Origin of the sequence: Streptomyces sp. NPDC058619 (assembly GCF_042717785.1) — a bacterium.
In the GTDB taxonomy this organism is placed as follows: domain Bacteria; phylum Actinomycetota; class Actinomycetes; order Streptomycetales; family Streptomycetaceae; genus Streptomyces.
Genome location: NZ_JBHXQN010000038.1, coordinates 1 through 55448, shown reverse-complemented (window position 1 = coordinate 55448; position 55448 = coordinate 1). Strand labels below are relative to the sequence as shown.

57 protein-coding genes and 1 pseudogene are annotated in these 55448 nt (G+C 72.5%); 25 read left to right on the top strand and 33 right to left on the bottom strand.

Going from position 1 to position 55448, the window contains the following annotated elements; all coding sequences use genetic code 11:
- Positions 1–209: 209 nt before the first annotated feature.
- A complete protein-coding gene (locus ACFWTC_RS28320; RefSeq protein WP_384029035.1) occupies positions 210–446 on the top strand; it encodes a helix-turn-helix transcriptional regulator in 237 nt (78 codons plus the stop codon).
- A gap of 497 nt (positions 447–943) precedes the next feature.
- Positions 944–2179, top strand: a complete 1236-nt coding sequence (locus ACFWTC_RS28315; RefSeq protein WP_384029033.1) for a tyrosine-type recombinase/integrase — start codon at positions 944–946, stop codon at positions 2177–2179.
- Positions 2180–2257: 78 nt separating this feature from the next.
- On the opposite strand, the gene ACFWTC_RS28310 is transcribed toward ACFWTC_RS28315, so the two are convergent.
- Positions 2258–3019, bottom strand: coding sequence for a phosphoglyceromutase (locus tag ACFWTC_RS28310; RefSeq protein ID WP_383918357.1), 762 nt, complete (start codon positions 3017–3019; stop codon positions 2258–2260).
- Between the two features lie 151 nt (positions 3020–3170).
- Between ACFWTC_RS28310 and ACFWTC_RS28305 the strand changes: the two genes are divergently transcribed.
- Complete coding sequence (locus ACFWTC_RS28305; protein ID WP_383918354.1) at positions 3171–4562, top strand: MDR family MFS transporter; 1392 nt, start codon at positions 3171–3173, stop codon at positions 4560–4562.
- A gap of 24 nt (positions 4563–4586) precedes the next feature.
- Here the strand turns inward: ACFWTC_RS28305 and ACFWTC_RS28300 are convergent, their stop codons facing one another.
- Together ACFWTC_RS28300 and mshA are read right to left on the bottom strand one after the other, a co-directional pair.
- On the bottom strand, positions 4587–5072 hold the full coding sequence (locus ACFWTC_RS28300) for a YbjN domain-containing protein (RefSeq protein ID WP_383918351.1): 486 nt from the start codon (positions 5070–5072) through the stop codon (positions 4587–4589).
- Positions 5065–6447, bottom strand: coding sequence for a D-inositol-3-phosphate glycosyltransferase (gene mshA / locus ACFWTC_RS28295; RefSeq protein WP_383918349.1), 1383 nt, complete (start codon positions 6445–6447; stop codon positions 5065–5067). Before mshA ends, ACFWTC_RS28300 begins: the two co-directional genes overlap by 8 nt.
- A 401-nt stretch (positions 6448–6848) precedes the next feature.
- Between mshA and ACFWTC_RS28290 the strand changes: the two genes are divergently transcribed.
- From ACFWTC_RS28290 to ACFWTC_RS28280, 3 genes are all read left to right on the top strand, one after another.
- The gene (locus ACFWTC_RS28290) at positions 6849–7574 is read left to right on the top strand and encodes a class I SAM-dependent methyltransferase (RefSeq protein WP_383918419.1); all 726 of its coding nucleotides are present in this window, start codon (positions 6849–6851) and stop codon (positions 7572–7574) included.
- Positions 7575–7985: 411 nt separating this feature from the next.
- On the top strand, positions 7986–9035 hold the full coding sequence (locus ACFWTC_RS28285) for an NlpC/P60 family protein (RefSeq protein WP_384029031.1): 1050 nt from the start codon (positions 7986–7988) through the stop codon (positions 9033–9035).
- Between the two features lie 563 nt (positions 9036–9598).
- On the top strand, positions 9599–10906 hold the full coding sequence (locus ACFWTC_RS28280; protein ID WP_383918343.1) for a PP2C family protein-serine/threonine phosphatase: 1308 nt from the start codon (positions 9599–9601) through the stop codon (positions 10904–10906).
- 63 nt (positions 10907–10969) lie between these two features.
- On the opposite strand, the gene ACFWTC_RS28275 is transcribed toward ACFWTC_RS28280, so the two are convergent.
- The 6 genes from ACFWTC_RS28275 to ACFWTC_RS28250 all read right to left on the bottom strand — a co-directional run bounded on the left by ACFWTC_RS28275 (position 10970) and on the right by ACFWTC_RS28250 (position 15611).
- A complete protein-coding gene (locus ACFWTC_RS28275; RefSeq protein ID WP_383918416.1) occupies positions 10970–11311 on the bottom strand; it encodes a DUF2516 family protein in 342 nt (113 codons plus the stop codon).
- Between the two features lie 133 nt (positions 11312–11444).
- On the bottom strand, positions 11445–12047 hold the full coding sequence (locus tag ACFWTC_RS28270) for a hypothetical protein (RefSeq protein ID WP_383918340.1): 603 nt from the start codon (positions 12045–12047) through the stop codon (positions 11445–11447).
- Between the two features lie 35 nt (positions 12048–12082).
- Entirely contained in the window at positions 12083–12490 is a 408-nt protein-coding gene (locus ACFWTC_RS28265) for a helix-turn-helix domain-containing protein (RefSeq protein ID WP_383918337.1), read from the bottom strand.
- Between the two features lie 285 nt (positions 12491–12775).
- On the bottom strand, positions 12776–13570 hold the full coding sequence (locus ACFWTC_RS28260; RefSeq protein WP_383918313.1) for a putative protein N(5)-glutamine methyltransferase: 795 nt from the start codon (positions 13568–13570) through the stop codon (positions 12776–12778).
- A gap of 86 nt (positions 13571–13656) precedes the next feature.
- Positions 13657–14901: a GNAT family N-acetyltransferase gene (locus ACFWTC_RS28255; RefSeq protein ID WP_384029029.1), complete on the bottom strand. Its 1245-nt coding sequence runs from the start codon at positions 14899–14901 to the stop codon at positions 13657–13659.
- 134 nt (positions 14902–15035) lie between these two features.
- On the bottom strand, positions 15036–15611 hold the full coding sequence (locus ACFWTC_RS28250) for an AmfC protein (RefSeq protein ID WP_383918307.1): 576 nt from the start codon (positions 15609–15611) through the stop codon (positions 15036–15038).
- A 136-nt stretch (positions 15612–15747) separates the two neighbouring features.
- Here ACFWTC_RS28250 and dtd point away from each other — a divergent pair, with 136 nt between their 5' ends.
- On the top strand, positions 15748–16173 hold the full coding sequence (gene dtd / locus ACFWTC_RS28245) for a D-aminoacyl-tRNA deacylase (RefSeq protein ID WP_328299532.1): 426 nt from the start codon (positions 15748–15750) through the stop codon (positions 16171–16173).
- 40 nt (positions 16174–16213) lie between these two features.
- Here the strand turns inward: dtd and ACFWTC_RS28240 are convergent, their stop codons facing one another.
- The 11 genes from ACFWTC_RS28240 to ACFWTC_RS28190 form a co-directional block, all read right to left on the bottom strand.
- Positions 16214–17182: a YgfZ/GcvT domain-containing protein gene (locus tag ACFWTC_RS28240; protein ID WP_383918304.1), complete on the bottom strand. Its 969-nt coding sequence runs from the start codon at positions 17180–17182 to the stop codon at positions 16214–16216.
- Between the two features lie 21 nt (positions 17183–17203).
- Complete coding sequence (locus ACFWTC_RS28235; RefSeq protein ID WP_383918302.1) at positions 17204–17668, bottom strand: Fur family transcriptional regulator; 465 nt, start codon at positions 17666–17668, stop codon at positions 17204–17206.
- A gap of 74 nt (positions 17669–17742) precedes the next feature.
- Positions 17743–18315 (bottom strand): FABP family protein, encoded by a 573-nt coding sequence (locus ACFWTC_RS28230; protein ID WP_383918299.1) that lies wholly within the window; start codon positions 18313–18315, stop codon positions 17743–17745.
- Positions 18316–18573: 258 nt separating this feature from the next.
- A complete protein-coding gene (locus ACFWTC_RS28225) occupies positions 18574–18810 on the bottom strand; it encodes a hypothetical protein (protein ID WP_383918297.1) in 237 nt (78 codons plus the stop codon).
- A gap of 19 nt (positions 18811–18829) precedes the next feature.
- Positions 18830–19093 carry a DUF3099 domain-containing protein gene (locus tag ACFWTC_RS28220; RefSeq protein WP_351271116.1) on the bottom strand — a complete coding sequence of 88 codons (264 nt, stop codon included), beginning with the start codon at positions 19091–19093 and terminating at the stop codon, positions 18830–18832.
- Between the two features lie 182 nt (positions 19094–19275).
- Positions 19276–19566 (bottom strand): DUF1416 domain-containing protein, encoded by a 291-nt coding sequence (locus ACFWTC_RS28215; protein WP_351271113.1) that lies wholly within the window; start codon positions 19564–19566, stop codon positions 19276–19278.
- Positions 19567–19650: 84 nt separating this feature from the next.
- Positions 19651–20496 carry a sulfurtransferase gene (locus ACFWTC_RS28210; protein ID WP_383918294.1) on the bottom strand — a complete coding sequence of 282 codons (846 nt, stop codon included), beginning with the start codon at positions 20494–20496 and terminating at the stop codon, positions 19651–19653.
- Positions 20497–20667: 171 nt separating this feature from the next.
- Positions 20668–20751 carry a putative leader peptide gene (locus ACFWTC_RS28205; RefSeq protein ID WP_350206375.1) on the bottom strand — a complete coding sequence of 28 codons (84 nt, stop codon included), beginning with the start codon at positions 20749–20751 and terminating at the stop codon, positions 20668–20670.
- Between the two features lie 161 nt (positions 20752–20912).
- The gene (locus tag ACFWTC_RS28200; RefSeq protein WP_383918291.1) at positions 20913–21629 is read right to left on the bottom strand and encodes a DUF2993 domain-containing protein; all 717 of its coding nucleotides are present in this window, start codon (positions 21627–21629) and stop codon (positions 20913–20915) included.
- A 65-nt stretch (positions 21630–21694) separates the two neighbouring features.
- On the bottom strand, positions 21695–23701 hold the full coding sequence (locus tag ACFWTC_RS28195; RefSeq protein WP_384074768.1) for a hypothetical protein: 2007 nt from the start codon (positions 23699–23701) through the stop codon (positions 21695–21697).
- A gap of 10 nt (positions 23702–23711) precedes the next feature.
- Positions 23712–23966, bottom strand: a complete 255-nt coding sequence (locus tag ACFWTC_RS28190; RefSeq protein WP_267724420.1) for a MoaD/ThiS family protein — start codon at positions 23964–23966, stop codon at positions 23712–23714.
- A 484-nt stretch (positions 23967–24450) separates the two neighbouring features.
- On the opposite strand from ACFWTC_RS28190, the gene ACFWTC_RS28185 reads away from it, so the two are divergent.
- The 5 genes from ACFWTC_RS28185 to ACFWTC_RS28165 all read left to right on the top strand — a co-directional run bounded on the left by ACFWTC_RS28185 (position 24451) and on the right by ACFWTC_RS28165 (position 30081).
- Complete coding sequence (locus ACFWTC_RS28185) at positions 24451–25311, top strand: response regulator transcription factor (protein WP_384029025.1); 861 nt, start codon at positions 24451–24453, stop codon at positions 25309–25311.
- Positions 25312–25335: 24 nt separating this feature from the next.
- Positions 25336–26358 carry a LacI family DNA-binding transcriptional regulator gene (locus ACFWTC_RS28180; RefSeq protein ID WP_383918282.1) on the top strand — a complete coding sequence of 341 codons (1023 nt, stop codon included), beginning with the start codon at positions 25336–25338 and terminating at the stop codon, positions 26356–26358.
- Positions 26359–26710: 352 nt separating this feature from the next.
- A complete protein-coding gene (locus ACFWTC_RS28175; RefSeq protein WP_384029023.1) occupies positions 26711–27853 on the top strand; it encodes a S1C family serine protease in 1143 nt (380 codons plus the stop codon).
- Positions 27854–27916: 63 nt separating this feature from the next.
- Complete coding sequence (locus ACFWTC_RS28170) at positions 27917–28651, top strand: response regulator transcription factor (RefSeq protein ID WP_383918276.1); 735 nt, start codon at positions 27917–27919, stop codon at positions 28649–28651.
- Complete coding sequence (locus ACFWTC_RS28165) at positions 28648–30081, top strand: sensor histidine kinase (RefSeq protein ID WP_383918273.1); 1434 nt, start codon at positions 28648–28650, stop codon at positions 30079–30081. Before ACFWTC_RS28170 ends, ACFWTC_RS28165 begins: the two co-directional genes overlap by 4 nt.
- Here ACFWTC_RS28165 and ACFWTC_RS28160 read toward each other — a convergent pair.
- Both ACFWTC_RS28160 and ACFWTC_RS28155 read right to left on the bottom strand, forming a co-directional pair.
- Entirely contained in the window at positions 30061–30936 is an 876-nt protein-coding gene (locus ACFWTC_RS28160) for a phosphatidylinositol-specific phospholipase C (RefSeq protein ID WP_383918270.1), read from the bottom strand. The two genes, ACFWTC_RS28165 and ACFWTC_RS28160, sit on opposite strands and share 21 nt — an antisense overlap.
- Positions 30937–30985: 49 nt before the next feature.
- The gene (locus tag ACFWTC_RS28155) at positions 30986–31609 is read right to left on the bottom strand and encodes a TetR/AcrR family transcriptional regulator (protein WP_383918267.1); all 624 of its coding nucleotides are present in this window, start codon (positions 31607–31609) and stop codon (positions 30986–30988) included.
- 112 nt (positions 31610–31721) lie between these two features.
- On the opposite strand from ACFWTC_RS28155, the gene ACFWTC_RS28150 reads away from it, so the two are divergent.
- Positions 31722–32507, top strand: coding sequence for an alpha/beta fold hydrolase (locus ACFWTC_RS28150; protein ID WP_383918264.1), 786 nt, complete (start codon positions 31722–31724; stop codon positions 32505–32507).
- Positions 32508–32626: 119 nt separating this feature from the next.
- Here ACFWTC_RS28150 and ACFWTC_RS28145 read toward each other — a convergent pair whose 3' ends face one another.
- Positions 32627–34444, bottom strand: coding sequence for a bifunctional metallophosphatase/5'-nucleotidase (locus ACFWTC_RS28145; RefSeq protein WP_383918261.1), 1818 nt, complete (start codon positions 34442–34444; stop codon positions 32627–32629).
- Positions 34445–34613: 169 nt separating this feature from the next.
- Between ACFWTC_RS28145 and mshD the strand changes: the two genes are divergently transcribed.
- The 7 genes from mshD (at position 34614) to pstB (ending at position 43545) form a co-directional block, all read left to right on the top strand.
- Entirely contained in the window at positions 34614–35543 is a 930-nt protein-coding gene (mshD, locus tag ACFWTC_RS28140; protein ID WP_383918259.1) for a mycothiol synthase, read from the top strand.
- Between the two features lie 407 nt (positions 35544–35950).
- Positions 35951–38203 carry an RNA degradosome polyphosphate kinase gene (locus tag ACFWTC_RS28135; RefSeq protein WP_383918256.1) on the top strand — a complete coding sequence of 751 codons (2253 nt, stop codon included), beginning with the start codon at positions 35951–35953 and terminating at the stop codon, positions 38201–38203.
- A gap of 4 nt (positions 38204–38207) precedes the next feature.
- Entirely contained in the window at positions 38208–39149 is a 942-nt protein-coding gene (locus tag ACFWTC_RS28130) for a CHAD domain-containing protein (RefSeq protein WP_383918253.1), read from the top strand.
- 247 nt (positions 39150–39396) lie between these two features.
- On the top strand, positions 39397–40536 hold the full coding sequence (gene pstS, locus ACFWTC_RS28125) for a phosphate ABC transporter substrate-binding protein PstS (protein ID WP_384029021.1): 1140 nt from the start codon (positions 39397–39399) through the stop codon (positions 40534–40536).
- Positions 40537–40666: 130 nt separating this feature from the next.
- Complete coding sequence (gene pstC, locus ACFWTC_RS28120) at positions 40667–41656, top strand: phosphate ABC transporter permease subunit PstC (RefSeq protein ID WP_383918247.1); 990 nt, start codon at positions 40667–40669, stop codon at positions 41654–41656.
- Positions 41656–42738 (top strand): phosphate ABC transporter permease PstA, encoded by a 1083-nt coding sequence (pstA, locus tag ACFWTC_RS28115; RefSeq protein ID WP_383918244.1) that lies wholly within the window; start codon positions 41656–41658, stop codon positions 42736–42738. The genes pstC and pstA overlap by 1 nt, the downstream gene beginning before the upstream one ends.
- A gap of 30 nt (positions 42739–42768) precedes the next feature.
- Positions 42769–43545: a phosphate ABC transporter ATP-binding protein PstB gene (gene pstB / locus ACFWTC_RS28110; RefSeq protein ID WP_383918241.1), complete on the top strand. Its 777-nt coding sequence runs from the start codon at positions 42769–42771 to the stop codon at positions 43543–43545.
- A gap of 143 nt (positions 43546–43688) precedes the next feature.
- On the opposite strand, the gene ACFWTC_RS28105 is transcribed toward pstB, so the two are convergent.
- Together ACFWTC_RS28105 and ACFWTC_RS28100 are read right to left on the bottom strand one after the other, a co-directional pair.
- Positions 43689–44690 carry an anion permease gene (locus ACFWTC_RS28105; RefSeq protein ID WP_383918238.1) on the bottom strand — a complete coding sequence of 334 codons (1002 nt, stop codon included), beginning with the start codon at positions 44688–44690 and terminating at the stop codon, positions 43689–43691.
- Positions 44691–44695: 5 nt separating this feature from the next.
- Complete coding sequence (locus ACFWTC_RS28100; protein WP_267724386.1) at positions 44696–45316, bottom strand: DUF47 domain-containing protein; 621 nt, start codon at positions 45314–45316, stop codon at positions 44696–44698.
- A 195-nt stretch (positions 45317–45511) separates the two neighbouring features.
- Between ACFWTC_RS28100 and ACFWTC_RS28095 the strand changes: the two genes are divergently transcribed.
- Positions 45512–45919: a metal-sensitive transcriptional regulator gene (locus ACFWTC_RS28095; protein WP_383918236.1), complete on the top strand. Its 408-nt coding sequence runs from the start codon at positions 45512–45514 to the stop codon at positions 45917–45919.
- 136 nt (positions 45920–46055) lie between these two features.
- On the opposite strand, the gene ACFWTC_RS28090 is transcribed toward ACFWTC_RS28095, so the two are convergent.
- A complete protein-coding gene (locus ACFWTC_RS28090) occupies positions 46056–46241 on the bottom strand; it encodes a hypothetical protein (RefSeq protein WP_383918233.1) in 186 nt (61 codons plus the stop codon).
- A 230-nt stretch (positions 46242–46471) separates the two neighbouring features.
- Positions 46472–47308 carry a hypothetical protein gene (locus ACFWTC_RS28085; protein WP_383918230.1) on the bottom strand — a complete coding sequence of 279 codons (837 nt, stop codon included), beginning with the start codon at positions 47306–47308 and terminating at the stop codon, positions 46472–46474.
- Between the two features lie 131 nt (positions 47309–47439).
- On the opposite strand from ACFWTC_RS28085, the gene ACFWTC_RS28080 reads away from it, so the two are divergent.
- Together ACFWTC_RS28080 and ACFWTC_RS28075 are read left to right on the top strand one after the other, a co-directional pair.
- Positions 47440–47694, top strand: a complete 255-nt coding sequence (locus ACFWTC_RS28080) for a hypothetical protein (RefSeq protein ID WP_384029019.1) — start codon at positions 47440–47442, stop codon at positions 47692–47694.
- A gap of 102 nt (positions 47695–47796) precedes the next feature.
- Complete coding sequence (locus tag ACFWTC_RS28075; RefSeq protein WP_383918224.1) at positions 47797–48027, top strand: hypothetical protein; 231 nt, start codon at positions 47797–47799, stop codon at positions 48025–48027.
- Positions 48028–48227: 200 nt separating this feature from the next.
- On the opposite strand, the gene ACFWTC_RS28070 is transcribed toward ACFWTC_RS28075, so the two are convergent.
- From ACFWTC_RS28070 to ACFWTC_RS28050, 5 genes and pseudogenes are all read right to left on the bottom strand, one after another.
- Entirely contained in the window at positions 48228–48968 is a 741-nt protein-coding gene (locus ACFWTC_RS28070; protein ID WP_383918221.1) for a phosphatase PAP2 family protein, read from the bottom strand.
- Positions 48969–49160: 192 nt separating this feature from the next.
- The gene (locus ACFWTC_RS28065; RefSeq protein ID WP_383918219.1) at positions 49161–50180 is read right to left on the bottom strand and encodes an NlpC/P60 family protein; all 1020 of its coding nucleotides are present in this window, start codon (positions 50178–50180) and stop codon (positions 49161–49163) included.
- A 419-nt stretch (positions 50181–50599) separates the two neighbouring features.
- Positions 50600–50773 carry a hypothetical protein gene (locus ACFWTC_RS28060; protein WP_383918216.1) on the bottom strand — a complete coding sequence of 58 codons (174 nt, stop codon included), beginning with the start codon at positions 50771–50773 and terminating at the stop codon, positions 50600–50602.
- A gap of 139 nt (positions 50774–50912) precedes the next feature.
- The gene (locus ACFWTC_RS28055) at positions 50913–51719 is read right to left on the bottom strand and encodes a thioesterase family protein (RefSeq protein ID WP_384029017.1); all 807 of its coding nucleotides are present in this window, start codon (positions 51717–51719) and stop codon (positions 50913–50915) included.
- A 51-nt stretch (positions 51720–51770) separates the two neighbouring features.
- Positions 51771–52378: pseudogene (locus ACFWTC_RS28050) on the bottom strand (LysE family translocator).
- A 64-nt stretch (positions 52379–52442) separates the two neighbouring features.
- Here ACFWTC_RS28050 and ACFWTC_RS28045 point away from each other — a divergent pair.
- The gene (locus ACFWTC_RS28045) at positions 52443–52994 is read left to right on the top strand and encodes a GNAT family N-acetyltransferase (RefSeq protein WP_383918210.1); all 552 of its coding nucleotides are present in this window, start codon (positions 52443–52445) and stop codon (positions 52992–52994) included.
- A gap of 2 nt (positions 52995–52996) precedes the next feature.
- Positions 52997–53881, top strand: a complete 885-nt coding sequence (locus ACFWTC_RS28040) for a pentapeptide repeat-containing protein (RefSeq protein ID WP_384029015.1) — start codon at positions 52997–52999, stop codon at positions 53879–53881.
- Between the two features lie 224 nt (positions 53882–54105).
- On the opposite strand, the gene ACFWTC_RS28035 is transcribed toward ACFWTC_RS28040, so the two are convergent.
- Positions 54106–55260 carry an alpha/beta fold hydrolase gene (locus ACFWTC_RS28035; RefSeq protein ID WP_383932857.1) on the bottom strand — a complete coding sequence of 385 codons (1155 nt, stop codon included), beginning with the start codon at positions 55258–55260 and terminating at the stop codon, positions 54106–54108.
- Positions 55261–55448 lie beyond the last annotated feature (188 nt).

Sequence of the window (55448 nt, the reverse complement as noted above, 5' to 3'; positions counted from 1 at the left end):
CGGGCACGTCAGCCCCTGCGGACGCTAGCCCCCGCCGGCGTCCGCAGCGTCCACACCAGCGTCCACACAGCAAACCGCGCCCAACCTGCACGGATAGAGAGCCTGCGGACGCTGGGGCGCTATGGACGCTGCGATACAGCAACTCTCTAGGACCGCGACCGCACCGACCCTCAGCACCCCTGCCACGGACACGAGGAGTCACCCCGCCCATGCCTGCCAACAGCCCGGACACCGACCCCCGCGCGATCCTCCGCGCCGGACTCCCCGACCGGTACCTGACCCCCGAAGGCCTCGCCTCCATGCTCGTCGTCCCCATCGAGACCATCTACGGCTGGCGCAAGAAGCGCACCGGCCCGCCCGGATTCCGCGTCGGCCGACACATCCGCTACGACCCCGCCGCCGTCCAGGCCTGGATCCACGAACAGGCCACCCGCGACGCTGCCTGACGACCTCGACATCCTCCACGCAGAGCTACTGCCTACTGCCTACTGCCCGGTGGGCAGTAGGCAGTAGAACCCCTTCGGCAGCCACCCCACCGCCCCTGAACAGGCCTGTAGGCAGTAGGCAGTAGGCACTAGCCGGTGGGCAGTAGGCAGTAGCTCCCCGTCACAGCGTCCGAGAGGGCGCCACCGGTAGAGCCACCCCTCTACCCCGGTAGAGGGGGCGGTAGCGGCCCCTGACCAGCCGGGTAGCGCCGGTAAAGGGGTCCCGCCCCCACCCCTCGAAAACCCAGGGAAGCACCAGGGAGGCAGGGAGAACTCCCTGACCGCCTCCCTGGACCGCCTCCCTCCACCTGAACTGCGCAGACAGCCCTTCAGGGAGGCAGGGAGGCACCCCGCCAACCAGCCCCAGAACCCCCGCAGAGAGCCCGCCGGTCACCCCCGTCCGGCCTCCCTGAGCACCAGCCACGACCCGATCCACCTACTCGAAGGAACCCCTCGACATGGCCGGCAGCATCCAAGACCGTTGGTTCAGGACCGAGACCGACGGCAACGGCAAGACCACCCGAGTGAAGACCGAGCGCCACGGCACCGGCATGCGCTACAGGGCGCGCTACTTCGCCCCCGACGGAAAGCGGAAGTCCAAGTCCTTCGAGGACGGGCAGAAGCGCCTCGCCGAGCAGTGGCTCAGCACCATCAGCGCCGACGTCGCGCGCGGCCAGTACATCGACCCGAACGCGACCCGGACATCCTTCAAGGAGTTCGCGGAGAAGTGGCTGGCGAGCCAGAGCGGTGACCCGAACACCCGCGCGTCGATGACGTCTCAGCTCAAGCTGCACGCCTTCCCCCGCATCGGGGACCGGCCGCTGGGCTCCTTCCAGCCGAGCCATATCCGCGAGTTCGTGACCCAGCTCGAAGCCTCCGGGATGTCCGGCTCGTACGCCCGCGTCATCTTCTCCAACGTGCGTGCCGTCCTCAGCGCGGCCGTCGAGGACGGCTGCCTGCCCCGGAACCCCTGCAACTCGCGCACAGTCGCGCTCCCGGAGATGGGCGCACGACGCGTGGTCCCCTGGCAGCCGGAACGGGTCTTCGCCGTGCGGGGCGCCCTCGTCGAGCGGTTCCAGCCCATGGTGGATGTGGGCGCTGGCTGCGGGCTGCGGCAGGGCGAGATCCTGGGGCTGTCCGTCGAGGAACTCGACTTCGCCAACGGCACGCTCCACGTCGTCCAACAGCTCAAGCAGAGCCTGAGCGTCCCCGTGTTCGCCCCGCCGAAGGGCGGCAAGCTGCGCGACGTGCCGCTGCCGGACCCCGTGGCGGACGCGCTCAAGGCGCACATGAAGCTGTTCCCGCCCGTGGAGATCACGCTGCCGTGGATGCGCGCCGGCGGCCCGCCCGTCACGAAGCGCCTGATCTTCACCGGCCCGCAGGGCGGGCACCTGTGGCGCACGTCGGTGAACGAGGACCACTGGAAGCCCGCGCTCGCCAAGGTCGGCGTCATCCCGGCGGCTAAGAGCCGTGAACACGCCGCTGCGCGGGAGCACGGCATGCACGCGCTGAGGCACTTCTACGCGTCCGTGCTGCTGGACGTGGGAGAGAGCATCAAGGCCGTGAGCGAGTACCTGGGGCACTCGGATCCGGGGCTCACCCTGAAGGTCTACGCCCACCTGATGCCGAGCAGCCGGGACCGCGCTCGCGAGGCTCTCGGCAGGGCTCTACGGCCGGACGGTCCCCCACGCTGAGGGCCCACAGCGGGCCCAGGGCAAACGAATGCCCCTGATCTGCGCCGTGTGCGCAGGTCAGGGGCATGATCGCTTTACCTACTTCTTCTTGCCCTGGTTCTTGACCGCCTCGATCGCCGCCGCCGCGGCAGCCGGGTCGAGGTAGGTGCCTCCCGGCTTGAGGGGCTTGAACTCGGCGTCCAGCTCGTAGGCGAGCGGGATGCCGGTCGGGATGTTCAGGCCGGCGATGTCCTCGTCGGAGACGCCGTCCAGGTGCTTGACCAGCGCGCGCAGGGAGTTGCCGTGCGCGGCGACCAAGACCGTGCGGCCGGCGAGCAGGTCCGGGACGATGCCGTCGTACCAGTACGGGAGCATGCGGACGACGACGTCCTTCAGGCACTCCGTCTTGGGGCGCAGCTCCGGCGGGATCGTCGCGTAGCGCGGGTCCTCGGACTGCGAGTACTCCGTGCCGTCCTCGAGGGCCGGCGGCGGGGTGTCGTACGAGCGGCGCCACAGCATGAACTGCTCCTCGCCGAACTCGGCGAGGGTCTGGGCCTTGTCCTTGCCCTGGAGGGCGCCGTAGTGACGCTCGTTCAGGCGCCAGGAGCGGTGGACCGGGATCCAGTGGCGGTCGGCTGCCTCAAGCGCCATCTGCGCGGTGCGGATCGCGCGCTTCTGGAGCGAGGTGTGCACGACGTCGGGGAGCAGGCCGGCGTCCTTGAGCAGCTCACCGCCGCGGACCGCCTCCTTCTCGCCCTTCTCGTTGAGATTGACGTCCACCCAGCCGGTGAACAGGTTCTTCGCGTTCCACTCGCTCTCGCCGTGACGGAGGAGGATCAGCTTGTACGGTGCGTCGGCCATGCGTACGAGCCTAATGGACGCGCCGGGCGCCCCGCGCGCGGTGCTCAGCCCCGTCGATTGACGCGGCGCGTCAATTCACTGGCGCCGACCGGCCCCCGCTCGTAATGTGCCCGGAGTAGGAGAGACGCTTACATTACCGGGGGGATTCTCTATGTCCGTTGCCAGTCTGAGACGGGCGGCCCGGGAGAGCGTGTCAGGGCTGCCGCGCGAGTTCTGGTGGCTGTGGACGAGCACCCTGGTGAACAGGCTCGGGGCCTTCGTCGCCACATTCATGACCTTGTACCTGACGATGGACCGGGGCTACTCGGCCTCCTTCGCGGGACTCGTGGTCGCCCTCCACGGCCTCGGCGGCGTGATCTCCTCGCTGGTCGCGGGCGTGATGACCGACCGGCTGGGGCGCCGGCCCACGCTGATGGCGGCGCAGGCGTCGACGGCCCTGTCGGTGGCGCTGCTCGGCTTCATGGAGCACCCGGCGGCGATCGCAGCCGTGGCGCTGCTGGTCGGCATGACCTCGAACGCCTCGCGGCCCGCCGTGCAGGCGATGATGGCCGACATCGTGCGGCCCGAGGACCGGGTACGGGCCTTCGCGCTCAACTACTGGGCCATCAACCTCGGCTTCGCCGTCTCCGCCACGGCGGCCGGCTTCGTCGCCGAGTACAGCTACCTCGCCGGCTTCCTGGGCGAGGCGGTGCTGACGCTGGTGTGCGCGGTGCTCGTGTACGTCAAGCTCCCCGAGTCCCGGCCCGACAAGAGCGCCGCCGCGGCGGCCGCGGACGCGGCGATCGGGCTGGGCACGGTGCTGCGCGACGGACGCTTCATGGGGGTCGTCGGGCTGTCGTTCCTGATCTCGCTGATCTTCATGCAGGGGTCGTTCGGGCTGCCGCTGGCCATGGGCGCGGCCGGCTTCTCCACCGGGGACTACGGCCTGGTCATCGCCGTGAACGGCGTGCTGATCGTGCTGTTGCAGATCCCGGTCACCCGCTTCATCGAGCACCGCGACCCGCAGAGGCTGCTGGTGCTCTCGGCGCTGCTCGCGGGGTACGGGTTCGGGCTCACCGCCTTCGGCGGTTCCCTGGGGGTCATCGCGCTGACCGTCTGCGTCTGGACGCTCGCCGAGATCATCAACTCGCCGACGCAGATGGGCCTGGTCGTACGGCTCTCCCCGCTGCACGGGCGCGGCCGCTACCAGGGCATGTACACGATGTCGTGGGCGGTGGCCTCGCTGGTCGCACCGCTGCTGGCGGGCTGGGTCATCGACCGGTTCGGCGCGGAGTGGCTGTGGGGTACGACGGCGGTCCTGGGGACGGTGGCGGGGCTCGGGTACTGGGTGCTGATGCGGAACCTTCCGGCCGTGCCCGCCGCCGGCGGGCCCGCCACCGAGGAGTCCGCTGCCGAGGAGTCCGCTGCCGAGGACTCCGCCCCTGAGGAGCCCCCCGCGGAGTCCGCTCCCGGATCCCGATCCGGATCCCGATCCGGATCCGACGACCCCGCCGGGCTGCCGCTGCCCGGGCCGGCCGTGTCGCCCGCGCCCTCCTCCGCGTAGGACCGCGGTACCGGGGGCCCGGCGTTACGACGGGCGGGTCAGGTGCTTGAACGCGTCGAGGTTGTGGGTGGGCTCGCCGCGCGAGACGCGCCAGTCGTACTCGCGGCGGATGGCGCTGGCGAAACCCAGCTCCAGCAGGGTGTTGAAGGCACCGTCCGCCCCCTCCAGCACCGTGCCCAGCAGGCGGTCCAGCTCCTCCGGGGTGACCACGGAGAGGGGGAGCCGGCCCGTCAGGTAGATGTCGCCGAGGCGGTCGACCGCGTACCCGAGCCCGTAGAGCTTGAGGTTGCGCTCCAGCAGCCAGCGGTGGACCGCCGGCTCGTTCTCGTCGGGGTGACGGATCACGAAGGCGTTGACCGACAGCGAGTGCCGGCCGATCCGGAGCGAGCAGGTGGTGCTCAGCTTGCGGGTGCCGGGGAGCTGGACGACGTACGAGCCCGGTGACGGGCTCTCCCACGACAGTCCGGCCTCGGTCAGCGTGCTCTCGACGATCGCGGCGGTGTCAGCCATGGTGGGAGCGTACGCGACGGCGATGATCATGCATGGCCGCGGTGTAGACGTCCGCCGTGCCGCTCGCGGCCGTGTCCCAGCCGAAGAACTGCGCGTGCCGCGCGGCCTCCGCACCCATCCGGTCGGCGAGCCCGGGCTCGTCCACGAAGCGGCGCAGCTGCCGGGCGTAGTCCACCGGGTCGTGCCCGGGGACGAGGATGCCCGTGACCCCGTCGTTGACGGCGACGGGCAGCCCGCCGACCGCGGCGGCCAGGACCGGGGTGCCGGCCGCCTGCGCCTCGATGGCGACGAGCCCGAAGGACTCGCTGTACGAGGGCATGACCAGCACGGACGCGGCGCGGAACCAGTCGGCGAGCTGGTCCTGCCCGACCGGCGGGTGGAAGTGGACCAGGTCGGCTATGCCCAGCCGGGCGGCGAGCTTCTGCAGGCCCTCCGGCTTGGCGAGGCCGCTGCCGCTGGGCCCGCCGACGACGGGGACGTGCAGGCGGCGGCGGAGCGAGGGGTCCCGGTCGACGAGCTCGGCGACGGCCCGCAGCAGGATGTCGGGGGCCTTCAGCGGCTGGATGCGGCCGGCGAACAGGGGTATTACGGCGTCCTGCGGCAGCCCGAGGCGGGCGCGGGCGGCGGCCCGGCCGTCGCCGACGGTGAAGCGGTCGAGGTTCACGCCGGGGTGGACGACGGCCACCTTGCCGGGGTCCGCCTCGTAGTGGCGTACGAGCTCGTCGGCCTCCTCGGCGGTGTTCGCGATGAGGCGGTCGGCGGCGGCGACGATCTGGGTCTCGCCGATGACGCGGGCGGCGGGCTCGGGCGTGTCGCCCTCGGCCAGCGCCGCGTTCTTGACCTTGGCCATGGTGTGCATGGCGTGGACGAGCGGGACGCCCCACCGCTCGGCGGCGAGCCAGCCGACGTGGCCGGAGAGCCAGTAGTGGGAGTGGACGAGATCGTAGTAGCCGGGGCGGTGCCCGGCCCAGGCCTGCATGACGCCGTGGGTGAAGGCGCACAGCTGGGCCGGGAGCTCCTCCTTGGCGAGGCCTTCGTACGGGCCCGCGTCGACGTGGCGCACCAGCACGCCGGGCGCGAGGTCGACGACGGGCGGGAGGCCGCCGGTGGTGGCCCGGGTGAAGATCTCGACCTCTATGTTGATCGCGGCGAGGCGCTTGGCCAGCTCGACGATGTACACGTTCATCCCGCCGGCGTCGCCGGTGCCGGGCTGGTGCAGCGGCGAGGTGTGCACGCTGAGCATGGCCACGCGGCGCGGCTTGCGGTGGTGGCCCACGGCCGGCAGGCGCAGCCGCGGGGGCTCGTGGCGGGTGGCGCGCGCGGCGGCGAGGCGGCCGCTGATGCTGCCGCCGAGACGGGACACGTACTGGCTCAAGGGAGCAGTTCCTCTCGCTCTGACGATGCTCGGACGGACGGCGCGGCGGGAGCGCCCCGGGGCGCGCTCTCGGCGTTGGCACCGCGCTGTGTCGACGCTGGACGGCATGACCGCAGGGCTCGGACGGCATGACGGCAGGAGCGCGGTCGGCGCCCTGCACCGAGTGCAACCCGAACGGCCGTCCCCCGCATTCCGGGGAGCGGGGACTTTCCGCTTCGGTTTGCCGGATTTTTATCCTGCGCGTGCGCTCCGCTTACGCTCGGCCCATGACCTCCCGCACCACCCCGCCCCCTTCCGCGGGCCGATCCGACCGCTCCGACCGCCCGGTCCGCTCCGAGCGCCCGGGCCGCCCGGTGGGCGCGGTGACGCGCGGGACGACCAACCCGAACCGGTTGCGCCGGATGGACCGCTGGATCGCCGCGACGCACGGAGCAGCGCTGCGGCGCGCCGGGGCGCCGGTCGCCGTCGACCTCGGGTACGGGGCCGCGCCCTGGACGGCGGTGGAGCTGATGGCGCGGCTGCGGGAGGCGGCGCCGCGCGTGCGCGTGGTCGGCATCGAGATCGAACCGGCGCGGGTCGCGGCGGCGAAGCCGTACGAGCGGGAGGGCCTCGGCTTCCGGCACGGCGGCTTCGAGGTGCCGCTGGACGGCGGGGAGCGCCCCATGCTGATCCGCGCGGCGAACGTGCTGCGCCAGTACGACGAGGACCAGGTCGCGCAGGTATGGGCGCGGCTGTGCGGGCGGCTGGCGCCGGACGGGCTGCTGGTGGAGGGGACCTGCGACGAGATCGGGCGGCGGCACGTGTGGGTCGCGCTGGGTCCGGAGGGGGCGCGCACGGTGACGTTCGCGACCCGGCTGGGCTCCCTGGAGCGCCCCTCGGACCTGGCGGAGCGGCTGCCGAAGGCGCTGATCCACCGGAACGTGCCGGGCGAGCCGGTGCACGCGTTCCTCCGCGACTTCGACCGGGCGTGGGCGGCGGCGGCCCCGTACGCCTCGTACGGGGCGCGGCAGCGCTGGATCCGGACGGCGCGGGCCCTGGCGGCGGACTGGCCGCTGGCGGACGGGCCGGGGCGCTGGCGGCAGGGGGAACTGACGGTGCGCTGGGAGGCGTTGCGGCCCCTGGCGTGAGGTTGCGCCCCCCTGGGGTGAGGTGGGACGGACGGGGAACCGGGAGCGCGGGCGGCCCGTTGAGCCGTCAGGGGCGGGGAATTCGGCGGGCGGTGGGCTCGAGGGCCGCTCGGCGGTGCTGCGGCCGTGCTCTTGCCGTGCTGCGGCCGTGCTCCTGCCCTGCTCCTGCCGTGCTCGCGGCGTTCCTATGGCTTTCCTGTGGCTTTCCCGTGTCGTTGCGTCGGACGGGCGGGTCCGGCGGTTATCCACAAGGGTGTTGGAATTCACCGACTCGTGGCACCATCCCGAAGGCAGTGAAAAGTTACTGATGAATAGTCAGATCTGATACGGGATCCGACTCGGGTGCCTGGGGGGACCATGGTGGCCGTAAGGCGACGGCGCGGCGCAAACACACTCGTCATGCTCTGTGCGATGGCGATAGTGACGGCCCCCGGTCTCGCGGCAGGGGTGGCGCACGCGGCGCCGGCGGCTCCCGCGGCGCCGGCCGCACCCGCCGCCCCGGCGGCGCCGACTCCCCAGCCCGGTACCAAGTCCCTGGAGCAGGTGCGCAAGGAGATAGAGGAGCTGTACCGCCAGGCCGGCAGCGCCACGGACGCCTTCAACCTGGCCGAGTCCGAGACCAACGCCCAGTCCGAGAAGATCGTCGAGATCGCCAACCTCGTCGTCGCCGGGCAGAACCGCATCACCGCCCTGAAGGGCCGTGCGGGCGCCGCCGCCCGCGCCCAGTACCGCTCGGGCGGCCTGCCGGCGGGCGCGGAGCTGGCGCTCAGCGAGAACCCGAGCCAGTACCTCGACGGCGCGGGCCGGCTGCGGCAGGGCGAGAAGGCCGCTTCCGACCTCCTGTCCGAACTCGACCGTACGCAGGCCGACTTGCGGCAGTACGCGACGGACGCGGCGGCGCACTGGGTGACGCTGGAGGCCAACCGCGTCAAGCAGGAGACCGCGAAGAAGCGGGTCGAGGAGAAGATCAGGGCAGCGGAGGAGCTGGAGAACAAGCTGGAGGCCGAGGAGAAGGCCCGGCTGATCCAGCTGGAGCAGGAAGCCCAGTACAAGGCGCAGACGGCGTGGCTGTCCACGGGCGCGATGAAGGACGTCAAGGGCACGGCGACGGATGCGGGGAAGCGGGCGGTCCAGTTCGCCACCGCCCAGATCGGCAAGCCGTACATCTGGGGCGCGGTCGGCCCGGACTCGTTCGACTGCTCCGGCCTGACCTCCAAGGCGTGGCTGGCGGCGGGCAAGGGCATCCCGCGCACCTCTCAGGAGCAGCTGCGGCTGCTGCCGAAGGTCGCGCTCAAGGACATGCGGCCGGGCGACCTGATCATCTACTTCGACGACGCGAGCCACATCGGGATGTACGTCGGCGACGGCGCGATGGTCCACGCCCCGCGGCCGGGCCGGCACGTGACGATGGCGGGGGCGGGCTCGATGCCGATCAAGGCGGTCGTCCGCCCCGACGCGTAGGCGCTGCCCCGCGACGCCGGGATGCCGGGTGGCCGGGCCGGCCGGGCGGTCGTCTCGGCCACCCGGGGGTTCCGGCGCCCGGGGGTTCCGGGTACCCCGGCGCTCCGGCCACCCGGCGGTCCCGGGTACCGGCGGTTCCGGCCACCCGGCGGTTCCGGAGCGCGGTGGCGCCGGTCACTCCGGCCGCCCGGCAGCTCCGGCCGCCCGGCGATTCCGGCGGCTCCCGCCCCCGTGGCAAAGGACACAGCCCCCGTTCGAGGCGGCCGCGTCCTCGCCGCGGCGCCGTCGGATCAGCCCGGATCGCACGCCGCGGCCACGGGAACGGGCATACGGGGAGGTGGGATCGGCCGCCGAGGCAACCAACCCGCCGTCCGCGGCGTCTCGCTTCACGGGACGGACCCCGGGCCGCCGTGACATTGGTCATCCAGTGAGGCCGATTTTCCCCCGCGATAACGGCATATGACGGAGGTCCCGGCCGGGACCGGCATTCCGCTCCCCGGTCCCGGACCGCTAGGGTCTGCCGGACGAGCGCACCCTCGGGGGGAGGGAAGGAACCGGAGACGATGCCCGTACCCGTACCGCGGCAGAGGGACACCCCGGCCGCGGAGAGCGGTCAGGCCGTTCTGCACACCGCCGCACGGCCTGCAGCCGCACCCACCACGCTGGTCACCGCACCGGTGGTCCCGCTGACGGCCCCGCCGGTCACCCCGCTGACCCTCCTGGTCATCCAGGACGACCCCGCGGGCGGCCTCACCGTCCCCGAGGTCCTCGACGCCGACGGCCACCGCATCCGGCTCCGCACCGCCCGCAACCTCACCGAGGCCGCGCGCCTGCTCACCCCCGACGTGCACTGCATCCTGCTGGACCTGTCGCTGCCCGCACCGGGCTCCGCCGACGACGACCTGGCCGCGCTCCGCCAGGTCCTCGGACTCGCGCCCCACCACGCCGTCATCGTCCTCACCTCCGAGACCGACGCCGAGCGGGCGGCCGAAGCCGTACGCGTCGGCGCCCAGGACTTCCTCTTCCGGGACGAGCTGGACGGCCGGCTGCTGAGCCGCGCCATCCGGTACGCCGTGGAGAGAAAACGGGCAGACATCGCCCAGTACAAGCTCGCAGAATCGAAACTGCGCGCCCAGGAGAACGCCCGCCTGGAGCGCGGCCTGCTCCCCAACCCCCTGCTGGAGGGCTCCGACCTCCGCTTCGCCGCCCGCTACCGCCCCGGCCGCAGCCGGGCGCTCCTCGGCGGCGACTTCTACGACACCGTCCGCACCCCCGACGGCACCGTCCACGCCATGATCGGCGACGTCTGCGGCCACGGCCCCGACGAAGCCGCCCTCGGCGTCGAGCTGCGGATCGCCTGGCGGGCACTGACCCTGGCCGGCCTGTGCGGCGACGACCTGCTCGCCACCCTCCAGAAGGTCCTGGAGGTCGAACGCCCCTGCGACGAGATCTTCGCGACGCTGTGCACCGTGGACATCGCCCCGGACGGCCGCCGCGCGGGCCTGTGCCTCGCCGGCCACCCGGCGCCGCTGATATCCCGGCCGGGCCGCCCCGCCCGGCTGCTCCCGTACGAGAACAGCGGGCCGGCGCTCGGCCTGCTGCCCCGGGCCCGCTGGCCGCGCCGCCAGGTCGAGCTCGGCGGCGCCTGGAGCCTGATGCTGTACACCGACGGCCTCATCGAGGGCCGGATCGGCGAGGGCCGGGAACGCCTCGGCCAGGACGGCATGGTCGAGATGATCAACCGGCACCTGGACGACGGCCTGACCGGCGAAGCCCTGCTGGAGGCCTCCGTCACCGAGGCCCGGCGCCTCAACGGCGGCGAACTCACGGACGACGTGGCCGTGGTCCTGCTGTCCCGCGCCGGCGGCTGAGCCGACCGGCCCGGCCGGCCCGCGTCGCCGCCACGCGTCAGCGGCCCGTGTCAGCGCCTTGCGTCAGCGGCCGCCGTTGTAGGGCCCGTACGGCCCGTCGCTGCTGCTGCCGCCCCGGCGCCGGCCTCCGCCCGAGACCTGCTTGAGGGCCGGGCGCACGTCGACGAAGAAGACGATGGTCGCGACCAGTCCCGCGATCTGCAGGAACAGCATGCCCAGGAAGAAGTCCACGAGCACGGTGACGCCGAGGAGGACCATCCAGAAGGTCTTGCTCTGCTTCTCCGCGGCGCGATAGGCGTCCTCACGGGCCACCAGCGCCATGACGAAGGCCACGACGGCGAGCACCAGCATGGCCAGTCCCAGCAACGGGACCACACCTTGATCGAACCCGTCCATCAACCACATCGCGATGACCGCTTTCTCCCGCTCCGCACGCCGGACGACGTCTGCCTCCACGCTACCGGCAGTGGTTCCTCCATGGAGAGCACAACGGGCCGGACACCCGTCAAAGTGCCCGGCCCGCCACGTGTCGTGCGGTTCAGCTCGCGTCGCCCTGGGCGGCGGTCTTCTTCGCGGTGCTCTTGCGCGCCGCGGGCTTCTTCGCGGCGGGCTTCTCCCCGCCGGCGGCCACCCCGGCGGCGACCGGCTCGGTGACGACCGTCTCGGTGACGGCGGTCCCGGACGCGGCCTCCGGCGCGGGCTCGACGGCCACGGCGATGTCGACGATCTCGTCGGAGACCTCGCCGCGCCAGGTCCGGACGGCCTGCTCGCCGTGCTCGGCGACCTTGTCGTACGTCTCCTTGGCGCGCACCGCGTACTCGGCGGCCACACCGACACCGCGCAGCGCCAGGTCCTGGGCGGTCTCGCCGAACTTCTTCGGGTCGATCGCGCCGAACACCTCGGCGACCTTCGCGGAGACCGCCTCCTGCGCCTCCTTGGCCGCGCCCCGGGCCTTCTCCTGCACGGCCTTCGGGTCGGTGTTCTTGACCGCCTCGATGCGCGCGGGGGCCTCGGCGCGCAGCTGCTCGATGAGCCCCGGCACCTTCTTGGCCTGCTGCACGGCCAGGTCGGCCGTGCCGGCGGCGAAGTAGAGCGGGGTGGGGTCGGTGAGGGTCTTCTTCAGGTCATCGGCGATGGCCATGTGCGGGTCCTCCCGGATCCATGTCGGTTCGTCTTCTACGGCATCTCGTCGGCGGACGCGTCGGGCGCCCCGGCCGCAGCGGCCGTACCGGCCGTGTCGAGCGCGTTCTCCTTGCGGAAGGACTCGTAGATCTGGAGCAGCACCTGCTTCTGCCGCTCGTTGATGGACGGGTCGGCGAGGATGACGGCCCGCGTCTCCACCTCGTCCGGGTCCCGCTCGTCCAGGATCCCGGCCTGCACGTACAGCGTCTCCGCGGAGATCCGCAGCGCCTTGGCGAGCTGCTGGAGGATGTCCGCGGAGGGCTTGCGCAGCCCGCGCTCGATCTGGCTCAGGTACGGATTCGACACGCCCGCGGCCTCGGACAGCTGCCGCAGCGAGAGCTGGGCCTGCCGACGCTGCTCGCGGAGGTATTCGCCGAGGTTTCCGACGTTGAGCGATGCCATGCCCCGATCCTGCCCGAGCTTGCTAACTATTGCAAGCAGCCGCTTGCAACATCTAGCACCCGGGGCGGGACGGGGCACGGGGCCCGCCGTGGTGAACGATATGTCCGAGAACAGCAGCGGTGGCGCCGCCGCGCGCGGCCGGGCGCGTCCGTACGCACCTGCCGCGCCCACATCTCCAAGTTCGCCGCCCACCTGGGCGCCACCGACCCGCGCGCAGCTCGGCTACCGCATCGCCGGCTCACCGGAGTTCGCCCCGTCCTGAACGGTCCAGGCGGCTGACGGTCCTCAGGCGTCGGGAGACGGCCGCCCCGGGGCTTGGGCGATGGCCACCGTCGCGTACAGCTCCTCCGACGTCGCCGTGCGGACCTCCAGGCCCGCCGAGGACAGGGCCGCGGCCGTCCGCGGGGACTGGCGGGCGCTCGTCTCGATCAGGAGGTGTCCGCCGGGGGCCAGCCAGGGCAGGGCTCCCGCCGCGACCCGGCGGTGGACGTCCAGGCCGTCCGCGCCGCCGTCCAGGGAGACCAGCGGTTCGTGGTCCCGGGCCTCCGCCGGCATCAGCGCCACCTCCTCCGTCGGGACGTACGGGGCGTTCACCACCAGGACGTCCACCCGGCCCCGCAGCGACGCGGGCAGCGGCCCGTACAGGTCGCCCTCCCACACCGTCCCGCCGTACGGGGCCACGTTGCGCCGCGCGTACGCCAGCGCCGCCGGGTCGATGTCCGCCGCGTGCAGCTCCACCCCGCCCGGCACCCACGCCGCGACCGCCGCGCCCAGGGCGCCCACCCCGCAGCACAGGTCCAGCACCACGGCGCCGGGCCGGGCCAGCGCCACCGCCTCCCGCACCAGGAACTCGGTGCGCCGGCGCGGTACGAACGCCCCCGCCCCGACCTCCACGCGCAGTCCGCAGAACTCCGCCCAGCCCACCACGTGCTCGAGCGGTTCGCCCGCGACCCGGCGGGCCACCATGCCCGCCAGGTGGCCGTCGTCCCGCGCGGCCGAGACCAGCAGGTCGGCCTCCTCCTCGGCGAAGACGCAGCCCGCGGCGCGCAGCCGTTCCACAAGTGACGTCGAAAGCGTCAAGTACCTCAGTCCTCGGTCTTCGGTGTCCGGTCTTCGGTGTCCGGTGTCCGGTGTCCGGTCCCGGTCCCCGTCTCCAGCCTGCCCGGTCAGAAGACGTCCGGGCACCACGGCCGCCGCGCGGTGCGGAACACCGCGTCCGCCAGCGCGACCGCCCCGGGGCGCTCCTCCGCGATCCGACCGAGCTGGGCCAGGCGCACCGCGGACTCGTCGCCGAGGTACAGGGAGCCCAGCGCCGACACCTCCAGCCGCAGGTCCGCCGGATCCCCGGTGCGCTCGCACGCGCCCTTGGCCGCGTCCAGCCGGTAGCGGCCGTCCGCAAGGCCCGCCGCGTCCGTCACCTCCAGGACCAGCACCCCCGGTACGGCGTACGTCCGCGCGCCCAGCGCCCGTACGACGTCCAGCACCCGCACCCACAGGAAGTCGGCCGTGGTCACCAGCGCGGCCGCCCGCGGGTCGGGCAGCAGCTGCGCGACGAGGTCGTCGGGCGCCCGGAAGCCGGTGCGGACCTTGGCGACCCAGTCGATGGAGCACAGGAAGTGCCACAGCGCCCGCTCCGCGTCCGCGGTGACCGCGAGCAGCTGCTTGACCTGCACGGTGTTCTTCGGGAGCTTCGCATCCGTCCAGTGCCCGTCGGCGGCGTAGACGGCGAGGCCGGCCACCTCGCCCGCGGCCGTCCGGTACACGGCGTGGAACTGCTCCTTGTACGGGCGGTACGACATCTCCTCCGCGCCCGTCGCCAGGCTCCACCAGCGCGCGTCGCGGTCCACCGCGCCGTGGGTGGCCGCCCGCAGCCGCTCGTGCAGCCCGGGGCCGGTCCGGCGGGCCTCGGCGGCGTCCACCAGGTCGATGCGGCCGCCGTCGGCGGGCGCCGACCAGCGGGGGTCCAGCCCGGCCCGCGGTACGTCGATCTCCCATTCCGAGACGGACGCGGCGGGCCCGTACCCGTACCGCCCGTAGATCGGGTACTCGGCGGCGATCAGTGTCGACAGCACGTCGCCGCGGTCCCGGGCGGCGGTCAGCTCGGCGGCCATCATGCGGGTCAGCAGACCGCGGCGGCGGTGCGTGGGCAGCACGGTGACGTTGGTGACCGCGCTGGAGCCGACGGCCGCGCCGCCGGGCACGGTCAGCTCCTGCGGGAACGAGCGGAAGGTGGCCACGCAGCGGCCCGTGTCGGGGTCGAACGCCCCCTGGGTGCGCGCCAAGTCGCCGTGCCGGGCCCGCTGGGCGACGTCGGAGTCGCTCACCCCGGCGCTTTCCAGGAAGCCGGTGTTCACGGTCCGCAGCCAGTCGGGGAGGTCGGATGCGGCGATCGTCCGGACGTCAGCGCTCATGCCGGACCACGCTAATCGGCGCACCGGCCCGCGTCCCCCGAATTTCCGGGGCCGGAATGCCCGGCGGGCCCTGATGTCCGGGAGGGCCGGGATGCCCGGGCGGACCCCGATGTCCGGGCGGCCGGGCGGGACGCTCACGCCAGCAGGTCGTCCACCTGCGCCTCGCCCTCCCGGTATCTCCGGGTGATCTCGGCGCTGCAGTCGTCCGCGGTGCGCTGGAGCTGGTGCCGGCGCCGCGAGACCTGCTGCTCGTACCGGACCAGGCGGCCCAGCCCGTCGTGGAGTTCGCCGTCGGTACGGGCGCCCAGGTCCGAGAGCTCCACGTCGGAAAGCATCTCCGCCGCCAGCAGCCGGTACTCCTCGCCGTGCGGGGTGCCGAGCGTGACGTGCCGGGCGGAGGCGCTGCGGCTGGAGGGGGCGTCGGCGAGGATCTCCGAGAGCCGGTCCACCACCGGCGCCTCGGGGTCGGTACGCCGGGCGAGCTCGGCCCGCAGGATGTCGATGCGGCCCTGCAACAGCCGCCGCACGTAGCTCAGATCGGCCTCGTCGCGCTGCGCGTCGCGGCGCAGCGCGCGCAGTTCCGGCAGCCCGAGCGCGGTGTTCGGCGTCGGCGGGACCGCGTTCTCGGCGGTGCGCTGCGCGGGCGGTCGTACCGCGGCAGCGGAAATGGAAGCGGGTGAAGCAGGTACGGAGGTACCAGAAGGATTCATACGAACGGGTCCGTCCCCTCGACCGGTGCGGCGCACAGGCACCGCCTGCGTGCATCGTGCCACTCTCCGTGGCCCCGGTGCAGTCCCACTCCACCCGATCGGCCCCGGACGGGTGCACGCCTGGTACACAGGTGGTATGCGAGCAGTGGTGCAGAGGGTGGACGGCGCGAGCGTCGTCGTGGCCGGCGAGACCGTCGGGGAGATCGTCGGCGAGGGACTGTGCGTGCTGGTGGGGGTGACCCACGACGACACGCCGGAGAAGGCCGCGCTGCTGGCGCGCAAGCTCTGGTCCGTACGGATCCTGGAGGCGGAGAAGTCCTGCAGCGACGTGGACGCGCCGCTGCTGGTGATCTCCCAGTTCACGCTCTACGGGGACGCCCGCAAGGGCCGCCGCCCCACCTGGAACGCGGCCGCGCCCGGCCCGGTCGCCGAACCGCTGGTGGACGAGGTCGTGGCGCAGCTGCGGGCGCTGGGCGCGACGGTGGAGACGGGCCGCTTCGGCGCGGACATGCGGGTCTCGCTCACCAACCACGGCCCGTTCACCATCGTCATCGACATCTAGCGCGGCGGCGGCGTCACCCGGGCGCGACGACGCGACGGCGCTACGGCGCTACGACGACCTCCTGCGCGGCGGCCGTGCCGCCCACCAGCAGCGGCGCGTCCACCGGCACGTTCCGCTTGACCAGCGCGAGGGCGATGGGGCCGAGCTCGTGGTGGCGCACCGAGGTGGTCACGAAGCCGAGCTGGCGGCCCTCCTCGCCGTCGGCGGCGAGCCGGACCGGCGCGCCGTGCGCCGGGAGCAGCACCTCGGAGCCGTCCAGGTGCAGGAAGACCAGGCGGCGCGGGGGCTTCCCCAGGTTGTGGACGCGGGCGACCGTCTCCTGGCCGCGGTAGCAGCCCTTCTGGAGGTGCACGGCCGTGCCGATCCACCCCAGCTCGTGCGGGATGGTGCGGTGGTCGGTCTCCAGACCGAGCCGCGGCCGGTGCGCCTCGACGCGCAGGGCCTCGTAGGCGAGGAGTCCGGCGGCCGGGCCGTGGGAGAGGGCGAAGGACTCCAGCTCGGCGCGGGGCAGGAAGACGTCGCGGCCGTGGGCGGTCTCGCGTACGGCGTGCTCCTTGGCGACCTCGGCGATGGAGCCGGCGGGCAGGTGTACGACCGCGAACTCCTCGGTGCGGTCGGCGACTTCCACCCGGTAGAAGAACTTCATGGACTCCAGGTAGGCGATCAGCTCCGTCTGGGTGCCGGGCTCCACGTGTGCCCACGTGGTCTCGCCGTCGTCGACGAGGTAGAGCGCGTGCTCGATGTGGCCGTTGGCGGAGAGGATCAGGGCCTCGGTGGCCTGGCCGGCCGGCAGCTCGGTGAGGTGCTGGGTGAGCAGCAGGTGCAGCCAGCTGAGGCGCTCGGCCCCGGTCACGGTGACGACACCGCGGTGGGAGAGGTCGACGAAGCCGCGGCCGTCGGCGAGGGTCCGCTGTTCGCCGAACAGCTCGCCGTAGTGGGCGGCGACGCCCTCGTCGCGGCCTTCGGCCTGCACGGCGCCGGGGAGGTGGAGCAAGGGGCTGCTGGTCATGGGACCAAGCGTACGACTCAGCTACGCCTGCGCGGCACGGTGTGCCGCCGCGCACTTCTTGCAGAGGCCGAAGATCGCGAAGTGCTTCATGTCGGTCTCGAACCCGAAGGTCGCGCGGAGCTTGGCGGTGAACTCGGCGGCGACGTCCACGTCGGCCTCGATCACGTCGGCGCAGTCCCGGCAGACCAGGTGCATGTGGTGGTGCCGGTCGGCCAGGTGGTAGGTGGGGGCGCCGTGGCCGAGGTGCGCGTGCGAGACGAGCGCGAGCTCCTCCAGGAGCTCCAGCGTCCGGTACACGGTGGAGATGTTGATCCCGGAGGCGGTCTTGCGCACCTGGACGAGGATCTCGTCCGGGGTGGCGTGCTCCAGGTGGTCGACGGCCTCCAGCACGAGCTGGCGCTGGGGAGTGAGCCGGTACCCGCGCTGGCGCAGGTCGGTCTTCCAGTCGGTGCCCTCGGTGCCTTTGGCGTGCTCGGTCCTCACCACCCGGCCAGTGTAAGCGCGGGGAGGGGACCGCGGGCGGTCCCGCGGTCCCTCGTCGTACAGCCCGCGGATACGGGTCAGCGGAAGAAGGCGATGCCGTCGTCCGGCATGTCCGGGAGGTTGCGCGCCATCTCGGCGACCTCCTCGGGCGTGACGACCTTCTTCAGCTGGGCCGACATGTACGGGCGCAGCTCGACGTCGGGGGTGGCCTTCTCGCCGACCCACATCAGGTCGCTCTTCACGTACCCGTAGAGCCGCTTGCCGCCGCTGTACGGGCCGGAGGCCGCGGTGCGGGCGACCGCGTCGGTGGCCAGGTCGATCTGGGGCTTCTGGTCGGCGAGCTCGCCGTACCAGACCTCGACGACGCCCTGGTCGCGGACCATGACGATCTCGACCTTGCGGTCCTTGTCGATGCGCCAGTAGCCCGACTCGGACTCCAGCGGCCGTACCTTCTCGCCCTCGGCGTCGAGGACCCAGGTGTGGGAGCTGTACTCCAGGAAGTCCCGGCCGTCGTGGCTGAAGACGACCTCCTGGCCGAAGTTGCACTTCTCCTCACCGGGGAAGTCGAAGACTCCCGCGCCCTCCCAGGTGCCGAGGAGGAAGGCGAGCGGGACGAGGCCCGGGTTCAGGTCGGACGGGATCTGGATCATGAATGGCTGCTCAGGCGATCTGTCGGAGGGGTTCCGGGGCGGTCAGCTGCGCGGACGCTCAGCGCTGACCCTGGTACAGCTTCTTGACGGCGAGACCGGTGAAGGCCATCACGCCGACGCAGACCAGGACCAGCAGGGAGGTGAAGACTGCCTCAAGCACGGGGTGCTCCTCGGAGGATTCGGTGCGGTGTACGGGCCGGTCCCCAAGCCTACTGGCCCGGGGACCGGCGCACTCTGGCGAGGTGGCCCGTACGGGCCTCAGCTGAGCAGCTGACCCTGGAGGATCACCGTCTGGTGGAGCGGCACGGAGGGCAGATCGCCCTTCCGGGTCTGGAGGATCACCGCCTGGACGTCACCGGACTGGACGCACCCGACCCTGATCTTCTCGTCGCCCACCGGGACGGCCTCCTCGTGGACCGAGACCCCGGTGGCGTCCGGGACCGACTGGTCGATCCGGGCCCGGCCCCAGACACCGTCGGTCTCGATCCGGTTCACGCCGTTGTCTCACCGGGTTTCACGGCTCGCGGCGCCGCTTTCCGTCCAGTTCGTCCCACCACTCGTCCGACTTCGGGTCACCCGAGGGGTCGTCCCACCAGCGGTCGTCCGGTCCGCGCCGGTTGGCGATCATCGCGGCGACCGGCGGGATGACCATGGCGACCACGCAGAGGGCCACCGCGGCCTCCACCGACCACAGGCGCACGAAGGACCAGGCGGAGACGAAGAGGAACAGGCATCCGCCCATGAGCAGGAAGTAGACGCGTCGGCGCCGGGCGTACATACCTCCAGCGTAGGGCGCTGCGCCCCGCTGACAAGTGCGCGGACGCGGACGGCACGAAGGGCCGCACCCCGATCCAGTGGCGTCCAACCCCCGGGGGTGCGGCCCTTCGGCCGGCTCTGCGGTTATACGGTCACGCGGTTACGCAGTGGTGCGCGGTGAGGCAGTGGTGCGCGGAGCGGTGGTCAGACCGCGATCGCCACGTCCGTCACGCCGCCGGCGTCGGCGACCACGACGTTGCGGTCGGCCGTGCCGCCCGGAACGAGCGCGCGCAGCGTCCAGGAGCCGGTCGCCGCGTAGAAGCGGAACTGGCCGGTCGCCGAGGTCGGAACTTCGGCGGTGAACTCGCCGGTCGAGTCCAGCAGGCGGACGTAGCCGGACACCGGCTCGCCGCCCTGGGTGATCTGGCCCTGGATGGCGGTCTCACCGGGCTTCAGCGTCGCGAGGTCGGGCCCGCCGATCTGTGCTCCACACATGTTCTCTGTCCTGTCCTAGAGAGGTCGTACGTGACTACGGGCCCTGCGTGCCCGGCAGGGTCGCCTTGCAGGTCGACTGCTGGGTTACTTGTTGGGGCCGAGCTCGATCGGCACGCCGACCAGGGAGCCGTACTCGGTCCACGAGCCGTCGTAGTTCCTGACGTTCTCCTGGCCCAGGAGCTCGTGCAGCACGAACCACGTGAGCGCGGAGCGCTCACCGATGCGGCAGTAGGCGATGGTGTCCTTCGCCAGGTCGACCTGCTCGGCCTCGTAGAGGGCGGTCAGCTCGTCGTCCGACTTGAAGGTGCCGTCGTCGTTGGCGTTCTTCGACCACGGGATGTTGCGGGCGGTCGGCACGTGGCCGGGGCGCTGCGACTGCTCCTGCGGGAGGTGCGCCGGGGCGAGCAGCTTGCCGGAGAACTCGTCGGGCGAGCGGACGTCGACCAGGTTCAGGGAGCCGATCGCGGCCGTGACGTCGTCACGGAAGGCGCGGATGGACGTGTCCTGCGGCTTGGCCTTGTAGTCGGTGGCCGGGCGGTTCGGGACCTCCTTGCCGTCGACCAGGTCGCGGGAGTCGAGCTCCCACTTCTTGCGGCCGCCGTCGAGGAGCTTCACGTCCTGGTGGCCGTAGAGCTTGAAGTACCAGTAGGCGTAGGACGCGAACCAGTTGTTGTTGCCGCCGTAGAGGACGACGGTGTCGTCGTTGGAGATGCCCTTGGCGGAGAGGAGCTTCTCGAAGCCCTCCTGGTCCACGAAGTCACGGCGGACCGGGTCCTGGAGGTCGCTCTTCCAGTCGATCCGGACGGCGTTGGTGATGTGGTTCTTGTCGTAGGCGGACGTGTCCTCGTCCACCTCGACGATGACGACGTTCGCGTCGTTCAGGTGGGCCTCGACCCAGTCGGCGTCTACGAGGACGTCGCTGCGGCTCATGGTGTTCTCCTCCGGGCAGTGTGCGGCGGGCTGTGCTGCGGGTGCTGCGGGGTGCGTGCGTTCCGGATGCGCTCGCCCGGTCCTGCGCGGGGAGGCGTCAGGGGATCGGGAGCAGGTGCGGTCACGCGGGAAAGCCGTCGTCCGGCTGGTGGAGCGGATGCGCTCCACAGGTCACATGGATCGACAGAGCATGGCGGCGACGCGACACAGGTCTACTGCCCGCCGCTTCGTGAGGTCCGCCTGCTGATGCTTCATAGGCATGGATCGTAGGGACGAATCGGCCGCCCTGTCACCGGTGTGTCATATACCGAGACAGGATCGTCCGGATATTGGGATACGAGGGCCCCGGGCGGCCGCCGCACCGCTCCCGGAGCCCTTCTCGCGGCCCGTCCATCTGCGGATCGGACCGCACCGTCTCACGATCCGGCCAACACCACGTTCGAGCCGCTCAGCGCGAGGTGAACACCGGTCTCGTCGGAGGTCAGGGACGACAGCCGGAGACCCGCGGGCAGTCCGCCGTCGAGCCGGCGGTCGAAGTCGGTCTTCTTGCGGACCAGGCCCTCGATCCCGGGGATGCCCTCGCCGGGCACCTCTTCGGCGTGCACCCGGACGACCTTGCCGCCCTTGCCGTCCTTCGCGTCCTCCAGGGTGACGGTCGACACCACGCTGCGCGTCAGGGACTTGCCGAGCACCTCGATCCCCGCGGTGACCTTCACCTTGCCCGGCGCGCCGCCGTAGGCGAGGGTCGCGCCCGTCTGCGAGGCCGCGGTCAGGTCGGCGTACGTGATGAGGGCGCTGCCCTCGGCACGCCGGGCGGTGCCGCGCGTGTAGTCCCCGTTCAGGGTCACGCCGCGGAAGCTCGCGTCGAGCTCCGCGAGGCGGGTCTTGCGGCCGTCCGCCATCGCCTCGACGCCGCGCAGCTTCAGGTCGACCCGGTCCAGGTCCCGGCTGGCCGCCTGGGTCAGGAACGGGAAGCCGTGTATCTCCACCTCCGCGGTGCCCGCCAGGCCCTGGCGGGACTGGATCCGGTCCGCGAGCTGGTTCTCGGCGTACCCGGCCGCCCAGCGGTCCGCGCCGACGAAGAGCGCCCCCATAACCACACCGATGATCACGACCACACGTAGAAAGCGCACGTGCCCCTCCCCTGCTACTTGTCGGTTCGTGCGCCTAGTTGACCATGCCCGTTGTCGAGCAGGGATCAGCCCACCACCCGCCCGATCAGGTACACGGCGGGCGCGGCGGCCGCCAGCGGCAGCGCGACCCCGGCCGTCATGTGGACGAACTTCGACGGGTAGTCGTACGCCGCCACGCGCAGCCCGATCAGCGCGCACACCCCGGCGACGAGGCCGACCAGGGCCCCGCCCGCCCCGAGGGAGTTCAGCCCGCCGACTGCGATGCCGGCCCCGGCGGCGGCAGCCAGCGAGAGGCCGACGGAGGGCGCGGTGGGCAGCGGCAGGGCGCGGGCGACGACGGCGACCGCGACGGCGGCCGCGCCGACGGTGACGGCGGCGGAGTCCGCGGCCAGGTAGCCGGCGCAGACGATCGCGAGGGCGGCGGAGGCCACCGAGGCCATCAGCCCGTACATCCGCTCGTCGGGGTCGGCGTGGCTGCGCAGCTGGAGCACGAGGGTGAGCAGCACCCAGGCGCCGAGGGTGCCGACGATCGCGCCGGGCCCGTACGGGTCGTCCACCGCGAGCACGGCCGCGTCGGCGACCAGGGCCCCGGCGAAGGCGAGGGCGATGCCCTGGCGGGCCGGCCACATGCCGTTGAGGCGGAACCAGCCGGCCGCGGTGAGCCCCTGGAGGGCGACCAGCGGCACGAGCAGGGCGTACGTCCCGAAGGCGGCGGCCGCGGCGAGCAGCACCCCGAGGGCGGCGGTCAGCAGGGCGGGCTGCGGGCCGGGGTCGATGATCGGCGACCGGCCCTCGGCGCGGGCCTGGGCGGGGTCGACGGCCCGCAGGGTGTTCCCGGCGAGGGTCGGCGGGGAGTACGCGGGCTCCTCCCCGGCCTCCTCCGCGGGAGCGGGCGCGGCGTGGGCCGGACCCCGGGCCGGGGCGGCCCCGGGACCGGGGTAGGGCGGCAGGTAGGCCGTCTGCGCGGCGGCCGGGCCCGCGGGCTGCCCGGCGGCGGCCGGGCCCGCGGGCGCGGACCGCTCGGGCGCCGGTTCGGCGGCCTGGGGCGGCAGGTACGCCGTCTGCTCGGCGGCGGAGGCCTCCGGCCAGCCGGTGGCGGCGCCGCCGCCGCCATGGGACCAGTCCTGGGCGGGGGCCTGGGGGGCCGGGGCCTGGGGGGCCGGGGCCTGGTGGGCGGGGGCCTGGTGGGCGGTCTCCCGGGGGGCGGTCTCCCGCGGGGCCGGAGCCTCGTCGCGGAACCACCCCTCCGGCGCCGCGGAAGCCTGCTCCCGCTCCCCTGCCCGGTCCTGGTCCTCGGCCCGGTACGGCGGCAGGTACGCCGTCGCCTCGGCCGGGGCCTCCTGGTACGGCGGCAGGTACGCCGTCGCCTCGGCCGGGGCCTCCTGGTACGGCGGCAGGTACGCCGTCGCCTCGGCCGGGGTCTCCCGGTAGGGCGGGAGGTACGCCGTCTCGGCGGCGGCGGGGGCCGCCGTGCCGCCGTCCTGCGGCCAGCCGGGGGCGGGCGCGGCCGCCTGCGCCTCGTCGCGGGACCACCCGTCGCGAGCGGCCGCCTGCGGGTACGCCTGCGGCTGCGGCTGCTGGTCCTGCTGCCCGTACCCCTGCTGGTCCTGCTGCCCGTAGGACTGCGGCCCGGGCTGCTGGGCCTGGGCGGCCGCCTGCGGGTACGCCTGCGGCTGCGGGGCCTGCGGGGCCTGCTGCTGCGGGTACCCCTGCTCGGGCTGCTGCCCGTACGACTGCGGCCCGGGCTGGGCCTGCTGTCGCGGGTCCGCCGGGGCCGCGTACGGCTGCCCGTACGACCCGGCGTCCGGCGCGGCGCCGGTTCCCGGGCCACCGGCGACCTCAGCGGGGGCCTCGTCGCGGAACCACCCCTCGGGCGCCACCGGACGGCCGGGGGCCTCGCCCTGCGGCACGTGCACCGGCTGGTAGCTGGTGTCCCAGGTGTCGGACTGCCAGGTCTGGGTCCCGTACGGGTCCTGCGGCTGCGGCTGCGCCTGCGCCTCGGCCCGGGCGGCCTGAGCCTGGGCCTGGGCCTGCGCGTGCTGCTGTCGCTGGTGTTCTTCGGGCGTACTCATCGGCTCCCGCTCACCCGCCCGCGAACGGCGGGAGCACCTCGACGGTGCCCCCCTCGGTCAGCTGGACGGAATCGTGCGGGCGCTTGCCCACAGGCTCTTCGTTCACAAGGAAGGAGCAGCGCAGCAGGACCCGGGTCAGCTCCCCGGGGTGGCGTTCCCGCACGGCGTCGAGCGCCTCGGCCAGGGTGCGCGCCGAGTACGGCTCCTCCGCCGTCTTGGCCGCGGACTTGGCCGCCGCCCAGTAGCGGATGGTTCCGGTTGCCACTGCTGCTCCTATCGTCGGCTCTCTACCGTCGGCCTCCATGATGACCCCTCCTACCCCCCGCTCCCACGCGCATCCACGCGCCCCGCGTGCACCCGGAGGGTCCGCCGGAGGGCCGTCGATCAGGTGAAACCGGGGCATACACAGGGCAGGGCGTGGCAGGAACCACAGAATCGGTATCGGTAGAAGCCTCGGCCACGAAAGCGCCGGTGGGCTATTCTGCTGCGAAGAGGATCCGGGCAACGTTGCCCCCGGGTCCTTTTGTGCTTTCAGCGCGTTGAACAGAACGAGAACGTGGTGTCCCTCCGGGCCTCAGGGCGCGGGGCCGGCCGGGACACCGCACACGAGGCACGAGGCACGACGCACGCACGACGCACGCACTACGTACGAAGCAGTACCGCGCACGTCCTCGACGGGACCGAGGAGGAACCGACGTGATGGACCAGCGAACCGTGTTCGACCGCCCGACCCGGGCAGGTGATCGGGCATGAGCTCTCTCCTGCTGCTGACCAACGCCCTGCAGCCGTCGACCGAGGTGCTGCCCGCCCTCGGCCTGCTGCTGCACAACGTCCGGGTGGCACCCGCCGAGGGCCCCGCCCTCGTGGACACCCCCGGCGCCGACGTGATCCTCGTCGACGGCCGCCGCGACCTGCCGCAGGTGAGGTCGCTGTGCCAGCTGCTCCGCTCCACCGGGCCGGGCTGCCCGCTGCTCCTCGTCGTCACCGAGGGCGGCCTGGCGGCCGTCACCGCCGACTGGGGCATCGACGACGTACTCCTGGACACCGCGGGCCCCGCCGAGGTCGAGGCGCGGCTGCGGCTGGCCACGGGCCGCCAGCAGATGGGCTCGGACGACTCCCCGATGGAGATCCGCAACGGCGACCTGTCGGTCGACGAGGCGACGTACTCGGCCAAGCTGAAGGGCCGGGTCCTGGACCTGACCTTCAAGGAGTTCGAGCTGCTGAAGTACCTCGCGCAGCACCCGGGCCGGGTCTTCACCCGCGCCCAGCTGCTCCAGGAAGTCTGGGGCTACGACTACTTCGGCGGCACCCGGACGGTGGACGTCCACGTACGGCGGCTGCGCGCCAAACTGGGTCCCGAGCACGAGTCGCTGATCGGCACGGTCCGCAACGTCGGCTACCGCTTCGTCACTCCCGAGAAGGTCGAGCGGGCGGCGGCGGAGGCCGCGGCCCAGGCGGCGGCGCAGCTGGCGGCGCAAACCGCCTCAGCCACCTCCCGGGCGGCCTCGCAGAACGCCGCCCAGGACGCCGCCCAGGACGCCCCGGCCGTCACCCGGGCGGCCGAAGACCCTGTGAGCATCCACTCCGCAGGACGCCCTGCCCAGAGGTAGGTCACCCCGCGTAGACTGCCGCGCGTGGCCAAGGTGACGCGGGATGACGTGGCGCGACTTGCGGGTACCTCTACCGCCGTCGTGAGCTACGTCATCAACAACGGACCCCGGCCGGTTGCCCCGGCCACGCGCGAGCGTGTCCTCGCCGCGATCAAGGAGCTGGGCTATCGCCCGGACCGGGTCGCCCAGGCGATGGCCTCACGGCGCACCGACCTCATAGGCATGATCGTCCCGGACGCCCGGCAGCCGTTCTTCGCGGAGATGGCGCACGCGGTCGAGCAGGCCGCCGCCGAGCGCGGAAAGATGGTCCTGGTCGGGAACTCCGACTACCGCGACGAGCGCGAGGTCCACTACCTCCGGGCGTTCCTCGGCATGCGGGTCTCGGGCCTGATCCTGGTCAGCCAGGGCATGAGCGAGCGCGCGGCCTCCGAGATCGAGGCCTGGGACGCGCGGATCGTGCTGCTGCACGAGCGTCCCGAGGCGATCGACGACGTCGCCGTCGTCACGGACGACATCGGCGGCGCCCAGCTCGCCACCCGCCACCTGCTGGAGCACGGGCACCCGTACGTGGCCTGCCTCGGCGGCGTGGAGAACACCCCCGAGGTGGGCGACCCGGTGGCCGACCACGTCGAGGGCTGGCGCCGGGCCATGCTGGAGTCCGGCCGCTCGGTGGAGGGCCGGCTGTTCCAGGCCCCGTACAACCGCTACGACGCGTACCAGGTGGCCCTGGAGGTCCTTTCCGGGCCGGACCGCCCCCCGGCGATCTTCTGCGCGACGGACGACCAGGCGATCGGCGTCCTGCGGGCCGCCCGGGAGCTGCGCATCGACGTGCCGGGCGAGCTGGCCGTGGCCGGGTTCGACGACGTCAAGGAGGCGGCCCTGACGGACCCGCCGCTGACGACGATCGCCTCCGACCGCCCGGCGATGGCGCGGGCCGCGGTGGACCTGGTGCTGGACGACGGGCTGCGGGTCGCGGGGTCGCGGCGGGAGCGGCTGAAGCAGTTCCCGTCGGCGCTGGTGATCCGGCGGTCGTGCGGCTGCCGGTAGCTTCCGGCGGTCGGTGGGGGTGTGCTCCGGCTCGGCCGGCGCCGTGCGCCCCAGGTCCCCTGGGCCCCGGCCCCGTGCGTTTTCTCCCTGCGGGCCGGCTTCTCGGGGCTCCGCCCCGAACCCCGCGCCTCAAACGCCGGCGGGGCTGGATGTGGGCGCTGTCGGCTCGGACGTGTCGGCTCGGCGCTTTATAGCGGGCCGCGGGGTTCGAGGTCGTGACGGATGGGGTTCGGGGCGGTAGAGGGGCGGCGGGCGGCTTCTCGCGGGTCCTTATATCGGGCATACGCGGTTCTGTCGGGCTTCTCAGGCCAGGCTCAGGAAGCTCTCATGATCCGCGGACAGAGTCTGAGACATGACCGACAGCTTCCGCCGCGAAGGCGAGTACCCGCAGGAGAACCGCCCGGCCCAGGACGCGGCGGGGGCCTCGTACCCGCCGCCGCCCGCGTATCCGCCCGCCCCCGCGCCCGGCTGGCACGAGGCGCACCGGCCCCCGGTCATGCAGGGCGAGACGGCGCCCCCGGCGACCACCGCCTGGAGCGGCCCCGCCCACGCGGCGCCCTCGCCGCGGGCCAGGAAGCCGGTCGCGCTGCTGGCCGCCGTGGCGCTCGCCGCGGCCGTCATCGGCGGCGGCACCGCGGCCGCCGTCCAGCAGTTCGTCGGCCACTCGGCCGCCGGCTCCGGGGGCGGGGTCAGCGGCTCCAACGTCTCGCAGTCCAACATCGGCACCGTCTCCGGCGTCGCCGAGCAGGTCAGCCCCTCCGTGGTCCGCATCGACACGCGCACCGGCTCCGGCCAGGGCACCGGTTCCGGCATCGTGCTCACCGCGGACGGCGAGATCGTCACCAACAACCACGTGATCAGCGGTGCCTCGGAGATCCAGGTGACGATGAGCGACGGCACGAAGTACGGTGCCAAGATCGTCGGCACCGATCCCGACAAGGACCTCGCCCTGATCAAGCTCGAGGGGGCGAGCGGCCTCAAGCCCGCCAAGCTCGGCAACTCCGGCGGTCTGAAGGTCGGCGACCAGGTCGTCGCCATCGGCTCCCCCGACCGCCTCACCGGCACCGTCACCAGCGGCATCGTCTCCGCGCTGGAGCGCGAGGTGAACGTGCCGAAGTCGGAGCAGCAGTCCCCGCAGAGCCAGCAGCAGGGAGGCGGCTTCCCGTTCTCCTACGGCGGCCGGCAGTTCAACGGGAACACCGGCTCGGAGACCACCTCGTACAAGGCCATCCAGACGGACGCCTCGCTCAACCCCGGCAACTCCGGCGGCGCCCTCGTCAACATGAACGGCGAGATCGTGGGCATGCCGTCCGCGATCTACTCCCCGTCCAGCGACGCTGCCGGCGCCGGCAGCGTCGGCCTCGGCTTCGCCATCCCGGTCGACACCGTCAAGGCCGACCTCGACTCCCTCCGCAAGGGCGGCCCGGGCGCCGGCCAGGGCAGCGGCGACGACGGCACCGGCTCCGCCGCGAACGGCTTCGGCACCTCCTACTAGCCCGCCCGTGCGAGGCTGGAAGGCGCCGCCGCGCACCGACCGCACACCCCTGGGGGAGCATCCATGAACGCCGCCGAAGGCGACCAGCAGCGCATCCTCGTCGTCGACGACGAGCCGGCCGTGCGCGAGGCCCTGCGCCGCAGTCTCGCCTTCGAGGGGTACGCCGTGGAGACCGCCGTCGACGGGATCGACGCCCTCGACAAGGCGGCCTCGTACGCTCCCGACCTGATCGTGCTGGACATCCAGATGCCCCGGATGGACGGCCTGACCGCGGCCCGCCGGCTGCGCGCCGCCGGCGGCGTGACCCCCGTCCTGATGCTCACCGCCCGGGACACCGTCGGCGACCGCGTCACCGGCCTCGACGCGGGCGCCGACGACTACCTCGTCAAGCCGTTCGAGCTCGACGAGCTGTTCGCCCGGGTCAGGGCCCTGCTGCGCCGCAGCTCGTACGCCACCCCGCGGAGCGGCGGCGCGGAGCACGAGGACGCGCTGGTCTTCGGCGACCTGCGCATGGACCTCGCCACCCGCGAGGTCACCCGGGCCGGGCGGCCGGTGGAGCTGACCCGTACCGAGTTCACCCTGCTGGAGATGTTCCTCGCGCACCCGCGCCAGGTCCTGACCCGCGAGCAGATCCTCAAGACCGTGTGGGGCTTCGACTTCGAGCCCAGCTCCAACTCCCTGGACGTGTACGTGATGTACCTGCGCCGCAAGACCGAGGCCGGCGGCGAGCCCCGCGTCGTCCACACCGTGCGCGGGGTGGGCTACGTGCTGCGCGCCGGCGAGAGCGGGCCCGAGTGAGCCCGACGGCCAGGTTCCGCGCGCTGCCGCTGCGCTCCCGGCTGGCGCTGCTGGTCGCGGTCGCGGTGGCGGTCGCCGTGGCCGCCGTGGCGGCGGTGTCCTGGGTGATGGTGCGGGCCCAGCTGCGGGACCAGCTGGACCGCTCGCTGATGGCCACCAACCCGAACCCGCAGGTGGGGCGGGTACTGGACGGGGGGCGCTGCGTGACCCGCCCCGCCGAGTCGCAGCAGGACATCGCCGGGAACCTGAACGCGACGGTCCAGATCGTCACCGCCCAGGGCGGGCACTGCTGGGTGAGCGGGCCGGCGACCCTGCCCGTGACCGCCGTCGACAAGGAGATCGCGGCGGGCAAGCGGCGGGCCACCCTGCAGGACGTGACGACCTCCGACGGCGTCGACATGCGCGTCTACACGACGCCCGCGCAGGTGGTGTCCGGCGGGCCCGTGTTCGGCATCTCCATCGCCAAGCCGCTCGCCGACATCGACAAGCCGCTGTCCACCCTGGCCTGGGTGCTGCTGTTCGTGTCCGGCGTCGGCGTGGTCGGCGCGGGCGCCGCCGGACTGTGGGTGGCCCGTACGGGGCTGCGGCCGGTCGACGAGCTGACCGACGCCGTCGAGCACATCGCCCGGACCGAGGACCTGACCGTACGGATCCCCGACGACGGCGACGACGAGATCGCCCGCCTGTCGCGGTCCTTCAACTCCATGACGGCCGCGCTCGCCTCCTCCCAGACGCGCCAGGCCCGGCTGATCGCGGACGCCGGGCACGAGCTGCGCACCCCGCTCACCTCGCTCCGTACGAACATCGAGCTGCTCGCCCGCAGCGAGGACACCGGGCGGGCCATCCCGCCCGAGGACCGCAGGGAGCTGCTGGCCTCGGTGAAGGCGCAGATGACGGAGCTCGCCGCGCTGATCGGGGACCTCCAGGAGCTGTCCCGGCCGGACGCGGTCCCCCCCGGCCCGCTCGGGGTGGTGGCGCTGCACGAGATCGCCGGGACCGCGCTGTCCCGGGCCCGGCTGCGCGGCCCGGAGCTGGACTTCAGCTCCGCCCTGGAGCCCTGGTACGTACGGGGCGAGGCGCCCGCGCTGGAGCGGGCGGTGGTCAACGTCCTGGACAACGCGGTGAAGTTCAGCCCGCCGGGCGGCACGGTCGAGGTGACGCTGCGGGCGGGCGCGCTGACCGTACGGGACCACGGGCCGGGCATCCCGGCCGAGGACCTCCCGCACGTCTTCGAGCGGTTCTGGCGCTCCCCGTCGGCGCGCGCCCTGCCCGGCAGCGGGCTGGGCCTGTCGATCGTGGCCCGTACGGTGCAGCGCGCGGGCGGCACGGCGCTGCTGCGCGCGGCCCGGGACGGCGGCCCGGGCACGGAGGCGGTGCTCCGCATCCCGGGCGCGCCGGCCCCGCCGCCGTCAGTTGTGCCGGATCAGTGAGGCGACCAGGCCGCCCCGGGTGTTCGGGAAGTCCATCGGGACGATGCCGAGGCCCGTGCGGCCGGCCATCTCGCCGCCGTCGACGAAGCCGTGGACCTGGGGGTTCAGGCGGTCGGAGTTCCAGCGGGGCGGCATGTAGGCGGCGGTGCTGGCGTAGTTGACGAAGAGCTTGCCGGGCTGCTGGACGGCGCGGCGGAAGTGGTTCTCGATCTTGCCGCGCTTGGCGAAGGGCTCGGCATTGTACTCGTCCTGGATGTCGAAGACGTTGCCGTCGCCGTAGCGCAGGCCGGGCAGGCCGCCGTTGTCGGCGAGGAGGACGACCTTGCCGCGGGCCTGGCCGAGGGTCGGCAGGGTGTCGGCGATGCGGAAGAGCGGGCGCCAGCCCCGGTTGTCGAGGTAGTCGTCGAAGACCGCGCGGAAGGTGGCGTCGCTGTCGCCGGAGTACTCCTGCTTGACCCGCATGAGGACGGTCTCGGAGGGGTGGGCGGCGAGGAAGTTCCAGCAGGCCACCAGGACGTCGCCGAACATCAGGTCCTGGAAGAAGGCCGCGTGGTGGATGGCGAACGATCCGCCCGTGACCCGGCAGCGGACGTCGAGGAAGCGGATGCCGGAGTCGAGCTGCTGCGCGATCGAGGTGTTCTGGCAGGCGACGTAGAGACCGCCCTTGGTGGCACCGGAGTCGTGGGTGCCGGGGATGGTCATCCGCTGGAGGGGCGTGGCGTCGCCGAGGCCCGCCATCCAGTCCTGGGTGCCGCGCGTCCTGGCGGAGGCGGGGGCCGCCGTCCCCAGTCCGGTCGCCGCGCCGGTGCCCGCCGCCAGTGCTCCGACCAGAAATGCCCGCCGGTCCAGTCCCATGTCCGCCCCTTCGCCGACCCGGTGATGGGCGGATTATGGCGTGAACACCTCAGGAATGCGACCCGCCGGCAGCACCGGATCCGGGCGGCGTACGGGCCGCGCCCCCCTCGTCCAGCAGCCCGGCCAGCCCGCGCAGCCCCGCCACCAGCTCCCGGCCGGTCGGCGCCTGCTCCGGATCGGTCAGAGCCTGCACCATCACCCCGGTCATCAGCGCGATCTGCACCGATCCCAGGCTCCGGGCGTCGGCCTCGGCCACCTCGGACTCAGGCACCCCCCGCAGCAGCGCGGCCACGTGCGGGCGGGCGGCGCGCTGGCCGGCGGCCAGCGCGGCGAGCAGCTCCGGCGAGGACTGCGCGTGCACGAAGGCCTCCACGTTGGCGATCCACAGCCAGCGCAGCTCGCCGAAGTTGCGCACCTTGCGGTCCCACATGTCGGCGAACCGCTCCTCGGCGCTCTCGCCCTCCCCCGCGAGCCCGCCGACGGCGTCGCTCCACTCGTCGACGGCCGCGAAGAGCGCCTGGTTCAGCAGCGCCTCGCGCGAGCCGAAGTGGTAGCCGATCGCGGCCATGCTCACCTGCGAGGCCGCGGCGATGTCGCGCACGGTCGTGCGCAGATAGCCCTTCTCCTCCAGGCAGCGGCGCGCTCCGGCCAGCAGGTCCTCGCGATTTCCCATGGCGGGATCGTAGCCGCGGGCCGTTTTGGGCAAGCGCCCTACACAAACGTATTGCGCACATGCCCAAGTCCTGTCAGGCTGGGGACACCGAAAGACAGAACGGGGAGAACGCATGCGCCACGACCTCACGATCGACGACCGCACCCTGTCCTACCTGGACTTCGGCGGGCCCGGCCGCCCGCTCCTGGCCCTGCACGGCGGCCTGTCCGAAGGCGCCCACTTCGCCGGCCTGGCCGCCGCCCTCGGCGACGACTGGCGGGTCATCGCCCCCGACCAGCGCGGCCACGGCGACTCCGACCGCGCCGGCGCGTACGACCGCGCCGGATACGTCGCCGACGCCATCGCCCTGCTGGAACACCTCGGCCTCACCGCCGCACCCGTGGCGGTCCTCGGCTTCTCGCTCGGCGGGCTCAACGCCTACCGGCTGGCCGCCGACCGCCCCGACCTGGTCTCCGCGCTCGTCAACGTCGACGCCCCCGTGGAGATCCCGGGCCCCCTCGGCCACGGCTTCCTCGACTTCCTGCCCGACCTCCCGTACACCGCGGGGACCCGCGAGGAACTCGTCACGGCCTGCGGTCCGTTCGGCGAGGGCGTCGCACCCTTCCTGCGGCCCCTCCCCGACGGCTCCGGCTGGCGGCTGCCGTTCCACCCGCAGGACACCATGGCGACCGTGGAGCAGGGGTACGGGTCCCACTGGGACACCTGGCTCGCGAGCGACTGCCCGGCCCTGCTCGTCCACGGCCTGCGCAGCACGGCCCTGCCTCAGGCCCAGGCCGACGCGATGGTCGCGCGACGCCCGGGGACGGCGTACGTCGGCCTCGACACGGAGCACTACGTCCCGTTCCAGGACCCGGAGGGCTTCACCCAGGCGGTCAGGACGTTCCTGGCCGGCCTCTGAGTCCCTCCCCCACGGGGAACGCCGAAGGGGCGGCGGGCCCGAACGGCCCACCGCCCCTTCGGGCGCGCTCTTCGCGTGAGGGACGCGCCGGGGCGCGTCGAACCAGCGGTACGGGAGTACTACTTGACGACCGTGATCCGGTTCGCCGCCGGCGGGGCGATCGGGGACGTCTCGGAGGAGTTGGCCGTCAGGTAGGCGTTGAAGCAGTCCAGGTCGGACGCGCCCACCAGCTTGTTCTTGTGCTCCTTCAGGACGGTGAAGCCGTCACCGCCGCCCGCCAGGAACTCGTTCATCGCGACGCGGTAGGTCGTGGCCGGGTCGATCGGCGCGCCGTTCAGCTTCACCGAGTCCACGACGATGCGGTCCGCACCGGCCTTCGTCGTGTCCAGGGTGTACGTGAAGCCCTTCGACACCTGCAGGATCTTCGGGCTCGGCCCGTTGACCGGGCCGCTGACCTGCTGCTGGAGCGTGGTGATCAGCTGGGCGCCGGTCAGGTCCACGACGTTCATCATGTTGGTGAACGGCTGGACCGTGAAGGCCTCGCCGTAGGTGACGACGCCGTCGCCCTCCTGGCCCGAGGCCTTGTAGGCGAGGTCCGAGCGGATGCCGCCCGGGTTCATGAGCGCCAGCTGCGCGCCGCCCTTGCCGGCCGGGGCCAGCGCCTCCAGCTGCGCGTCGGCGATCAGGTCGCCCAGCGGCTTCTCGAACTCCGGCGAGCCGCGGCCCGGGATGTCCGCCGAGATGAAGCCCTGCGGGCGGTTGGCGACCGGGGCCGCCAGCTGGTTCCAGCGCTGGATCAGCTCGGTCATGTCCGCGGCCTTGGGCTGCTCGCGGTTGACGACCTTGTTGACCGGCTTCGGCGAGGTGACCGGCGTACGGACTATGTCCTTGGTCTGCCGGTCGTACTTCAGCGTGGTGTCCGTGTACAGGCGGCCGATGGAGGCGGCCGAGGTGACCGTACGCGGGTTGCCCGCCGGGTCGGGGATGTTGCAGGCGTACGCCTGGTGCGTGTGGCCGGTCACCAGCGCGTCGACCTTCGGGTCCACGTTCTTGGCGATGTCGACGATCGCACCGGAGATGCCGGCGCCCGCGCCCGGGGCGTCGCAGTCGTAGTTGTACGCGCCGTTCGCGGGCAGACCGCCCTCGTGGATCAGCGCGACGATCGACTTCACGCCCTGCTTGTTCAACTCGGCCGCGTACTTGTTGATCGACTCGATCTCGTCGCCGAACTTCAGGCCCTTGACGCCCTCGGCGGTCACGATGTCCGGAGTGCCCTCCAGGGTGACGCCGATGAAGCCGATCTTCACGTCCCCCTTCTTCCAGATGAAGGTGGGCGACATCAGCGGACGCTTCGTCTTCGCGTCCGTCACGTTCGCCGCGAGGTACGGGAACTCGGCGCCCTCGAAGGTCTTGCCGTTCTCGTAACAGCCCTCGACGGGGTGGCAGCCGCCGTACGCCATGCGGCGCAGCTCGGTCTTGCCCTCGTCGAACTCGTGGTTGCCGACGCTGGAGACGTCGAGGTCGAGCTTGTTCAGCGCCTCGATGCTCGGCTCGTCGTGGAAGAGCCCGGACAGCATCGGGCTGCCGCCGATCATGTCACCGGCGGCGGCGGTGACGGAGTACTCGTGGCCCTTGCGGGCCTCGCGCAGGCTGGTCGCGAGGTACTCGACCCCGCCCGCGGGTATGGCTTTGGTGGTGCCGTCGGCCTGACGTTCGGTCACGGTGCCGGAGGAGCCCTGCGGGGGCTCCAGGGTGCCGTGGAAATCGTTGAACGAGAGCATCTGCACATCGACGGTCCGGCTCTTGGCCGCACCGCCACCACTCGCGGCACCGGCCGGCAGTGCGGCGGCGACCATCGCCCCGGCCCCGGCCGTGACGGCGAGGGCGGTGAGGGTCAACCGGCGGGAGCGGCGGAGCCGTTGTGGCGTCGCTGACATTTGTTCCCCTTTGTGGACAGCGAGACAGCTTGGGAGGTCCGCCGCAGCCTATGGTCAACGCGCGTAGCGCGACAGGGGGGTACGGGTATCGAGGTGGTTACGCGCAGAAGACGGACCGGCGCCCGGGCCGCGCTCCACCGCACGACCCCCGCGGTCGTAGGCTCGTGCCATGACTGACGCAGCAGCGGCCCTGGAGCCGGGACGGCAGATTGAGACCCTCGACGAACTGACGGAGGACCAGGCCGACGCCGTACTCGCCCTGATCGAGGACGCGGCGCGCACGGACGGCACCACCGCCGTCTCCGAACAGGGCCGGCTCCAGCTGCGCGGCGGCCCGCGCGAGGGCATCCGGCACTTCCTGCTCACCGCGGACGGCCGGCTCGCGGGGTACGGGCAGCTGGAGGACACCGACCCGGTCGAGGCCCCGGCCGCCGAGCTCCTCGTCCACCCCGCGCTGCGCGGACGCGGGCACGGGCGGGCCCTGGGATCGGCCCTGCTCGCCGGCTCCGGCAAGCGGCTGCGGGTGTGGGCGCACGGCGGCAAGTCCGCCGCCCGGCACCTCGCGCAGGTCCTCGGCCTGACCCTCTTCCGCGAACTGCGCCAGCTGCGCCGTCCCCTCGGCGCCGACGCGACCCCGCTGCCCGGGGCGGCCCTGCCGGCCGGGGTGACCGTGCGCACCTTCGTCCCCGGCGCGGACGACGCGGCCTGGCTCGCCGTGAACGCGGCCGCCTTCGCCCACCACCCCGAGCAGGGCTCGCTGACGCAGCGCGACCTGGACGACCGGATCGCCCAGCCGTGGTTCGACCCCGAGGGCTTCTTCCTCGCGGAGCGCGACGGGGAGCTCGTCGGATTCCACTGGACGAAGGTCCACGCGGCGGACCGGCTCGGCGAGGTGTACGTGGTCGGCGTCCGCCCCGGCGCCCAGGGCGGCGGCCTCGGCAAGGCCCTCACGGCGATCGGCCTGCGCCACCTGGCGGACCGGGGCCTGCCCACGGCGATGCTGTACGTGGACGCCGACAACCCGGCGGCCCTCGCCGTGTACGAGGGACTCGGCTTCACCACCCACGAGGTGGACCTGATGTACCGCACCGAAAGCTGACCCCGCCCGGGCCCGGGACCCCGCCCACCGGAACCCGCCCCCGGGCCCCAGACCCCACCCAGCCGCGCACGCAACAAGGCCGGGCCAAAATCAGCCCCGCCGGCGTTTGAGGCGCGGGGTCCGGGGCGGAGCCCCGGCAACGGCGCCGCACGGAACCCGGCACGGCCCCCGCCACCCCCCGGAGCCCCGCACGGGCCCCGGCACGGGACCCCGTACCCCCAAGCCCCGCCCGGGACCCGGCCCGCCCCGCGCAAGCGACTCGTGCGCCAGCCGGACCCGGGAAGCCACACGCCATTCACCGGGCATTAAGACGCGCTTGCGACCCTCCCGGCATGCAGCCCCGACTCCGACTGACGGCCGACACGTCCGACGCGCCTGTCCTGCCGCTTGCACGGAAGAATGGAGCCATGAGCCACCAGTCCAGCGCGGGCCCCACCGAGGTCCCCGCCCAGCACCCGTCCCACACGTCCCCCGCCTCCGTCACGGGCGCGCACGCACGGATAGGTTCCATCTCCGCGCACCGCCCGCACGTCGATCTCGAACCCGATCTCGACTCCGACCTGGACGCCTACGACGACAAGGACGGCGGCGAGCTGCCACCGGGCCGCTTCCTCGACCGCGAGCGCAGCTGGCTGGCCTTCAACGAGCGGGTGCTGGAGCTCGCCGAGGACCCGACGACGCCCCTGCTGGAGCGCGCGAACTTCCTGGCGATCTTCGCCAGCAACCTTGACGAGTTCTTCATGGTCCGGGTCGCCGGCCTCAAACGGCGCATCGCGACCGGAGTCGCCACCCGTTCGGCCTCCGGCCTGCAGCCCCGCGAGGTGCTGGACCTGATCTGGACGCGCTCGCGCGAGCTCATGGCCCGCCACGCCGCCTGCTTCCAGCAGGACATCTGCCCGGCGCTGGCCGAGGAGGGCGTCCACCTCATCCGCTGGCCCGACCTCACGGAGAAGGAGCAGGCCCGCCTCTTCACACTGTTCCGGAACCAGATCTTCCCGGTGCTGACCCCGCTGGCCGTGGACCCCGCGCACCCCTTCCCGTACATCTCCGGCCTGTCCCTCAACCTGGCCGTCGTCGTGCGCAACCCCGTCAGCGGCCACCGCCACTTCGCCCGGGTCAAGGTCCCGCCGCTCCTCTCCCGCTTCCTGGAGGCCTCCCCGCAGCGCTATGTCCCGCTGGAGGACGTCATCGCCGCGCACCTGGAGGAGCTGTTCCCCGGCATGGAGGTGCTCGCGCACCACATGTTCCGCGTGACCCGCAACGAGGACCTGGAAGTGGAGGAGGACGACGCCGAGAACCTCCTGCAGGCCCTGGAGAAGGAGCTCATGCGGCGCCGCTTCGGGCCGCCGGTCCGCCTGGAGGTCGAGGAGTCCATCGACCCGGGGGTGCTGGACCTCCTCGTGCAGGAGCTGAAGGTCAACTCCTCCGAGGTCTACCCGCTGCCCGGCCCGCTCGACCTGACCGCCCTCTTCGGGATCGCCTCGCTGGACCGGCCGGAGCTGAAGTACCCGAAGTTCGTCGGCGGCACCCACCGGGACCTCGCCGAGGTCGAGTCCGCCTCCGCCCCCGACATCTTCGCGGCGCTGCGCGAGCGGGACGTGCTGCTGCACCACCCGTACGACTCCTTCTCCACCTCGGTGCAGGCCTTCCTGGAGCAGGCCGCCGCCGACCCGGACGTACTCGCGATCAAGCAGACGCTGTACCGCACCTCCGGCGACTCCCCGATCGTGGACGCCCTGATCGACGCCGCCGAGGCCGGCAAGCAGGTCCTCGTGCTCGTCGAGATCAAGGCCCGCTTCGACGAGCGGGCCAACATCAAGTGGGCGCGCAAGCTGGAGGAGTCCGGCTGCCACGTCGTGTACGGGCTGGTCGGCCTCAAGACGCACTGCAAGCTGTCGCTCGTCGTCCGCCAGGAGGGCGACCAGCTGCGCCGCTACTCCCACGTCGGCACCGGCAACTACCACCCCAAGACCGCCCGGCTCTACGAGGACCTCGGCCTGCTCACCGCGGACCCGCAGGTCGGCGCGGACCTCTCCGACCTCTTCAACCGGCTGTCCGGCTACTCGCGGCGCGAGACCTACCGCCGGCTGATCGTCGCCCCGCGCTCGCTGCGCGACGGGCTGATCGCGCGGATCGACAAGGAGGCCGACCACCACCGGGCCGGCCGCCCGGCGTACGTGCGCCTCAAGATGAACTCGATCGTCGACGAGGCCCTCATCGACTCCCTCTACCGGGCCGCCCAGGCGGGCGTGCCGGTCGACATCTGGGTCCGCGGCATCTGCGCGGTGCGGCCCGGTGTCCCCGGGCTCTCGGAGAACATCCGGGTCCGCTCGGTCCTCGGCCGCTTCCTGGAGCACTCCCGGGTCTTCGCCTTCGGCAACGGCGGCGAGCCCGAGGTGTGGATCGGCAGCGCCGACATGATGCACCGCAACCTCGACCGCCGCATCGAGGCACTGGTCAGGGTCGCCGACCCGGCCCACCGCGCGGCACTGGACCGGATGCTGGAGACCGGCATGTCCGACGCCACCTCCTCCTGGCACCTGGGCCCGGACGGCGAATGGACCCGGCACAGCACGGACTCCGAGGGCCAGCCGCTGCGGCACGTACAGGAGATGCTCATAGACGCCCGGAGGCGCCGGCGTGGCTCAGCCAAACCATGACCCGATGGCGGGCGCGGGTGACGTGCTCGCCGCGTTCCTGCGTTCCCAGGCCACCGCCTTCCTGCGCGGACTGCGCCTGCACGACGAGAGCCCGGCGAACGGCGCCGACTCCACCGGCCGCTCCGAGGCGGCGCGCGGCCTTCGAGGGGCCGCGCGCCGCATCAGCGGCTCCCTGGCGACCTTCCGCGTGGTGACCGAGTCCGCCTGGGCCGACGGGCTGCGCACCGAGCTGGTGTGGCTGTCCTCGACCCTGGCGCACGAGCACGCGTACGCCGCCCGGCTGACCCGGCTGATGGACGCCCTGCACCGGCTCTCGGGCTCCCCCGAGGTCCCCGCCCCGCGCGGCGCCTCGGCGGGAGCGCTCACGGTCGGCTCCGCGCGCGCCGGCGCACTCCTGGAGCGCCAGCTGACCCTCGCCCGTACGCGCGCCCACTCGGCCACCCTCCAGGCGCTCGGTTCCGCACGCTTCCACGCGGTGGCGGACGCGGTGGCCGTCCTGGCCTCGGACGTCCCGTTGGACCCCGTCGCGGCCCGGGGACGGGTCGAGGAGGTCCTGCTCCCGCTCGCGGCGGTGGCCGAAACCCGCCTGTCGGCGGCGGTCGCGGCGCTGCCCCCGGTCGACGGCGGGCACCCGTACGACGCGGACCACGACGGGCTCTGGCACGAGGTGCGCCGCCTGCTCCGGATCCACCGGTACGCCCGCGAGGCGCTCGGCGAGGACGTGGCCCGGGCGGCCGCCGCGGGCGAGGCCCTGGACTGCCACCGCGACGCCGCCGAGGCCGCCGCCGCCTCGGCCACGGCGGCCCGGACCCCGCGCATAGCCCCGGCCACGGCGTACGCCCTGGGGGTGCTGCACGCGGACCAGCGGCACGCGGCAGGGGCGGCCCGCGCCGCCTTCCGTCACGTCTGGCTGCCGGAACCCGCGGTCGCGCCGCGGGCGAGGTAACGGACGAATAACGGATACTTACGCCAGGGTGCGTTCCGGCCCGAACGCACCGGGTCGTCCGCCACGGTTCACCGTCCGTTCACTCGCACCGGTCGGCCACTTCACCTGTCCGGCCTAATTTCGGTGGTGCACGGTGCGAACGCCCGCAGGTCAGGCGGTCCGGCCGGGCACACCGACGTAGCAGTCCTCTTCGCACGCCGCCCCGACACAGAAAGCGGCCGGCGGCTTCTGGAAGGAACACCCGAAAGTGAAGCTTCAGCGCAAGAACCGGCTTCGTGCCTCCGCCCTCGGGGCGCTCGTCGTGTCCGGCGCCCTGGTCCTCACGGCGTGCGGCTCGGACGACAACACGAAGGACAGCGGCTCCGCCAGCGGCAAGCCGTCGACCGCCGCCGCGGGTGACATCAAGTGCGACGGGGCCAAGGGCAAGCTCCTGGCCTCGGGCTCGTCCGCGCAGAAGAACGCGGTCGACCTGTGGGTGAAGAACTACATGGCCGCCTGCACCGGCGTCGAGGTGAACTACAAGTCCTCCTCCTCCGGCGAGGGCATCGTCGCCTTCAACCAGGGCACCGTCGGTTTCGCCGGCTCCGACTCCGCGCTGAAGCCGGAGCAGGTCGAGGAGTCCAAGAAGATCTGCACCGGCGGCCAGGGCATCGACCTGCCGATGGTCGGCGGCCCCATCGCCCTCGGCTTCAACGTCGCGGGCGTCGACAAGCTGAACCTCGACGCCGCCGCGATCGCCAACATCTTCAACGACAAGATCAAGAAGTGGGACGACGAGGCGATCAAGAAGCTGAACCCCGGCATCACGCTTCCCCCCACCGCCATCCAGCACTTCCACCGCTCCGAGGACTCGGGCACCACCGAGAACCTCACCAAGTACCTCAAGGCCGCCGCGCCCGACGCCTGGCCGCACGAGGCCGCGAAGAAGTGGGCCGCCCCGGGCGGCCTCGGCGCCTCCGGCTCCTCGGGCGTCGCCACCCAGGTCAAGCAGGTCGACGGTGCGATCGGCTACTTCGAGCTCTCCTACGCCAGCTCGCAGAACATCAAGACGGTCGACCTGAACACGGGCGCCGCCGCCCCGGTCCCGGCCACCGGTGAGAACGCCTCCAAGGCCATCGCCGCCGCCAAGATCTCCGGCACCGGCTCCGACCTGGCGCTGAAGCTCGACTACACCACCAAGGCCGAGGGCGCGTACCCGATCGTCCTGGTGACGTACGAGGTCGTCTGCGACAAGGGCAACAAGGCCGAGACCCTGCCGACGGTCAAGTCCTTCCTGAACTACACCGCCTCGGACGCCGGCCAGAAGGTCCTCCTGGAGAACGGCTACGCGCCGATCCCCGCCGAGATCAACGCCAAGGTCCGCGAAGTCATCGCCTCGCTCTCCTGATCAAGACCCCGAGGCCGGTCCGCTCCCCCCGTCCGGGGCGGCGGACCGGCCCCGGGACCCTCCCCTTCACCCGGGGGAATCCGGTGCACCGCCGCCAGGGGGCCTCGCCCTCCCACAGACCGGAAAGACCATGGCTTCCACCACACCCACCCCGATAGACACGGCTCCGCCTGTCTCCAGGAGCGAGAGGTCCACCGGCCGCGCCGGTGACAAGATCTTCGCGGGGCTCTCCAAGGGCTCCGGCATCCTGCTCCTGGTGATCATGGCGTCGATCGCCGCCTTCCTCACCTACCGTGCGGTCCTCGCCCTGTCGAAGAACGAGGGGAACTTCCTCACCACCTTCGACTGGAACGCGTCGGCCGACCCGCCCGTCTTCGGCATCGCCGTCCTGCTCTTCGGCACCGTCGTCAGCTCGATCATCGCGATGGTCATCGCGGTTCCGATCGCCGTCGGCATCGCCCTGTTCATCTCGCACTACGCGCCGCGCAAGCTGGCCGCACCCCTCGCCTACGTGGTCGACCTGCTGGCCGCCGTGCCCTCGATCATCTACGGCATCTGGGGCGCCCTCTTCCTCGTACCGCAGCTGAACGGCCTGAACCTCTGGCTGGACGAGTACCTGGGCTGGACGTACGTCTTCGAGCGCACCCAGGTCAGCGTCGCCCGCTCCCTGTTCACCGTCGGCATCCTGCTCGCGATCATGATCCTGCCGATCGTGACCAGCGTCAGCCGCGAGGTCTTCCTCCAGGTCCCGCGCATGAACGAGGAGGCCGCCCTGGCCCTCGGCGCGACCCGCTGGGAGGTCATCCGGATGTCGGTGCTGCCCTTCGGCCGTTCCGGCGTCATCTCCGCCTCGATGCTCGGCCTCGGCCGCGCGCTCGGCGAGACCATGGCCGTGGCGACCGTCCTCTCGCCGAGCTTCCTGATCTCGTTCCACGTCCTGGACCCGGGCGGCGGCACCTTCGCGCAGAACATCGCCGCGAAGTTCGACGAGGCCAACGAGTTCGGCCGCGACGCCCTGATCGCCTCCGGCCTGGTCCTCTTCCTGCTCACCCTGCTGGTCAACGGCGCGGCGCGCCTGATCATCGCCCGTCGCAAGGAATTCTCGGGGGCGAACGCCTGATGAGCCACGCACTCCAGGACCAGCGGCCCGTCCGGGCCCCGAAGTCCGCCGCCCCCGACAGCCTCACCCGAGGCGGCCTGCCCCGCTGGGCTCCGGCCGCCATCGGCGTCCTCGCGGTCGCCCTCGGCTGCGGCACCGGCCTCGTCTTCGGCCTCCACAGCAAGATCCAGTGGGGTCTGATCGCCGCCCTGCTGTTCGTCGCGATCACGTACACCGCCAGCGCGGTGGTGGAGAACCGCCGCCAGGCCAAGGACCGCGTCGCGACCTCCCTCGTGTGGGTCTGCTTCGTCCTCGCCGTCATCCCGCTGCTCTCCCTGATGTGGACCACCATCAGCCGCGGCGTCAAGGTGCTCGACGGGGACTTCCTCGGCCACTCCATGAACGGCGTGACCAGCTTCGAAGAGGGCGGCGGCGTCTACCACGCCCTCCTCGGCACCCTGGAGCAGGTCGCCCTCGCGACGCTGATCGCCGCACCGATCGGCCTGCTGACCGCCGTCTACCTGGTCGAGTACGGCCGGGGCGGACTCGCCAAGGCCGTCACCTTCTTCGTCGACGTCATGACGGGCATCCCCTCGATCGTCGCGGGCCTGTTCATCCTGACGACCTGGAACCTGATGCTCGGCTTCGGCCCCTCCGGCTTCGCAGGCGCGATGGCCCTGTCGATCCTGATGATGCCGGTCGTGGTCCGCTCCACCGAGGAGATGCTCAAGCTCGTCCCGAACGAGCTGCGCGAGGCGGCCCTCGCCCTCGGCGTACCGAAGTGGCGCATGATCCTCAAGGTCGTGCTCCCCACGGCCATCGGCGGCATCGCCACCGGCGTGATGCTGGCCGTCGCCCGCATCGCCGGCGAGACCGCGCCGATCATGCTTCTGGTCTTCGGCACCCAGCTGATCAACAACAACCCCTTCGAAGGCGCCCAGTCCTCGCTCCCGCTGTACATCTGGGAGCAGTACAAGGTCGGCAGTGAAGCCTCCTACGACCGGGCATGGGCCGCAGCGCTCGTCCTGATCGCCTTCGTCATGATCCTGAACCTGGTGGCTCGCGGCATCGCCCGCTGGAAGGCCCCGAAGACCGGTCGCTGACGCGACTCTCCGAAAGCGAAGTGACCCCTCATGGCCAAGCGAATCGACGTCAGCGGCCTCTCCGCCTTCTACGGCGGCCACAAGGCCATCGACGACATCTCGATGACCGTGGAACCCCGCTCGGTGACCGCCTTCATCGGCCCCTCCGGCTGCGGCAAGTCCACCTTCCTGCGCACCCTCAACCGCATGCACGAGGTCACCCCCGGCGGCCGCGTCGAGGGCAAGGTCCTCCTGGACGACGAGAACCTGTACGGTCCCGGCGTCGACCCGGTCGCGGTCCGCCGCACGGTCGGCATGGTCTTCCAGCGCCCGAACCCCTTCCCCACCATGTCGATCTTCGACAACGTGGCGGCGGGCCTGCGGCTGAACGGCAGCTTCAAGAAGTCCGAGCTGTCCGACGTCGTCGAGAAGTCCCTCAAGGGCGCCAACCTCTGGAACGAGGTCAAGGACCGCCTGAACAAGCCCGGCTCCGGCCTCTCCGGCGGTCAGCAGCAGCGCCTGTGCATCGCCCGCGCCATCGCGGTCGAGCCCCAGGTCCTGCTGATGGACGAACCCTGCTCGGCGCTCGACCCGATCTCCACCCTCGCCATCGAGGACCTGATCGGCGAGCTCAAGGAGCGCTTCACGATCGTCATCGTGACGCACAACATGCAGCAGGCGGCCCGCGTCTCGGACCGCACCGCGTTCTTCAACCTCTCGGCGGTCGGCCAGCCCGGAAAGCTCATCGAGCTCGACGACACCGACCGCATCTTCTCCAACCCGTCCGTGCAGGCGACCGAGGACTACATCTCGGGCCGCTTCGGCTAGACCGGGTTGGGCGTGAACGTCCCGCGGTGCTGCATGGCGGTGCCACCGCGGGGCGAAAGGAAAAGGGCCGGCTCCCCCTGGGTGGGGGGAGCCGGCCCACTTTCGTGGATCGGGTGCTCCGACCGGGCGTCCTGTCGGACGGCCTAGGAGACGAAGGCCAGGTTCACGATCCAGAAACTGACCGCGGCGACCAGGGCCGCCGCCGGCATGGTGATGAACCAGCCCAGGATGATGTTCTTCGCGACGCCCCAGCGGACCGCGTTGATCCGCTTGGTCGCGCCGACACCCATGATCGCTGAGGTGATCACGTGGGTGGTGGAGATCGGAGCGTGGAAGAGGAACGCCGAGCCGAACATGATCGAGGCACCGGTGGTCTCCGCCGCGAAGCCCTGCGGCGGGTCCAGCTCGATGATCTTGCGTCCGAGGGTGCGCATGATGCGCCAGCCACCGGCGTACGTACCCAGCGACAGCATCACGGCACACGCGATCTTGACCCAGATCGGGATCGCGTCGCCGGCCCCCTGCACATCGGCGATGACCAGGGCCATCATCACGATGCCCATCGTCTTCTGCGCGTCCTGGAGGCCGTGGCCCAGCGCCATGCCGGCCGCGGAGACGGTCTGCGCGATGCGGAAGCCGCGCTTGGCCTTGTGCGGGTTGGCCCGGCGGAACATCCACAGGATGGCCACCATCACCAGGTAGCCGACGACCAGGCCGACCACCGGTGAGACGAACATCGGGATGACGACCTTGTCGAGAACACCGGACCAGATGACCTCCGTGCCGCCCGCGAGGGCCGCACCGACCATGCCGCCGAACAGCGCGTGCGAGGAGGACGAGGGAAGGCCGAAGTACCAGGTGATCAGGTTCCACACGATCGCGCCGACCAGCGCCGCGAACAGGATCCACATGCCCCGGTTCCCGTGGGGCGTCTCGATCAGGCCCTCGCTGACCGTCTTGGCGACCCCGCTGCCCATGAAGGCACCGGCGAGGTTCATCACCGCCGCCATCGCGAGCGCGGCCCGCGGCGTCAGCGCGCGGGTCGAGACCGAGGTGGCGATCGCGTTCGCGGAGTCGTGGAAACCGTTGGTGTACGTGAAGCCGAGCGCGACACCGATGGTCACGATCAGGGCGAAGGTGTCCACGAGGTTCAGGACTCCTTGACCGCGATGGTCTCCACCGTGTTCGCAACGTGCTCGAACGCGTCGGCCGCCTCTTCGAGCACGTCGACGATCTGCTTGAGCTTCAGCACCTCCATGGCGTCGTACTTGCCGTTGAAGAGCTGGGCGAGCAGCTTGCGGTGGATCTGGTCGGCCTGGTTCTCGAGGCGGTTGACCTCGATCCAGTACTCCGTCAGGTTGTCCATCGTCCGCAGGTGCGGCATGGCCTCGGCGGTCAGCTCCGCCGCGCGCGCCAGTACCTCGATCTGCTGCTCGACGCCCTTCGGCAGTTCCTCCACGTTGTAGAGGACGACCAGGTCGACCGCCTCTTCCATGAAGTCCATGATGTCGTCGAGGCACGAGGCGAGGTTGTAGATGTCCTCGCGGTCGAACGGCGTGATGAAGGAGGAGTTCAGCTGGTGGAAGATCGCGTGGGTGGCGTCGTCCCCCGCGTGCTCCGCAGCCCGCATCCGCTCCGCGATCTCGACCCGGGCGGATGAGTCCGCTCCGAGCAGTTCCATCAGGAGCTTCGAGCCCGTGACGATGTTGTCCGCGGATGCGGCGAACATGTCGTAGAAGCTCGTCTCCCTGGGGGTCAGACGAAATCGCACGTGAGGTCCTCGGGGTGCATTGGATTCGGTCAGGCTGATGCTAGGCGCATCCCCCGGCCACGGCTAACCGGCCGTTCCCCAGTGTCCTCCATCAGGCAGAGTGAGGGTCACGGACCCCTGTTTCCGCGTCGGGGGCCCGGTATCTTATACCCATGAGGGGTATGCATCCCTCAGGCCAGGACCACGGGAGGACGCATGACGACCATCGAGACGGAGGGCCCGGGAGCCGAGTCCGGCACCGCCGCATCCGGCACCTCCGAATCCGGCACCCCCGGATTCGGCACCGGCGCTCCCGCCGCCCCGCCGCACGAAGGCGGCACCGTCCACGGCTACCACCACCAGAAGGACGAGCACCTCAAGCGGCTGCGCCGGATCGAGGGCCAGATCCGCGGCCTCCAGCGCCTCGTCGACGAGGACGTCTACTGCATCGACATACTCACCCAGGTCTCCGCGAGCACGAAGGCCCTGCAGTCCTTCGCCCTCCAGCTGCTGGAGGAGCACCTGCGCCACTGCGTCGCCGACGCGGCGGTCAAGGGCGGCGCGGAGATCGACGCCAAGGTCGAGGAAGCCACGAAGGCCATCGCCCGCCTCCTCCGCACCTGACCGATCCAGCCTCGCCGGCGTTTGAGGCGCGGGGTCCGGGGCGGAGCCTCGGGCGGCCCGGGCGCAGCCGGGGGCCGCTCGCGCGCCGGCGCCGCGGCGGCTCAGGGGGAACGGGGACGGGCCCCGGCCCGACCGGCTAGAGCCCGACCCCCATCAGCACCTCGTCGATGCGGTCCTGACTCAACCGCTCCTCGACGGCCGCCGACGCCGCGATGATCAGCTCACCGCACAGTTCGATCTCGGCGAGCGCCACGTGGTCCTGCACCGTCTTACAGCCTGCGGGAGTCACGCACGTCACCCCGATCTTTCGCCATACGGACATCGACCATCAGTACAACTCACAACTCACAACTCACGGCTCACAACTCACGGCTCACAACTCACGGCTCGCCGCTCACGACTCGTCGCCCGCCGTTCACCGGCACCCGCCCGACCCGCCGGCGGCCGCCCTCCCAGCCTAGGGAGGCCCCGCCTCCCCCCGCATGACACGGATGGACCATTTCCGGATACCCGGCATGGCCCGATCGCGCCGCCACGAGCCCGCCCACCCGGCTATTCGGCGATCTTCCCGGCGTAAATGTCCCCGCTCGGGGGCAATACGACGGTCACCGGCGTTCCGAACCCGTACAGGAGCGTCGTCGACGAGACATCGATCACGCCATTGTTGACGTACGTGAACCGGTGGCGAACCTTCCGCAACCGCCCCTCGGCGTCCAGGTACGCGTCGAACGGCACCGCGTCCTTGCTGAACCCTTTCGCCGCCGCCTCCAGCGCCCCCCGCACCCCCGCCGACGCGCTTCCGGCCGCCCGCGCGATGTCCGTGGTCCCCCGGTAGTGCCGCACCCTGGTGCCCGCCACCTCGGTCTCCCCGACGTACGTCACCTCCCGCGCGCCCCGCAGCAGCTCCGCCGCGACCAGCGGATCGGTGGCTCCTCCGGTCACCAGGTTCCCGTCGGCGAGGGTGGTCGTGTCGACCCGTACCCACTTGTCGGCGGGCACCCCCGCGCCCCGGTTCTTCATGTAGAGCGCGCCCGGCACCAGCAGCTCGGTGATCGGCCGGTGGTCCGCCTGGCCCTTCACGTCGGCCGGGAGCATGACCAGCAGCTGGCCCATCCGGTTCGTGAAGTCGACCCCGCCCTCGCCGCGGATCGTGACCCGGGTGCCGCCGGTGGCCATCTCCATGGCCGTACGGACCCGGGCGCTGCCGGACCTCGTCAGCACGTCGGCCGCTCCGCGGACCACGGCCTCCGGGTCCGCGGGAGGCCCGTCGTCACTGCCGCGGGCGGGGCCCCCGCACCCGCCCGTCACCACGACCGCCAGCGAGACGCCGACCGCGAGCAGCGCCTCACCCGCGCGTCCGCGCCGCCGCCTGTGCTGGTGCACCACCATCGCCTGCCAACCCCCAACGCATGACCGCTGTTTGCCCGAGGCCCCACCCGCTCCGGTTAACGAGGTCCGGGGTTTCCCGTCACGGCCCGCTCGCGTCCCCGGCCCGTGCCCACCGCGGGTACCGTGGAGGCGTGGAACCGCACACCGAAGCGACCCCGGTCCCTCCGCTTGCCTCCGTACCCCTCCCCCGGACCAGACCGGCGCTCGCGGAGGCCGCCGGGCCCCCGCAGCACCCCCGGTCGCCGGATCCGGCCTCCGGCCACACCGCCTCCACCACCGAACGCGGCTCGTTCTGCCTGGCCGTCTGCACCTGCGGCTGGACCGGGCCGGCCCGCCGCTCCCGCGATCTGGCCCGCAAGGACGCCACCCGCCACACGGCGGGGTAGGCCCGTCGGCGCACGGCCGGTCTGCGTGCCCCGTCCCCGGGCGTGTCGCCCGTTCGGACGGCCCGGCTGGCCGGTGCGGGCCGGACCGTATGCCCTTGACTCATGCCAGGTCCCGCAGCCCGCCTCGCCGCCCTCTTCTGGGCCCTGCTCCTCGCCTCCGCGCCCGCCGCCACGGCCTGGGCGCGGCCCGTGGGCACGGCGGACGGCCCCGGGGACGTGGCCCTGGCGGTCGGGCTCACCACGGCCGCGGCGGTGGCCACCGGGCTGTGGCTGCGCTCCCGCTACCGCCGCGACGAGGACGCCTCCGGGCGCGACGAGAACGGCGACCCGTGAGGCCACGGCCGCGGCCCACTGCGGTGCGCGTCTGCTTCGGGGCGGCCGCGCTGTGCCTGGTGGCGGCCGCGCTGCTGACCGCGTGGAACACGTTCGCCCACGCGTGAACCCGTACCCGTACCTGTATCCGTCTCCGTACGCCGGCCGCGGCTGCCCGCGCGTCTCGGACGGCTCGGGCGCCGCTCGGCGTCACGTACCGCTCAGGCGGCGAGGTCGCTCTCGTGCGGGCGCTGCCCCGCCGGCGGGGTCTGGGCCTGCGTCAGGTCCACCGCCAGCGGCACCGCCCGCAGCTTGGACCGTACGAGCCACCCGACGCGCGCGGAGCGGTTCACCGCCCCCACCACCGGGGTCAGCAGCGCCAGCGCCGGCGGCGCGAGCACCAGGACGACGGCGGTGCCGAGCGCGAAACCGCCGATGACGTCGGTCGGGTAGTGGACGCCCGTGTACACGCGGCAGAAGCCCTCCACGAGGGCGAGGCCGATCCCGACGAGCCCGATCCTCCGGTGGGCCACGAACAGCCCGACGCCCAGGGCCATGGCGAGGGTGGCGTGGTCGCTGACGAAGGAGAAGTCCGTCCTGGCCAGCCCCGTCGCGAGGCCCGTCCCGGGGCCGGGGTCGAGGACCTGCAGCCCCTCGTGCTGCCGGAACGGCCGCGGCCGCCCGACGAATTCACGCAGCGGCGCGTTGAGGAGGAGCGCCAGCCCGGCGGCCAGCGGGGCCCACACGAGCGCGGCGAACGACTCGGCGGCCGTGGCCTCGTCCTGCCGGCGCGCACCGCGCCAGCACCACAGGACCAGGAGCACCAGGGCGAGCGGAATCCCGTACTCGCCGGCCAGGCTCACCGCCCGGTCGCACCAGCCCGGGGCCTGCCGGGCCAGGGAGTTGATCCCGTACAGCAGGCTGACATCCACATTCGGCCCACCGGTCGTGAGTCCAGCCATGGCGACGCGGCCCCTTGCTGTTGCGGCGGGTTCCCCCGTGGGCGCGCCCCTGTGCGCACCCGTTCGCCCCCCGGTTGATCAGCCCCCGTGCCCATGGAACGCCCGTTCTGGCGACCACGTTCCACTCTCCACCGAATGATCACCCCAACGTTATCGAAGAGTGACTCATCGTCGCAGCTCAGGGCCTGGACCTCACGGAGAGTTGCCGGGCGCCCCGCTCGCCGCGGCGCGCTCCGGGAGGGCCTGCGCACCATCCTTCGTCACGCGCGTCGCGCCGAAGTAGTCGGGGGTGTCGATCTTGTCGAAGCGGATCACGGCGCCGGTGAACGGAGCGTTGATCATGTAACCGCCGCCCACGTAGAGCCCGACGTGGCGGATCTCCCGCGAATTCGTCAGATCATCAGAGAAGAACACCAGGTCGCCGGGGAGGAGTTCGGCCCGCGAGGGGTGCGGACCGGCGTTGTACTGGTCGTTCGCCACGCGCGGCAGCTCGATCCCCACCGTCTCGTACGCGGCCTTCGTCAGCCCCGAACAGTCGAACCGGCCGTCCTGGTCGGGCGTCCCGTTGCCGCCCCACAGATACGGCGTACCGAGCTGCTTCTGCGCGAAGTAGATGGCGCCCGCAGCCTGTTGGGAGGGCGCGACCCGGCCGACGGGGCGGGCGAAGCTCTTGGCGAGGGTCGTGATCGTCTTCACGTAGCCCTGCGTCTCCCGGTACGGGGGGACCCCGCCGTACTTGATCACCGCGTACGCGCCCGCGTTGTAGGCGGCGAGCATGTTCGACGTCGCGTCACCCGGCACCCTCGCCACGTCCTTGGCGAGTTCGCAGTCGTACGAGGCCGCCGAGGGGATCGCGTCGCTCGGGTCCCAGATGTCGCGGTCCCCGTCCCCGTCCCCGTCGATGCCGTGGCCCGCCCAGGTGCCCGGGATGAACTGCGCGATGCCGCGCGCGTCCGCCGGGCTCACGGCGTTCGGGTTCCAGCCGCTCTCGGAGTAGAGCTGCGCGGCGAGCAGCGCCGGGTTGATGGCGGGGCAGAGGTTGCCCCACTTCTCCACCAGCGCCTGGTATTTCCCCGGCACGGCCCCCTTGACCAACCCCACCGCACGACCGCCCGAGCCCGCCCCCGCGAGACCGGCCGCGGCCGAATACGTGCCCACGACGAGCAGCACGACGAAGCTCAGGCAGAGCCCCAACCCGATCCCACTCGCCATCCAGAATTTGCGCACCCGTCAACCCTCCCCCATCGCTGCCGCTTTCCGACGTGATTTGACCGTGTCGCCTATCGGACTAGCCCACTTGGAACCACCCGCCCGGCACCGCGACCGGGTTCGCGGGCCCGCGGGCCCGCTGTCGGGCGCGGTGTCCGGCTGCCAGTGCTCACCGGGCCACGTTGGATCCCGAGCAGGAAATGCCCTCGCGCTTCTCCGCCTTGTCCGCCCTCTCCCTCTACTCCGTCCTCCCCGCCCTCTCCCTCTACTCCGTCCTCCCCGCCCCATCCTCGACGCGATAGAAGACCACCGTCCAGTCCCCCGGTCCCCGGCGAGCGGAACGGCTCCCGGGAAGTCGTCCGGGTAGGTCAACTCCACGTAGTCGCCGGAGTCCCAGCTGTCCGACAGGTTCACGGCAGCGCTCAGGAACCCCGCCGGTCCACCCCCGCCACGTCCACCGGCTCGTGCACCGTCCGGCACCCGATGCCGGCCGCCGTCCCGGCCCCGTACGGCGGCCGTCCCGTCGCCGCGTACGCCGGCGTCGCGCCCAGCGCGAAGACGTCCGCCGCCGCCCCGGCCACCGCCCCCGGCAGCACCTCCGGCGCCGTGTACTCGGCGTCCCCGGCACCTGCCCGGCCTGCGTCAGCGCCGTCGACCCGACGCCCCGCGCGATCCCGAAGCCGATCAGCTGCGGTCCCTGCGCGCCCAGGAGGTGCGCGGCAAGGGCGTTGAGGACTACCGCGGCGCGACGAACAAGCTCTGCGCGCTCCGGCCGATCGGCCCCTTCTCGTCGTGCAGCCGCGCGTCCGCGAGCCCGATCCCGGCCGCGTCCACGCTCGTACGGGCCTCCACGCACGCCCACTCGCCCACCGGGTGCCGGTGCAGGTGGACCGTGAGGTCCCCGTTGACGAAGACGTATTGCGCGAAGTCCAGCTCCGCGCTGATGCCGTTGCCCGAGTCCGCCGCGATCAGCACCCGGTCCAGCGGCCTGACGTCCTCCCCCGCGACGAGCGGCACCCTCATCCGCATCCAGCAGGTGCCCGGCCCCCGCTCGACGAACGCGCCCTCGGTGAACCGGGTCTCCATCGCCGAGTGGTAGCCCGTCTCCCACGGCACGGGGAAGAAGGGCGTCACCCCCGCGTCCCCCGGCGGCGGCAGCTCCGGCCCCGGGACGACGGCCGGCACCGATTCCGGCGCCACCCTGATCCGCAGCGCCCGCGCCAGTACCACCGGCTGCGTCGCGCCCGCCGGGACGAGCGCCGCCTCCACCACCTCCGTGCTCCGGCCCGCCCGCAGCACGCTCGTGGTCACCTCCAGCGCACCGATCGGCACCGGCCGCAGGATCTCGTACGTGATGCGGGCGATCCGCATGTCCTCCCGGGCACCGGGCCGCTCCTCGACGACCCGCCCCAGCAGCGCGGCGGGCGGCCCCGCGTGCTGCGCGCCCGGGTCCCACGGACCGCGCGTGTACTCCGTGGCCAGGAACCGTCCCGCGTCGACCCGCTCGAAGAACCCCTCGGCAGCACTCGCGCCAGCACTCATGCCGGGCACGCTACCGAGAGGTAACTCCGGGCACCACCCCCGCGCCCCGACTCAGCGGGCGAACCCCAGGCCCACCCCCAGCCCCACCAGTACCGAGCTGATCGCCCGGTTCAACGCCTTCTGCGCCCTCAGCATCCGGTCGCGCAGCCGGGAGTCCGAGAAGAACAGCGCCACCGCGCCGAACCAGCCCAGGTGCGCCACCGACATGAACAGCCCGTAGCCCGCCTGTTGCCACACAAGGGTGTCCGGGCCGACCACCTGCGTGAACGTCGACACGACGAACAGCGTGGTCTTCGGGTTGAGCACGTTGGTCAGAAAACCGGACCGCAGCGCCCCGGCCCGGGTCAGCCCGGACTTCGACTCCAGGTCGACGGTCAGTTCGGCGGGCGCCCGGAAGGTCCGGATCCCGATCCACACCAGATAGGCCGCGCCCGCCAGCTTGATCGCGGTGAACAGCGCGGTGGAGGAGGCGATCAGCAGACCGACCCCGAGCATCGTGTACGAGACGTGCACGAGCACACCGGCCGCCACCCCGGCGGCGCGAACAGACCCGTGGGCCGCCCGTAGAGGTAGCTGTTGCGGACCACCATGGCGAAATCCGCCCCGGGACTGATCACCGCGAGCAGGGTGATGACGGCGACTGCGATCACTTCTGTCATGAAGGGATGCTCACCGTCCCTCCCTCCGACGATCAACCCCTGCCGGGCCCCGGATACTTGCCGAGTGCCCCCGCAGCCGCCGCAGCCGCATCAGCCCCCGCCGACCCCACGGCTCCCGCACCCGTCACGGCTCCCCCTCTCCCTGCGCCCCTTCCGGCCCGCAGCCGACATCACGCTGCTCCGCTCCTGGGTGACCACTCCCGCCGAGCTGATGACCTGGGTCGGCCCCGCCTTCTCCTGGCCCCTCGACGACGGACAGCTCTCCTCCTACGCCGCCGAGCCCGGCCGCCGCACCTGGACGGCCCTGTCCCCCGACGGGCAGCCCGTCGGACACGCCTCACTGGCGGGCATCCGCCTCGGCCGGATCCTGATCGCCCCAGCGGCCCGCGGCCGGGGACTCGGCACCGCGATGGTGTCCCTGGTCGTCGAGCGGGCCTTCGGCGAGCCGGACGGTGTGCCGGAGCTCGGCCTCGGCGTCTGGGCCCACAACACGGCGGCCCTGCGCGTGTACGAACGGCTCGGCTTCCGGACCGAGCGGGTGGACGAGGACGTCGTGGAAGTGGACGGCGTCCGCTGGTCGGCTCACGAGATGCGGCTCGCCCGGTCCGAAAGGTGACAATGGACGACGTGCCGACACCACCTGCTCCGCGCTCCGCCGACCTCCCCGAGGTGCCCGGCCTCCCCGACGTGCCCGAGGTGCCCGCCCTGCCGCTCCTGCAAGCCGACTGCGCGAACTGCTTCGCCCTCTGCTGCGTCGCCCTCCCCTTCGCGAAGTCCAGCGACTTCGCCGCGAACAAGCCCGCGGGCACCCCCTGCAAGAACCTCGGCCAGGACTTCCGCTGCGGCGTCCACACCCGGCTGCGCGACTCGGGCTACCGCGGCTGCACGGTCTTCGACTGCTTCGGCGCGGGCCAGCAGGTCTCCCAGGTCACCTTCGGGGGCCGCGACTGGCGCGGCCACCCCGGCACCGCCCGTCAGATGTACGAGGTCTTCCCCGTGATGCGGCAGCTCCACGAGCTGCTCTCCTACGTCGCCGAGGCCCTGGCCCTCCCGGCCGCCGCCCCGGTCCACCCCGGCCTGCGCCGCGCCCTCGCCGCAACCGAGCGGTGGACCCGCGCCGACGCCGACGCCCTCACGGACCTGGACGTGGGCGCCCTGCGCCAGGAGATCAACACGCTGCTCCTGAAGGCCAGCGAGCTCGTACGGGCGAAGGTGCCGGGCCGCACGAAGAACCACCGCGGCGCCGACCTGATGGGCGCCCGGCTCTCCGGCTCGAACCTGCGCGGCGCGAACCTCCGCGGTGCCTACCTGATCGCCGCCGACCTCAGCCACGCCGACCTCCGCTCGGCGGACCTGATCGGCGCCGACCTCCGCGACGCGGACCTCCGGGGCGCCGACCTCCGCGACGCGCTCTTCCTCACCCAGCCCCAACTGAACGCGGCCCGCGGCAACCCCTCCACCCGCATCCCCCACCCCCTCACCCACCCCACCCACTGGCCCTAACCCCACCGCCCCACCCCCCGCGAAGCCCCTCCCAGCCCCACCGACCCCTCTCCAGCCCGCCGACCCCCCTCCAGCCCCGCCGGCGATTGAGGCGCGGGGCCCGGGGCAGATCCCCGCAACCCCGCCCCACCTCCCACCGCCCCGGGCACAACCGCCCACCCGGGGCACGAGCACCGGCACCGGCACCGCACCGCACCGCCCAGCCGACCCCCGGACGGGACACGTCACACCCGCGCCAAAAACCCCCGCACGGCAGCGACGAACCCCTCCGGATCCCCCGCGTGCACCGCGTGCCCGGCCGGCAGCTCCACCAGCCGCACCCCCGCCCTCCGCACCGTCATCTCCCGCGCGTGCTCCGCCGACAGCACCCCGCTCCGGTCCCCCCGCACCAGCAGCGTCGGCCGCCGCACCGCCAGCCAGTCCCCCCAGTGGTCGCCGTTCAGCCCCCGTTGCGACGCCACCACGTCCTCCACCTCGACTCCGGTACCCCACCCGTCCGCGTACTCCCGCAGGTACCCCTCCAGGTGCGGCGCCGCGCTCCCCACCGCCGCCAGGAACCCGGCCCGCGTACGGGTCCGCCTCGGCCAGTCCCGCGCGAACGACACGTCGTCGTCGACCACCGCCCCGATGTCCTCGACCACCACCGCCCGTACGAGTTCCGGCCGCCGCGCCGCGAGCCGGTACGCCGTGACCCCGCCCAGCGCATGCCCCAGCACCACCGCCGGCCCCAGCCCCAGGTGCTCCAGAACGGCCGCGGCATCCGCCACGTACCCCTCCCCCGTGTAGTCCCCCGCGCGGTCCGAGTCCCCGTGCCCCCGCTGGTCGAGGGCGATCACCCGCCACGCCGGACCCACCTCGCGGGCCAGCCGCCCGAAGGTCCGCCGGTCCTGGAAGTGCCCGTGCAGCGCGAGCAGCGGAGCGCCGCCCCCGCCGAAGTCCGTATAGGCGAGCCGGCGGCCGTCCGCCGTCTCGACCACCCCCGGCAGCGGGCCCAGCTTGTCGATGACCCGTCGCCGCAGCAGCTGGTACTCCTCCCAGCGCCTCGGCAGCCGCCCCGAGGGCCGCTTCCCCATCGGCCGCCCCGGCGTCACCGTCTGCCCGTGCCGGAACTGCTCCCGGGTCAGGTCGACGGGTATCCCCCCGGGCAGCACGTTCCAGCAGTGGTACCCCTGCCGCTCCCCGCCGTGCCAGACCTCGCCGACCATCAGCTCGCCGCCGACCACGTCCTGGACGAGCAGGGCCGTGATGTCACAGTGCCCCCAGGCCGGATTGTCGGCCGTCCAGGGGGCGCGCTCCACGTCGTCGGGCGAGCAGGTCTCGGCCGACCATCCCGCCCGGATGGCCGCCTCGATATCGGCAAGGGTCCACGGAGTCGTCATGTCCCCAGCCTGCCGGACCCCACTGACAACGCCCCCCGGAGCAGACCCGCCGGGACGGACGCACCGACCAGCACCGCCAGACGCCCGCCAGACGCTAGTGCCGCGTCAGGCAACGTTTGCCCTGTCGACGACGGCGCGTAGGCGCCGGTCGTCGGCGTGGCGGTTTCGCCAGATGACGTAGCGGCGGA

Coding starts and splice junctions, on each gene's coding strand:
- ACFWTC_RS28210 (WP_383918294.1), bottom strand. CDS start 20,496: ATGAGCCGCAGCGACGTCCTCGTAGACGCCGACTGGGTCGAGGCCCAC.
- ACFWTC_RS28230 (WP_383918299.1), bottom strand. CDS start 18,315: ATGATCCAGATCCCGTCCGACCTGAACCCGGGCCTCGTCCCGCTCGCC.
- ACFWTC_RS28250 (WP_383918307.1), bottom strand. CDS start 15,611: ATGAATCCTTCTGGTACCTCCGTACCTGCTTCACCCGCTTCCATTTCC.
- ACFWTC_RS28150 (WP_383918264.1), top strand. CDS start 31,722: ATGCGCCACGACCTCACGATCGACGACCGCACCCTGTCCTACCTGGAC.
- ACFWTC_RS28185 (WP_384029025.1), top strand. CDS start 24,451: ATGAGCTCTCTCCTGCTGCTGACCAACGCCCTGCAGCCGTCGACCGAG.
- ACFWTC_RS28155 (WP_383918267.1), bottom strand. CDS start 31,609: ATGGGAAATCGCGAGGACCTGCTGGCCGGAGCGCGCCGCTGCCTGGAG.
- ACFWTC_RS28290 (WP_383918419.1), top strand. CDS start 6,849: ATGGACCGCTGGATCGCCGCGACGCACGGAGCAGCGCTGCGGCGCGCC.
- ACFWTC_RS28310 (WP_383918357.1), bottom strand. CDS start 3,019: ATGGCCGACGCACCGTACAAGCTGATCCTCCTCCGTCACGGCGAGAGC.
- ACFWTC_RS28090 (WP_383918233.1), bottom strand. CDS start 46,241: ATGTCCGTATGGCGAAAGATCGGGGTGACGTGCGTGACTCCCGCAGGC.
- ACFWTC_RS28320 (WP_384029035.1), top strand. CDS start 210: ATGCCTGCCAACAGCCCGGACACCGACCCCCGCGCGATCCTCCGCGCC.
- ACFWTC_RS28240 (WP_383918304.1), bottom strand. CDS start 17,182: ATGACCAGCAGCCCCTTGCTCCACCTCCCCGGCGCCGTGCAGGCCGAA.
- ACFWTC_RS28255 (WP_384029029.1), bottom strand. CDS start 14,901: ATGAGCGCTGACGTCCGGACGATCGCCGCATCCGACCTCCCCGACTGG.
- ACFWTC_RS28285 (WP_384029031.1), top strand. CDS start 7,986: ATGGCGATAGTGACGGCCCCCGGTCTCGCGGCAGGGGTGGCGCACGCG.
- ACFWTC_RS28300 (WP_383918351.1), bottom strand. CDS start 5,072: ATGGCTGACACCGCCGCGATCGTCGAGAGCACGCTGACCGAGGCCGGA.
- ACFWTC_RS28280 (WP_383918343.1), top strand. CDS start 9,599: ATGCCCGTACCCGTACCGCGGCAGAGGGACACCCCGGCCGCGGAGAGC.
- mshD (WP_383918259.1), top strand. CDS start 34,614: ATGACTGACGCAGCAGCGGCCCTGGAGCCGGGACGGCAGATTGAGACC.
- ACFWTC_RS28175 (WP_384029023.1), top strand. CDS start 26,711: ATGACCGACAGCTTCCGCCGCGAAGGCGAGTACCCGCAGGAGAACCGC.
- ACFWTC_RS28040 (WP_384029015.1), top strand. CDS start 52,997: ATGGACGACGTGCCGACACCACCTGCTCCGCGCTCCGCCGACCTCCCC.
- pstB (WP_383918241.1), top strand. CDS start 42,769: ATGGCCAAGCGAATCGACGTCAGCGGCCTCTCCGCCTTCTACGGCGGC.
- dtd (WP_328299532.1), top strand. CDS start 15,748: ATGCGAGCAGTGGTGCAGAGGGTGGACGGCGCGAGCGTCGTCGTGGCC.
- ACFWTC_RS28275 (WP_383918416.1), bottom strand. CDS start 11,311: ATGTGGTTGATGGACGGGTTCGATCAAGGTGTGGTCCCGTTGCTGGGA.
- ACFWTC_RS28305 (WP_383918354.1), top strand. CDS start 3,171: ATGTCCGTTGCCAGTCTGAGACGGGCGGCCCGGGAGAGCGTGTCAGGG.
- ACFWTC_RS28130 (WP_383918253.1), top strand. CDS start 38,208: ATGGCGGGCGCGGGTGACGTGCTCGCCGCGTTCCTGCGTTCCCAGGCC.
- pstC (WP_383918247.1), top strand. CDS start 40,667: ATGGCTTCCACCACACCCACCCCGATAGACACGGCTCCGCCTGTCTCC.
- ACFWTC_RS28215 (WP_351271113.1), bottom strand. CDS start 19,566: ATGTGTGGAGCACAGATCGGCGGGCCCGACCTCGCGACGCTGAAGCCC.
- ACFWTC_RS28055 (WP_384029017.1), bottom strand. CDS start 51,719: ATGAGTGCTGGCGCGAGTGCTGCCGAGGGGTTCTTCGAGCGGGTCGAC.
- ACFWTC_RS28085 (WP_383918230.1), bottom strand. CDS start 47,308: ATGGTGGTGCACCAGCACAGGCGGCGGCGCGGACGCGCGGGTGAGGCG.
- ACFWTC_RS28135 (WP_383918256.1), top strand. CDS start 35,951: ATGAGCCACCAGTCCAGCGCGGGCCCCACCGAGGTCCCCGCCCAGCAC.
- ACFWTC_RS28075 (WP_383918224.1), top strand. CDS start 47,797: ATGCCAGGTCCCGCAGCCCGCCTCGCCGCCCTCTTCTGGGCCCTGCTC.
- ACFWTC_RS28095 (WP_383918236.1), top strand. CDS start 45,512: ATGACGACCATCGAGACGGAGGGCCCGGGAGCCGAGTCCGGCACCGCC.
- ACFWTC_RS28065 (WP_383918219.1), bottom strand. CDS start 50,180: ATGGCGAGTGGGATCGGGTTGGGGCTCTGCCTGAGCTTCGTCGTGCTG.
- ACFWTC_RS28220 (WP_351271116.1), bottom strand. CDS start 19,093: ATGTACGCCCGGCGCCGACGCGTCTACTTCCTGCTCATGGGCGGATGC.
- ACFWTC_RS28270 (WP_383918340.1), bottom strand. CDS start 12,047: ATGGCCATCGCCGATGACCTGAAGAAGACCCTCACCGACCCCACCCCG.
- pstA (WP_383918244.1), top strand. CDS start 41,656: ATGAGCCACGCACTCCAGGACCAGCGGCCCGTCCGGGCCCCGAAGTCC.
- ACFWTC_RS28265 (WP_383918337.1), bottom strand. CDS start 12,490: ATGGCATCGCTCAACGTCGGAAACCTCGGCGAATACCTCCGCGAGCAG.
- ACFWTC_RS28205 (WP_350206375.1), bottom strand. CDS start 20,751: ATGAAGCATCAGCAGGCGGACCTCACGAAGCGGCGGGCAGTAGACCTG.
- ACFWTC_RS28070 (WP_383918221.1), bottom strand. CDS start 48,968: ATGGCTGGACTCACGACCGGTGGGCCGAATGTGGATGTCAGCCTGCTG.
- ACFWTC_RS28145 (WP_383918261.1), bottom strand. CDS start 34,444: ATGTCAGCGACGCCACAACGGCTCCGCCGCTCCCGCCGGTTGACCCTC.
- ACFWTC_RS28315 (WP_384029033.1), top strand. CDS start 944: ATGGCCGGCAGCATCCAAGACCGTTGGTTCAGGACCGAGACCGACGGC.
- ACFWTC_RS28195 (WP_384074768.1), bottom strand. CDS start 23,701: ATGAGTACGCCCGAAGAACACCAGCGACAGCAGCACGCGCAGGCCCAG.
- ACFWTC_RS28170 (WP_383918276.1), top strand. CDS start 27,917: ATGAACGCCGCCGAAGGCGACCAGCAGCGCATCCTCGTCGTCGACGAC.
- ACFWTC_RS28160 (WP_383918270.1), bottom strand. CDS start 30,936: ATGGGACTGGACCGGCGGGCATTTCTGGTCGGAGCACTGGCGGCGGGC.
- ACFWTC_RS28035 (WP_383932857.1), bottom strand. CDS start 55,260: ATGACGACTCCGTGGACCCTTGCCGATATCGAGGCGGCCATCCGGGCG.